Here is a 57099-nt window from a genome sequence, read left to right on the forward strand (position 1 = left end):
CAGTACCTCCAGGCCACCAAGTTCTTCGGCAAGCTGTTCCTCATCAACTTCGCCATGGGCGTGGTGACCGGGATCGTGCAGGAGTTCCAGTTCGGCATGAACTGGAGCGAGTACTCGCGGTTCGTCGGCGACGTGTTCGGCGCCCCGCTGGCCATGGAGGCGCTGCTCGCGTTCTTCCTGGAGTCGACCTTCATCGGGCTGTGGATCTTCGGCTGGGACAAGCTGCCCCGCAAGGTCCACCTGGCCTGCATCTGGGCGGCGGCCATCGGCACCAACCTCTCGGCCTACTTCATCCTGGCGGCCAACGCCTGGATGCGCCACCCGGTCGGCTACACCCGCGACCCCGAGACCGGGCGCGCCCAGCTCACCGACATCTGGGCGGTGCTGAGCAACAACCAGGCGTGGTCCACCTACCTGCACGTCGTCTCGGCCGCCTTCATCACCGCCGGCATGTTCGTCGCGGCGGTGAGCGCCTACAAGCTCTGGCGCAACCGCGCCGAGGCGGGCGAAGGCGCCGAGAGCCGCCGGGCCGGGCGCGAGCGGGAGCTGTTCCGCGCCACGCTGCGCGCCGGGATGGTCGTCACCCTGCTCGCCGGGGTGCTGGCCGTCTACTCCGGCGACCACCAGGCCAAGCTCGCCGCCGCCTACGAGCCGATGAAGCTGGCGGCGGCCGAGGCCCACTGGGAGACCGAGGAGGGCGCGCCGTTCTCCACGTTCGCCGTCGGCGACACCGAGGAGCGGCTCAACGTCATCGACGTCACCGTGCCCCACGTCCTCAGCTTCCTGGCCACCGGCGACATCGACGGCACCGTGCACGGCATGAACGACCTCCAGGCCGAGTACGAGCGCCTCTACGGCGAGGGCGACTACATCCCCAACGTCTTCGTCCTGTACTGGTCCTTCCGGCTCATGATCGGCCTGGGGCTGTTCAGCGTGGCGGTGGCGGCGCTGGGGCTGTGGCTCACCCGGCGCCGGGAGCTGCCCCGCACCCGCTGGTTCTACTACGCGGCGGTGCTGTCGCTGCCCACCGCCCTGGCCGCCAACATCCTGGGCTGGGTGCTCACCGAGATGGGCCGCCAGCCCTGGACCGTCCACGGCGAACTGCTCACCGCCGCCAGCGTCTCCCCCGGGGTCAGCCTGGGCACGGTGGCGTTCTCCCTGGCCACCTTCACCGCGATCTACGGCGTGCTGGCGATCGTGGAGGCCGGGCTGCTGTGGCGCTACATCAAGGCCGGCCCCTCCCACGTGGTCCCCGACCGGGACGACGACGAGGAGGGCACCGCCGCCGACGCCCCCGTTCCGGCCTTCGTCTACTAGGAGCCGACCGTGGAACTGCTTCCCCTCATCTGGTTCGTCGCCATCGCGGTGCTGTGGGTCGGCTACCTCGTCCTCGAAGGGTTCGACTTCGGCGTCGGGATGCTGCTGCCGGTCATCGGCCGCGACAACACCGACCGCCGGGTCATGATCAACGCCATCGGCCCGGTCTGGGACGGCAACGAGGTCTGGCTGATCACGGCGGTGGGCGCGATGTTCGCCGCGTTCCCCGCCTGGTACGCCTCGGTCTTCAGCGGGTTCTACCTGCCGGTGCTGGTCATCCTGGTCGCGCTGATCCTGCGCGGCGTCGCGTTCGAGTACCGGGGCAAGGGCGACACCGCGCGGTGGCGGGCGTGGTGGGACCGCGCCATCGTCTTCGGCAGCGCGGCCCCGGCCGTGCTGTGGGGGCTGATCCTCGCCAACATCGTGCGCGGCGTGCCGATGGACGCCGACGGGATCGTCTCGGCGGGCCCGGCCGACCTGCTCAGCCCTTACGCGCTGCTGGGCGGGCTGACGACCCTGGCGCTGTTCGCGCTGCACGGCGCGGTGTTCCTCACCCTCAAGACCGCCGGACCGGTGCGGGCGCGCGCCCGGGCCGCCGCGCTGCGCTGCGCCGTGGTGGCCGTGCCGGCGGCGGCGGGGTTCCTGGCCTGGACGCAACTGGCCTACGGCGCCGCCTGGACCTGGCCGGTGGCGGCGGTGGCCGCCGCCGCGCTGGTGGCGGCGGTGCCGCTGGTGGCGGGCGGGCGCGAGGGGTGGTCGTTCACCGCGACGGCGCTGGCGATCGGCGCGAGCACCGTGGTGCTCTTCGGCTCGCTGTTCCCCGACGTGCTGCCGTCCACGACCGACCCCGCCTACAGCCTCACGGTCGCCAACGCCTCCTCGGCCGACTACGCGCTGACGGTGATGACGTGGGTGGCGGTGGTGTTCCTGCCGCTGGTCATCGCCTACCAGGCGTGGAGCTACTGGGTGTTCCGCAAGCGGGTGAGCCGGGAGCACATCGAACCGGCGCCCGCCTATGGTGGCTCTCACACGGCGCCGGGAACGGCGGCCGACGCCGGCGCCGCCGGCTGAGGACGGCCCCGCGCCGCCGCGCGACGCTTCTCCCGCACCCACCAGAACGGACCCGCCATGAAGCCCCTCGACCCCCGGCTCGTACGGACGGCGCGCGCCGTCCGGGTGTACCTCGCCGTGACCGTGGTCAGCGGGGTGGCCGTCACCGGGTTCGTACTGGCGCAGGCGTGGCTGCTGTCGCACGTGATCTCGGGCGCGGCCGAGGGCGCGGGGGCCGCCGAGCTGTCGTGGGCGATCACGGCGGTGGCGGCGGTCGCCGTGGGGCGCGCGGCGGTGGCCTACGCGGCGGAGGCGGCGGCGCTGCGCTCGGCGGCCAAGGCGAAGTCGGAGCTGCGGCGGCGGCTTGTCGCCCACGTCACGGGAACGGATGCGGGCGGCGCGGACGTTACAGACCTTGACGGGGACGAACCGCAGGGTTCGATGGGTTCAACAGACGCCCGGAGGCCCAGGGGGTCCTCGGGGGCGGAAGCGGTCTGGTTGTCAGGGCAGGCCGGTTCCGAAGAGGGGACGAGCACCCCACGCGCCGGAGAACTGGTCACACTCGCCACTCGTGGCCTCGATGCGCTGGATGATTACTTCGCCCGGTATCTCCCGCAACTGGTGCTGGCGGTGCTCGTCCCCGTCGCCGTCCTGGTGGTCGTGGCGGGGGCGGACTGGATCTCGGCCGTGGTCATCGCGGTCACGCTGCCGCTGATCCCGATCTTCATGGCGCTGGTGGGCTGGCACACCCAGGCGCGCACGCAGCGGCAGTGGCAACTCCTCAACCGGCTCGGCGGCCACTTCCTGGACGTGGTGGAGGGGCTGCCCACGCTGGCGATCTTCCGGCGGGCCAAGGCGCAGGCGGCCATCATCCGGCGGATCACCGACGAGCACCGGCGCACGACGATGTCGACGCTGCGGGTGGCGTTCCTGTCGGCGTTCGTGCTGGAACTGCTGTCGACGCTGGCGGTGGCGCTGGTGGCGGTGGAGATCGGCATCCGGCTGATGTACGGGATGCTCGACTTCCAGACCGCGCTGCTCGTGCTCATCCTCGCCCCGGAGGCGTACCTGCCGCTGCGCGAGGTCGGCGCCCGCTTCCACGCGAGCATGGAGGGGGTGGCGGCTGCGGAGCAAGTGTTCACGGAGTTGGAGAGGCGACGAGCGAGCGGAGTGGGCGACGGCGACAGCGAAGCCCTTCACCCGGCGCCCGCGCAGCGCGCGAGGAGCCGATCGCTCCAGGAAAGCACTGAGTTGGAGAGGCGACGAGCGAGCGGAGCGGGCGCTGCCGAGAGCGAAGCCGACCCGCAGCACCCGCAAAGCGGAGCGAGGAGTCGATCACTCCAGGAAAGCACCGCGTTGGAGAGGCGACGAGCGAGCGGAGCGGGCGACGGCGACAGCGAAGCCCCCCACCCGGCGCCCGTGGAAAGCCTTTCGCTCCACCAAGACAGTGAGTCGGAGCGCCACAAGGCACTCGATGAACGTTCCACTGCTCCCTGGATCCGTCTCGACCAGGTGACACTTACCTATCCCGGACGTGACATCCCCGCCCTCGACCGCGCGTCCCTCGTGATCGAACCCGGCAAGTCCGTCCTGCTCATGGGACCCAGCGGCTCCGGCAAGAGCACGCTGCTGTCCCTCCTGCTGCGGTTCCTTGAGCCCACCTCCGGCCGGGTCCTGATCCGCGAACCCGGTGCCTCCGGCACTCCCGACACCCCTGACACCGAGGACGGCTGGATCCCCTTGGACGACGTGCCGCCGGACCGGTGGCGCCGACGCATCGCGTGGGTGCCGCAGTCGCCCTACCTCTTCGCCGACACCGTCGCCGACAACATCCGCCTCGGCGACCCCGACGCCGACATGGACGCCGTGCGCCGGGCCGCCGAACTGGCCGAGGCCGACACCTTCATCCGGGCTCTGCCCCAGGGCTACGAGACCCCCCTCGGCGAGCGCGGCGCCCGCCTCTCGGCCGGCCAGCGGCAGCGGATCGCCGTCGCCCGCGCGTTCCTGCGCGACGCCCCGATCGTGCTGCTGGACGAGCCCACCGCTCACCTGGACCCCGACAACGCCGCCGCCGTCCGCGTCGCCGTGCGCCGGCTGCTGGCCGAGCGCACCGGCGTGGTCGTCGCCCACGACGCCCACTGGGCCGACGCGGTGGACGAGGTCGTGGCCGTGCGCTCCGGCCGCGTCGAACCGGGGGTGCACTCGTGACCGACTCCACCGCCCGCACCTCCCCCGCCACCCCTGCTCCTCCCCCGCCCGCTCGGGGCCGCGACCCGCTGTGGCGGATGATCGCGCTCGCGCGCCCGCGCGGCACCCGCTTCGCGCTGGGCGTCCTGCTGGGCGCGCTGGCGGCCGGGTCCGGGGTCGCCCTGCTCAGCGTGGCGGCCTGGCTGATCGCCCGCGCGGCCGAGCACCCGCCCATCACCGCGCTCAGCGTCGCCGTGGTGGCCACCCGCGCCCTCGGCGTCTCGCGCGGCGTCACCCGCTACCTGGAACGCCTGGTCACCCACGACGCCGCGTTCCGCACCCTGGCCGACGTGCGGGTGCGGGTCTACGAGCGGCTGGCGCGCACCGAGCCGGTGCGCCGGTTCCGCTCCGGCGACCTGGTGTCACGGCTGGTCAGCGACACCGACGCTACCCAGGACCTGCTGGTGCGCGGGTTGACCCCGCCGCTGGTGGCCGTGGTCACCGGTGGGGCGACCGTGGTGTTCTGCACGGTGCTGCTGGTGCCCGGCGGGCTGCTGCTGGGCCTGGGCCTCGTACTGGCCGGGCTGGCGGTCCCGCTGGTCGCGGCGGCCCTGGGGCGCGGGCCCGGGCGGCGCCAGGCGGCGGCGCGCGGTGAGCTGTCCACGGCGCTGGTCGACACGCTGTACGGCGCGCCGGACCTGGTGGCCTACGGCGCGATGGACCGCGCGGTGCGCCGGGTCACCGACGCCGACGCCGAACTGACCCGGATCGCGCGGCGCGACGCGGCCCTGCTGGGGTTCGGCGCCGGCGCCACGGCGCTGATCACGGGATTGACGGTGTGGGGGACGCTCCTGCTGGGGGTGGCCGCCGTGGAGGGGGAGTCCCTCAGCGCGATCTCGCTGGCGGTGCTCGTGCTGACCGCGCTGGCGGCGTTCGAGGTCGTGGCGCCCCTCCCGGCGGTGGCGGCGCGGCTGGGCGCCATCCGGGCGGGCGGCGAGCGGCTGTTCGACGTCCTGGACACCCCGCCCTCGATCGCCCCGCCCAGGGGCGCCGCCGACTCGGACGGCCCGGACGGATCGGGCGGACCGGGCGGGGAGCCCGCCGAGGGCGAGGCAGGTGCCGGCGCCGACACCGACACGGCGCTGGCCTCCGGCGCCGACACCGGGCTGCGGGTGCGGTCGCTGCGGGTGCGCTACGCCCCCCACGAGCCGTGGGCGCTGGACGGGGTGGACATCGACGTCCCGGCCGGGCGCACGGTCGCGGTGGTGGGGCCCAGCGGCGCGGGCAAGAGCACGCTGGCCGCCGTCCTGCTGCGCTTCCGCGACCCCGACGCGGGCACGGTGGAACTGGGCGGGGCCGACATCACCGCGCACCCGGCCGACGCCGTGCGGGCGGTGGTCACCGGGGTGCCGCAGGACCCGCACATCTTCGCGAGCACCGTGCGGGAGAACCTGCGGCTGGCGGCGCCGGGCGCCGACGACGACCGGCTGTGGGCGGCGCTGGAGCGGGCGCGGCTGGCCGACGAGGTGCGGGCGATGCCCCAGGGGCTGTCCACCGAGGTGGGCTCCCACGGGCTGCGGCTCAGCGGCGGCATGCGGCAGCGGCTGGCGCTCGCGCGGGCGCTGCTGGCGGCCCCCCGGGTGCTGGTGCTGGACGAGCCGACCGCCCACCTGGACCCCGACACCCGCGACGCGGTCGTGGCCGACCTCCTGGCGGCGGCGGAGGGGTACTCCACGCTGCTCATCACCCACGACATGGCGGGCCTGGACCGGGTGGACGACATCTACGTGGTGTCCGAGGGGCGGGTCGTCCAGCACGGCACGCACGAGGAACTGGCCGCCCAGCAGGACGGGTGGTACGCGGCCGCGCTGAAGGTGTGAGTCCGGCTGTCCACAGGGAAGAGATCGGTGTGGCGCGGCGGGTGCGCCGCTTCCAGCATGGAAGCAGACCGGCCGCCCACCCGGGGCGGCCGGCACCCTTCGCCCCCGGAGGTGCGCCATGGGTGTGCCCGCCCTGGTCCTGACCGCCGCGCTGCTCACCGTCCTCGCCCCGCCGCCGTCCGCCCCACCCGCTCAGGAGGCCGCCATGCACGACCTGTCAGGCTTCGCCGTCGCCCATCTGCCCGAGGGCACCGGTGAACAGGTCACCGACTTCCACACCGAGTGGGAGGACGTCGCGTTCGCCTCGCGGGTGTGGGAGCGCCCGCTGCCCGAGGGCGGCTACAGCGTCGACCTCAAGGTCAACGTCATGCGGGGCGAGCGGCTGACCGACCTCGCGGCGGTGCGGGCGTTCCTGACCGACTACCACGAACGCGACCCCGCCGACTGGCCGCTCACCGCGTTCCAGCACGGCGGTGATCCGGGCCTGCACGGGGGCGGGCTGGCCTTCTGGTCCGACGAACCCGGTGTGGCGGTCGAGGTCCGGCTGGATCCGCACCGCTTCCCCGAATCCGAACTGATGGCCACGGCCTTGGGCATCCAGCGCACCGACTGATCCGGCGTGCGGGCCGCCGTTCCGGCGGCACCGCGCGCCGCCACGGTCACCCGGGGGCGCCCCCGTTGGCACCACCACGCCCATCGGCGCGGCCCGCCCATGAGCCGCACCCCGCGTTCGCCGCACACCGCACCGCCGCCTGCACACCCGGCGGACGCCGCACCCGGTGAAACGCCGGCGCACCGGTCGGAGGCGCATCGCCCGCTTCGGCGGGCCGGGTTCCCCGCGCCCCGCACCGGCCGCGCTGTGCGACCGCTCTGTGCCGCCGCGCTGTGCGGCCACACGCTGCGACCGCCTCCGCTACCCCCAGTCGGCCCACGCCGTCCAGTCGTCCACCCGCCGCCGGTACCTCACCTTGACGGAGCCGCCCTTGACGTTGCCGGAGATCCGGAAGTGCGGCGCGGGCGGGGCCGGCACCTGCGGCACCTCGCTGTCGAGGCTGCCCAGCCATGACGTGTCGATCTCCGTCTGGGCGGTGGCTTCCTCAGGGAGGATGATCTTGGCCTGGCCCCACGGCGCGTGCAGGTCGATCTCGATCACGTCGCCGAGCAGGGTGGCGTGGCGGAAGTCCAGGCGGATCTGGCCGTAGGGGTTGCTCACCTCCACCCTGCGCGGCACGTACCAGTTGCCCCGGCGGGCGATGGTGCCGGCCTTGGCGCGTATGACCAGCGGGGTGTCGGCCTGGGCCGCCTCGGCGCCGCGCCGTGGGGTGATCCCCGCCGAGGGCGGCGCCACGCGTCCGCCGGGGAGGTCGGCGGTGATGGGTTCGAGTTCGGCGTAGGTACGCGCGCTGTAGGTGCGGTCGAGCCGCTCCTCAAGCTCCTCCAGGGTGATCCGCCCTTCGCCGGCGGCCGCTTGGAGGATCCGGGCGACGGCGTCGCGATCGCGGTCGGACGCCCGCATGGCGCGGGCGGGGTGGTGGTGAGGGCTTGTGCTGTCTGCGTTGGCTTCCATACGACCTCCGCTCCGCTCTCATGGTAGGGCGGGCGCGGGACCGGTTCCGGTGCCCGTTTCGGTCGCCGCCGGGCCCGCGCGTCCGAGAACCACCCCTGGGCGCTCGCGTACCGGCGGGCGCCCCGGGCCGCCCGAGGACCCTCCTCGCTCCGCACACGGCCCCTCGGACCCGCCGGGAACGCCTGCGGCGGCGCCCATGCCGCCGATCCGGCACTCCGGGCCGGGCGCACATGCCACCATGCAAGGGGCTCGCCCGCATGTGCGTTCGCGCATGCGGCGCATCCTTGAGAAGCTACGGCCGACCGCCGTGCGCATCGGCACCGGCGAGGTTGAGGAGTGGGAGCAGACGGTGGGACACCTGACCCTGGCCGAGCACGCGGCCCGCGTGATGCAGCGCGAGGCCGACCGGCGCGGCGTCACCCTCGAAACCGACGCCGAGCCCCCTGCCGAACTCCCCGAGGAGTTGCGCCCGTGGTCCTGCCGGGTGGCCGGAAAGGGCTGGTGCGTGTTCGCCGCCCTCGACTGCCCCGCCGAGATCAGCACCCCCGCCCAACGCGAGTTCCTTCCGCTGTCCCAGGTGCTCGGCTCCACATGGTGCGTCATGGGCGGCACCGGCTCGGTGCGGGTCCACACCGGCGGCATGGCGCCCGAGTCGGCGTAGCCGCCGCCCCGGTCCCGTCGCGGCCGCACCTCACCCCCCGGTTCCGCCGGTGGCGCCCGCACCTCCGCGCGCGCCGTCATCGGATGACCCCACCACGCGGCCGCTCCGCCGAGCCGCTGCCCCACCGCACCGCCGCGCCGGGCGCCGTGTGCGGAGGGTGACCGCCGCCCGGTCCGGTGGCGGCCGATCGGCCGGGGCCGGTATAACACCCGGCCGATAACGGACACACCGTTTTCCCGAACCGGTCCCTGGCGTCCGCCACGGCCCTTCCGCTGACCAGAGACGAACACGCCCCACGCGTCCCGGTTTCGGTCGCTCCCTAACCGAACTTACGGCCACCGGACTCTCCCCGCTGGAAGGGCCGCGCGGCCCCGATATCGACCGCAGGCGCCGCGCCACTCGAAAACACCGTCGAAAAATCGCTCTGACCAGCGGTAACACACCGGGGAAAACGCCACCGCAACCCGACCGGAATCGGGTTGTGCGCGGCGTTTGCCCAAATTCCGCCGCGAGCATGACTAGGAGTGAACGCACCGGCTGACCAGCCGCCGCACCGCTCTCGACCCCCGGCCAGGAACGCGAATCGGAGGAACCCCGGACGTGCCCAAGCTCGCGATCTCCCCGACCTTCCTCACCGAGTTCTCCCGCCTCGACCACGGCATCCAGGCCGCCGCTCTCTCCGCCGTGCAGGCGTACACCGCCGGCGAACACGACCGGCTCGAACCCGTCGCCGACGCGTCCGACCCCCGTATCCGCCTGCTGCCCGTCGCGCCCGAGTGGGCGGGCGTCGTCGCGCCCGGCGACCAGGACTCCGACTGGCTCGTCGCCATCCGCCCGCACGACGAGGCGGTGGCCTTCGCCCACGAGATCCCGGCGCCCGCGCCCGTTCCGGCGGTGGAGCTGGTCGAGCCCGACCCGCTGCCCCGGATGCCCCAGGTCACCGGCCCCGACGAACTCGCCGCCGACCTCGGCAAGTCCTTCGCCGACTGGCAGATCACCCTCCACCCCCGCCAGCACCGCATCGTCGACGCCCGCTTCGCCGGATCGGCCCAGATCACCGGCGGTCCCGGCACCGGCAAGACCGTGCTCGCGCTGCACCGCGCCGCCCACCTCGCCAACCGCGACGCCGCGCGCCACCCCGGCGACCACCGGCGCACCGTCCTGCTCACCACATTCAACCGGCTGCTGGCGCACACGCTCTCCCAGCAGCTCGACCGGCTGCTGCCCGACGAGGAGCCGCGCAGCCGGGTGGAGGTCGTCACCATCGACAGCCTGGCGCGCTCCATCGTGCACGAGCACACCGGGCGCAGCCCCGAGACCCTGAGCACCGATACCATCGCCGAGCGCTGGCGCGAGACCGCCCGCGCCGACGGCCTGCCCTACTCCGGGCGCTTCCTCGCCGACGAGTGGGAGCAGGTCATCCTCGCCCAGAACATCACCCGGCTGCCCGACTACATCCGCTGCGAGCGCAGCGGCCGGGTGCTGCACCTGGCGCCCGAGCACCGGGCGCACGTGTGGGAGGCGATCCAGCGCTACACCGGCGCCATGGAGGTCGCCGGCGAGTGGTCCTACCCGCAGGTGGCGCTGGAGGCCGCGCGGATCCTCGCGCGCACCGGCACCCGCTACCGCCACGTCGTCGTGGACGAGGCCCAGGACCTCCACCCGGCGCACTGGCGGATGCTGCGGGCCGCTGTTCCGCACGGCCCCGACGACCTGTTCATCGTGGGCGACCCCCACCAGCGCATCTACGAGAACCGGGTGTCGCTGGCGTCCCTGGGCGTCAACGTCCGGGGCCGCAGCCACCGGCTGCGCGTCAGCTACCGCGTCACCCAGGAGATCCTGAGCTGGGCCATGCCGGTGCTGGGGCGCCACTCCGCGATCGGCATGGACGACAACGCCGACACCCTCGCCGGCTACCGCTCGCTGCTGCACGGCCCCGAGCCGGTGGTGCGCGGCTGCTCCTCGCGGCTGGAGGAGCGCACCGCGCTGGGCGACTGGGTGCGGGTGTGGCTGGAGGCGGGCGCCGCGCCCTCCTCGATCGCGGTGGCCGGGCGCAACCAGTGGATCGTCCGCCACATCACCAAGGAACTCCAGGCGCGCGGGATCCCCACCGCCCCGCTGGACTCCACCGACGACGTCCAGGCGGTGCGGGTGGGCACCATGCACAAGCTCAAGGGCCAGGAGTTCCGCTGCGTGGGCATCGTGGGCATGAGCGAGCCCCTGCTGCCGCCCAAGGCCGCGATCGACTCCGCCGAGGGCGACCCGGTGGCCCTGGAGCAGATCTACCAGCAGGAGCGCAACCTCCTCTTCGTGGCCTGCACCCGCGCCCGCGACGCCCTGTACATCTCCTACGTCGGCACCCCCAGCCGCCTCCTCCCCCACATCGCCGACCCCGAGCACTCGGCCGCCCCCGAGCCCGCCGCACTCCCCGAACCGGCCCACTCCGCCTGACCGAAAGCCATAAAGCCCATAAACCCCATCAGGGCGGGAGCGGCCCCCCGGGCCGCTCCCGCCCCCGGTCATGACATCGGCGGCCGAAGGTCCACACAGGCCCCGTCGCCGCCGACCCGCTCGACATTGTCGGCGAACCACCCCGCGCTCAGCAGCGACGCCCGGCCAGGCCGACACGCCCGCGCGGGCGGCTCCTCCAGTTCGCGCACGAAGGTCTCCACGTCGGGCTGCACCAGCGTCGGAGCGTGGTCGCAGTCGGGATCCAGGGCTGTGGCGATCCACAGGTGCGCCGTCCGCCGGATCGACCAGGTCTGCCCGTAGCGCCGCCGCAGGAGGGCCAGCAGCGGGTCTTCACCTGCACCACGGCCCGGGCGGTCGCCGGGGTCGTGCGCGGCGGTCATCGCCCGATCACCGCCGCCATCCGGAGGACCATCCGCACCAGATGCACCAACCGGTCGACGTCCGTTACGGCCATACGCGGCGCGATCGGAGAAATGTAACCTCGCACCCGATTCGCCCGCCGACGCGGCGGGCGGATAATGTCGTTCACGTCATCAGCTCCTGTTTAGCTGGTGGCCACGCCCCGGGGGTGTTCGCGCACTCGCCGGGGTCTTCGACGTCCACTGTCCTTTTCCCCGCGTATTTATGGAGCTGCCTTCCTGTAGGCCGCTCTGTAGGCCACCATTGGTTTATGGCGGAGACGTTGCCCGCGCTGCTGAAGCGCCAGAGGGCCGAGTTCGGGTGGACGCAGGCACGTTTGGCGGAGGAACTGTGTGCCGCGTCCGGACGACCGACGGTCACGCGCCAGGAGGTGTACCGGTGGGAGTCTGGACGCCGGATCCCCAAGTTCTGGCTGCCGCACCTGGCCACCGTGTTGCAGCTCCCCCGGACCGAACTCGAACGGTCCATCGCCTCTGCCAAGGAGAAGTCGGCCGCACTCGACGACTTCTTTCCCCGTGACAAGGCGCGGCAACGGCAACTGTGCCCTCCGCGCGGTCGCCTTGGCGGCGGTGACGCCGATGACCTCAGCAGCAGGGTGCACGCGCTGCGGTTGGCCGATGACGTGCTTCCTGGAAAGGACCTGATACGGCCCGCGCTGCGGGAGTTGAAAACCGCGGTGCGACGCGCCGAGAACGGCTTTTCGAGCGAAACGGCCGAAAGGTCTTTTCTCGTTCCGTTGGGCGAACTCGCACAGATTGCCGGGTGGATCGCCTCGGACGCCGGGCGGCAGGGGGTAGCCGAACGCGTCTACCGGCTGGGGATCGCGGCCGCGCGTCAGGCCGGTGACGCGACTCTGGCCGCGCAGATCGCCGGGTGCCTCGCCTACCAGTGGAGCAACAACGGACGCGAGTCCGAGGGAGTGGCGCTCGCCGAAGCCGCACTCGCCGAGGCCGGACCGGCGGCGCCGCCCCGGGCGCGGGCGCTCTTCTGGGACCGCGTCGCCTGGGCGCGGACCATGACCGGCGACGCCCAGGGCGCCATGCGCGCGCTCGGCGAGGCCGAGTCAGCCCTGGCCCGGCACCGCGACGAGGACGAACCCGCCTGGCTGTACTGGGTGGACGAGGGCGAACTCCAGATCATGGCGGCCCGCGTCCACACCGAACTCCGCCGCCCCCTGCGGGCGGTGCCGCTGCTCACCGAGGTGCTGGCCCGCTATGACACCACCCACACCCGCGAGCACGCCCTGTACCTGTCCTGGCTGGCCGTGGCCTACGCCGACGCCAACGAACCCGAGCAGGCCGCCGCCGTGGCCCGCCGGATGCTCTCGATGTCGGCGAACCTCGGCAGCCACCGCACGTCCCGACGCGGCCGCGCCGTCCTCGCCGCCCTCCACCCCTTCCGCGACGTCCCCGAGGTCGCCGACGTCTTGGAGGCGGCCCGCACGTAGATAACCGCTCCGGTCTACGCCTCGATGGTTTCCGACAGGTCGCCGATCGAGATTTCCTGGGCCTGGGCCAGGGGCTGGTCGACCTCCAGGTCGGTGACGGTCATGGTGGGCAGGAGCAGGGGCGGGGGGAAGTCGGGGGTGAAGGTCAGGGGGATGCCGAGGATGCTGGCCTTCATGCGGGTGACGTGCATGACGACCTCGCCTGACATCGTCATCTCGGGGATCTCCAGCGACCCGTCGCCGCCGTCGAACGCGAACCACTGGCGGGCGCCGGTGAACTCCGCGACGTCCATCGACAGCTTGAGGTAGCGCACGGTCCCGTTGCGGGAGGGGTACTCCACGACCCCGTCGAAGGACGCGCCCTCCATGTGGAGGCGGTCGGCGCTCAGCCCCGACTCGGCGGTGTGCGCCGGCCACGGCGCCTCATCACCCCTGCTGACCTGGACCTCCGGCGGCTCGTCGGACTCCTGGGCCCGGCGGCACGCCTCCAGCAGCGCGCGGTACTCCTCCTCGGGCATCGCCGCCGCGCCCTCCTGGACGGTGCACTCGGCGGCGGGCTCGGGCCGGTCGCGGTCCTCCTCCCGCTGCGCGTCCTCGTCGGCATCCTCGTCGGTGTCGGCGCCGTCCGCACCGTCCTCGGCCGTGCCGCCGTCGCCGGAGCCCTCCTCGGCTCCGCCGCCCGCGCCGCCGCCGTCCGCGCCGCCTTCATCGCCGCCGCCGGGCGGGTCCGACGGGGTGGCGCCGGACTCGCTGGGCGAGGGCGAGGGGGACGGGTCGGAGGTCTCGCCGCCGCCTCCGCCGAACCAGTCGTCCCAGGGCCAGGTGATCGCGGCCGGTCCCGGCACGGCCAGGGCGAGGGCCAGGACGGCCGCCGACAGCGCGTGCAGACTGCCGGGCGGTTCGGCAGCACGGGGCTCGACGGGCGCCGCCCCCCGAGTGTCGATGCGCGTGGTGGGCGACTCCCCACGAGGCTCGAAGCGCGTGGGGGGCGGCTCCTCCCCGCGTGCGTCGGCTTCCGCTTTCCTCGGCGCCTCCGGCGCCGCTCCCGGGGCCTCCTCGTCGGCCGGCCCCGGCGCCTCGCCGGTCGCCCGCTCGGTCCCTACCTCCGGCTCCTCCCGCGCGGCCGCCCGCCGGGCGGCCTTCCGGCGCGCGGGGCGGTCGGGCACCCAGGCGATGGTCAGCGCGCCGCCGACCAGGCCGAACAGCATCCCGAACACGAAACCGCCGAAGTTGGAGGTCACGAACGACACCAGCGCGAGCAGGATCGCCACGATGCCGTAGAAGAACCGCTGCGGCGGCTGGAGCCACACCAGGACCCCGATGGCCATCAGCAGCACCCCGGCGAAGTACCCCGACACCCCGGCGATGCCCTGCTGGATGATCAGCTCCAGCGGGTTGAGGACGGGGGCGGCGATGATGACCACCCCGGAGAGCACGGTGAGCAGCCCGCCCCAGAAGGGCCGGCTCCCGCGCCAGCGGCCAAACGCCGCCCGCGTGCCGCCCCGAGGGCGGGGTGCGCCGCGCGTGCCCCGCGCCCGCCGGGCGCCGAAGGGGCGGTCCACTCCGTGCGAACCGTTGGCTGCCATGGGATCAGTAGCACTCGTGGTCGCCGGGCTCCACGCTCAGGCGCAGCCCGGTGAGACTGAACGTTCCGGCGTTGACCGACCACGCCGTCTGCCGCAGCCCGTCGATGGTGATGGTGTCGGCCTGCTGGCCGAACCCGCCGACCTCGCCGGTCTGGCCGCTGGCGTTCTCCAGGGTGGAGGCGTCGCGCCCGATCTCGAAGTTGGTGAAGTGGGCGTCGCCGGAGAGCTGCTCGACGTCGATCACCATGTTCTCGGCGCTGGCGGGTTCGTCGCCCTGCCCCGCCTTGACCAGCAGGGTGACCTTGCCGACCGGGGTGTCCATCAGCACCGACTGGCACAGGTTCTCCAGCTCGACCTCGTCGATCACCGACACCCCGACCGGGTGCTCGGAGCCGTCGCCCGAGGTGGCGATGTCGCCGTACTGGGTGAATCCCGTGCCGCGCAACTGGTCGGCCGAAACCTTGAAGCTCTGCCCCGACACCGCGAACGACGCGGCGATCGACCCCTGCGCCGTCATGGCGACGAGGATCCCCGCCGCGCCGAGGGCCGGGATGAGGGCCAGCCCGAACCGCTTCCAGCGGGTGCCGCCCGACGCGGGGGCGGCCTCGGCCGGCGTCTCCTCTTCCTCTGCCATGGATTCCTCCTCATACCGGGCATCCGCCGGACGCCGCGATGGGGGTGTGGGAGTGTGGGGAGTGTGAGATCGGCACTGCTCGGTGTTAAGCGGGTCACCTTACCCGCTGGTAGGTGAGGAACATTACAATAGCCGATGTCACATTTCCAAGTGCTTGACCGAACCCCCGTCGAGTGCTGGGAGTGCTGACTTCAGGCGCGAGTCCCCAGCCGAAGCAGCACAGGAAGGCGAGGCCGTGGCAACGGAGAACGCATCAGCGCAGTCCCGACCGGCTCAGCACCGCTCCGCGGACCAGGCGGACCACAACTACCACGACCAGGAGCGCCCCGCCCGGGATTCGGCCGGATCCCCGCCCGGCGCGCCCGACTACGACGTGGTCGTCATCGGCTCGGGCTTCGGCGGCGCCGTGAGCGCGCTGCGCCTGACGGAGAAGGGCTACCGGGTCGGCGTGCTGGAGGCCGGCCGCCGCTTCACCCCCGAGACCCTGCCCGAGACCTCCTGGGACCTGCGCAACTTCCTGTGGGCGCCCGCGCTGGGCATGTTCGGCCTCCAGCGCATCCACCTGCTGCGCGACGTGATGATCCTGGCGGGCGCGGGCGTGGGCGGCGGCTCGCTCAACTACGCCAACACGCTCTACACCCCGCTGGACGACTTCTACACCGACCCCCAGTGGCGCGACATCACCGACTGGCGCAGCGAACTCGCCCCCTACTACGACCAGGCCCAGCGCATGCTCGGCGCCCGCACCAACCCCACCATGACCCCCGCCGACGTGCACCTGAAGAAGGTCGCCGAGGACATGGGCGTGGGCGACACCTTCCGGCTGGCCCCCGTGGGCGTGTACTTCGGCGACGGCGAGGACGCCGACGGCTCCTGCCGCGCCGAGCCCGGGGAGTCGGCCGGCGATCCCTACTTCGGCGGCGCCGGCCCCGCGCGCCGCGCCTGCGTGCAGTGCGGCAACTGCATGACGGGCTGCCGCCACGGCGCCAAGAACGCGCTGACCGAGAACTACCTGTACTTCGCCGAGCGCGGCGGCGCGGTCATCCACCCCATGACCACCGCCGAGCGCCTGCGCGAACTCCCCGGCGGGCGCGGCTACGCGGTCGACACCCTGGCCACCGGGGCCCGGCGCACCCGCGCCAACGCCCGCACCTTCACCGCCCGCCAGGTGGTGGTGGCCGCCGGCACCTACGGCACCCAGACCCTGCTGCACCGCATGCGCGACTCCGGCCTGCTGCCGCGCATCTCCGCGCGGCTGGGGTCGCTGACCCGCACCAACTCCGAATCGCTGGCCGGCGCCATGACCCGGCACATCGACCCGCCCGAGGACTTCTCGCGGGGCGTGGCGATCACCTCGTCCATGCACCCCGACCCCCACACCCACGTCGAGCCGGTCCGCTACGGCAAGGGCTCCAACGCCATGGGCCTGCTGGCCACCATCCAGGTGCCCGGCGGCGGCCGGATCCCGCGCTGGCTGCGCTTCCTCCTGCTGGCCGCGCGCCACCCCTACGTCTTCACCCGCAGCATGTCGGTGCGCCGGTTCTCCGAGCGCACCATCATCGGCCTGGTCATGCAGTCGCTGGACAACTCCCTGACCACCTACACCCGGCGCGGCCTGCTGGGGCGGCGCGTGCTGACCTCCCGGCAGGGCCACGGCCAGCCCAACCCGAGCTGGATCCCGCAGGGCCAGGAGGTCATGACCCGCCTGGCCGCCGAGATCGACGGCTTCCCCGGGGGCACGGTCGGCGACATCTTCAACGTCCCGCTGACCGCGCACTTCCTGGGCGGCTGCCCCATCGGCGACTCCCCCGAGACCGGCGTGATCGACCCCTACCACCGGCTCTACGGCCACCCCGGCGTGCACGTGGTCGACGGCTCGGCCGTCAGCGCCAACCTCGGCGTCAACCCGTCGCTGACCATCACCGCCCAGGCCGAGCGGGCGATGTCGTTCTGGCCCAACAAGGGCGAGCCCGACCCGCGCCCCGCGCCGGGGGCGGCCTATGAGCGCGTGCGGCCGGTGCACCCCCGCTCCCCCGCCGTGCCGGCCGGCGCGCCCGCCGAACTGCGCTTCACCCGGCCGCTGCCGGTGACGGTGGTGCGCGGCGGGTCCGACCCCTCCGACACCGCCGACGCGGCGGGCGCGGCGGGCGCCCCCGCCTGATCCCGGCCGCCCGCGCGCGGGCGGCACCGCGGCGAGGCGGGCGCGGCCGGGGCGACTGGCCGCGCCCGTAGCGGGCACACACAGGAAGACCCCCGGCCCCCGACCCGCCAGGAGCCGCCCCGTGATCCCCCTGCGGCAGGCCGCCGACCACACCCGCACCGTGCGCACCCCCGACGGCGCCGAACTCCGCGTCCACCTGCGCGGCCCCGCCGACGCCCCGGTCACCGTGGCGCTGGCCCACGACTGGGCCCTGACCTCCGACATCTGGCGCCCGATCCTGGCCCCTCTGGTCGCCGACCCCGACCGCCCGGTGCGGGTGGTCCGGTTCGACCAGCGCGGCCACGGCGGCTCCACCCTGGGCACCCGCCCCTTCAGCGCGGCGGTGCTGGGCGACGACCTGCTGCGCGTGCTGGCGGACTGCGCACCGCACGGCCCGGTCGTGCTGGGCGGGCACTCCATGGGCGGCCGGGCGGTGATGGCGCTGGCCGCGGCCCGCCCGGCGTTCGTGGGGGCGCGCGTGGCCGGGGTGCTGCTGGCGGCCACCGCCGCCGGGCGGCTCGATCCCGCCGACCCCGGCCTGCCGCCGCTGCGCCGCGCGGCCGGCGCCCTGCGGCGGGCGGCGGCGCGCGGGCTGGCGCGCGCCCCGGGCGCGGTGGACCGGCTGCGGGCGCTGCTGCCGCCGCACTCGGGCGCCTACCGCGCGGCGGTGCGGCGGGCCGCCTTCGGCTCCCGCGCCGACCCGGTGCTGGTGCGCGAGTGCGCCGAACTCCTGCACAGCACGCCCACGCGCGTGGCGGTGGGGTTCTACGAGCCGCTGGTGCGCCACGACCTGTCGGGCCGGCTCGGCGCGCTGCGCGCGGTGCCGGTGCGGATCCTGGCGGGCGGGCGCGACCGCCTGGTGCCGCTGCGCCACACCCGCGCGCTGGCGCGGGCGCTGCCGCAGGCGGCGGTGGCGGTGCTGCCCGACTGCGGGCACATGCTGCCGCTGGAGGCGCCTGAGGCGGTGGGCGCCCACCTGGCGGCGCTGGTGGAGGAGGCCGCGACGGCGGCCTGACCGGGGGCCGGGCCGGGAGCCGACCCGGCGCGGCCGGCGGACGCGCGTCCGGGCACGCGGGCCGACCGCATGCCGCCGGCGGGCGTCAGCCGGTGGAGGGCGCGCCCTGCCCGGCCGGCTGGTCCACGGCGTGCCGGTGCTCGTTGATGTGCTCCAGCACCTCGGCGAAGTGCTCGGCCAGGACCTCGTGCAGGTGGCGCGACATGGAGTTGGCGAGCATGGCGTCCACGGCGGTCTGGGCCAGCGGCCGCAGCCGCCGCACCAGCGAGGCGGTCTCGGCGATCTCCTCGCCCTTGAGCATGCCCTCGGGGGCGTGCTGGGCGAGGATGTGGTCGGCGACGGTGCGCACCAGCTCCTCGGCCAGGGTGTCGACACGCTCCTTGAGCCGCTCGGAGATGTCGAGCACGGTGCTCAGCCGCATGCCGGCGGCCACGAGCTCGGCCCCGGCGTTGAGCAGCCGGGGGCTGGGCACCCGGAAGCGCAGCCCTTCGCGTTCGAGCAGGCCCAGGCGCAGCGTGCGGGTGAGGTTGGGCGCGGTGACCTGCCCGGGGAACATCCGGCGCAGCTCGGCCATGGTGACGTAGCCGGGGATCTCGTCGGTCCAGGGGTCGCCGATGGCGGACTCGAAGCCGAGGATGTCGTTGAGGTCGCCGCCGCGCTCCCACACGCTGACCAGCTCGCCGATGTTGGCGAAGGTGTAGCCGCGCTTGAGCAGTTGGCCGATGAGCCGCAGGCGCGCCAGGTGCGCCTCGGTGTAGATACCGACGCGGCCCTCGCGGCGCGGCGGGGACAGCAGCCCCCGGTCCTGGTAGACGCGGACGTTGCGGACGGTGGTCTCCGCCAGCCGCGCCAACTCGTCAATGCGGTATTCGGCCATGGTTCCAGCCTAGGGAGTCCCGCGCGCCGCGCGCCTCCGGTCCGCCGCCCCAACCATCCCCTCTTGCATCGTGACAATGGTCATTGTAATGTTTCGCCACACACGGTGTGGAGGAGATCACACTCGCCCCCCGAGCGGGCCGCGGCCCACCCCCTCCGGGCCGCGGCCCGCCGCCGGCGGACAAGGAGGACCGGCGTGACCCCCAAAACGCAGACCCGCACCACCGACCGCGAGGACATCGCCAAACGCCTGCTGCGCTCCTCGGCCAAGGCGTCCTACGACCCCCTGGTCGAGATCGACTGGGACGCCCCGGTCGACCGCGACCGCTACGCCATCCGCCCCGAGCGGATCAGCCTCTACGGCACCGAGCTGTGGGACCGGCTCACCGAGGACCAGCGCCGGGAGCTGAGCCGCCAGGAGATCGCCAGCGTCGCCAGCATCGGGATCTGGTTCGAGACGATCCTGATGCAGATGCTCGTGCGCCACGCCTACGACCGCGACCCCACCACCAACCACGTCCAGTACGCCTACACCGAGATCGCCGACGAGTGCCGCCACTCCGTCATGTTCGCCAGGATGCTCGGCAAGCTGGACGCCCCCTTCTACCGCCTCGACCCCGTGGCGCAGTTCCTCGGCCGGGTCTTCAAGACCCTGTCCAACGGCCCGCTCACCTTCAGCGGCGCGCTCTTCGTGGAGGAGATCCTCGACCAGCTCCAGCGCGAGATCATGGTGGACGAGGAACTGGAGCCGCTGACCAGGGCGGTCTCGCGCATCCACGTCGTGGAGGAGGCCCGCCACATGCGCTACGCCCGCGAGGAGTTCGCCCGCGACTGGCACCGGCGCCACCCCCTCATCCAGCACTACAGCCGGTTCGTGCTGGGGCTGGTCGTCTACTACGCCACCACCCGGCTGATCAACCCCAAGGTCTACGCCCGCGTCGGCCTGGACCCGCGCGAGGCGCGCAGGGCCGCCCGGCGCAACCCGCACTGGATCGACACCAAGACCTGGGCCGCCCGCAAGGTCGTGGCGACCCTCAGCGCGGCCGGCGCGATCTCGGGACCGGGCCGCCACCTGTGGCGCAAGGCGGGGCTGCTGGGCCGACCCGGCGCGCCCGCCGAAACCGCCGCCCCCAACGCCGGCCCGGGGACTCAACGCGCCTGATCCCCGGGCCGGCCCCGCACCCGGCCCACCGCGCCCACCGCTGGAAAGGACGCCTCGCGTGCGCGACGACCAGGAGACCCCGACCACCCCCGTCCACCACCGGGTGGCCATCATCGGCACCGGGTTCGCCGGAATCGGGATGGCGGTCCGCCTCAAGCGGGCCGGACTGCACGACCTCGTGCTGCTGGAGCGCGCCCACGAGGTCGGCGGCACCTGGCGCGACAACACCTACCCCGGCGCCGCCTGCGACGTGCCCTCCCACCTGTACTCCTTCTCCTTCGCGCCCAACCCCGACTGGTCGCGCAGCTTCTCGCCGCAGCCCGAGATCTGGGACTACCTGCGCCGGGTCGCCAAGGACCACGACGTGGTGCGGCACGTGCGCTTCGGCCACGACGTCACCGACGCCCAGTGGGAGCCCGCCGCCAACCGGTGGCGCATCACCACCACCGGCGGCGTGTTCACGGCGCAGTTCCTCATCAGCGGGTGCGGGCCGCTGGCCGACCCCGCGATCCCCGACATCCCCGGTCTGGAGTCCTTCCAGGGCACGGTGTTCCACTCGGCCGCCTGGAGGCACGACCACGACCTCACCGGCCGCCGGGTGGCCGTGGTGGGCACGGGCGCCTCGGCCGTGCAGTTCGTGCCCGAGATCCAGCCGGTGGTGGGCGAACTGAAGCTGTTCCAGCGCACCCCGCCCTGGGTGCTGCCCCGCCACGACCGCGACATCACCCGGCCCGAGACCTGGGTCTACCGCAACGTCCCTCTGGCCCAGCGCGCCGCGCGGACGGCGATCTACTGGGGGCGGGAGAGCTACGTCCTGGGGTTCGTGCACAACCCCCGGCTGATGAAGGCGGTGGAGGGGCTCGCGCGGTTCAACCTGCGGCGCGGGGTGCGCGACCCCGGACTGCGCGCCAAGCTGCTGCCCGACTACACCATCGGCTGCAAGCGGATGCTGCTGTCCAACGACTACTATCCGGCGCTGGACCGGCCCAACGTCGACGTGGTCACCGAGGGCATCGCCGAGTTCCAGCCCGACGCGGTCGTCACCCGCGACGGCGTCCGCCACGAGGTCGACACCGTCATCTTCGGCACCGGGTTCCACGTGACCGACAGCCCCATCGCCCAGCGGCTGCGCGACGCCGAGGGCGTGGCGCTGGCCGACCGGTGGGGCGACAACATGACGGCGCTGCGCGGCACCACCGTGGCGGGCTACCCCAACCTGTTCATGCTGGCCGGACCCAACACCGGGCTGGGCCACACCTCGCAGGTGTTCATGATCGAGGCGCAGATCGCCTACACCATGGCCGCGCTGCGCCACGCCGCCCGCAACCGGATCGACCGCGTCGAGCCGCGCGCCGACGCCCAGGCCGACTACACCGCCTGGGTGCATCGCAAGATGCGCGGCACGGTGTGGGTGTCGGGCGGCTGCGACAGTTGGTACCTCAACGACAAGGGCCGCAACACCACCCTGTGGCCCGGGTTCACCTGGGAGTACGCCCTGCGCACCCGGCGGTTCGACCCGCAGCGCTACCACCTGCGGCCCGAGGTCCCGCCGGCCGGCCTGCCCCCCGCGGCCCAGAGCGGCACGGGCGGGCGGTGGGCCGGCGGTGCGGGCGCGCCGCCGGGCGAGGGGCGGACAGGCGAAGGGCACACGCGGCAGAAGGAGGCGGTGCGATGAGCGGCATGGGCGACGACGAGGAGGAGTACCACGGCCCCGCCGAACTCGACTTTGGCGACTCGGCCGCGACCGTCGAGGCGCACGTGGCCGGGCACTTCGACCCGCTGGTGGGCGCCTACCGCTGGGTGGGCCGGGTGTCGGCCTCGCCCCGCGTGGCCGAGGCGGTCGCGGCCGGCGCCACGGCGGTGCTGGTGCGCACGCCCGAGGGCCACGAGGGGCGCGGCACGCTGTCGGGCCCCGACGTGTGGGGCGGCTACCGGGTGGAGGGCACCGGCGCCCCGCCCTTCGCCGTGCCGGAGGTCGACCCCGCGCGGGACTGACCCGGCGGCGGGCACCGAAGGCGCGCACTCGCCGGCCGCCGGGGGCCGGCCGGGTACACCGGGCATCCCGGGCGGCTCAGGCCGCCCCGACCAGGCGTTCCGGGGGAGGTCGCACAAGCGAAGGGGACCGGCCACTCCCCCGGTGCGGACCGCGTGCCCCGCTCTCAGCCGGAGGGCGGGGCACCGCGGCGTTCCCGGTGTCGGTGCGCCGCCCGCTTGCCCTCCCCTGCGCGCTTGCCCGTCCGGTCAGGCCGGGCGCGCCCCGCCCCACGCCGCGCCCTGGGGCGCGCGGTGGGCCGGGGGCAGCACGTGCTCGGAGACCTCGGAGTGCACCTGCTGGAGCCGGGCGCGGGCCGCGCGGCGCAGCCGGGCCAGGCACTCGACGGCGGCCGCGGAGTCCCCGACCAGGCCGCCCTTGACCACGGCGGGCACACCGTCCAGCGGCCCGCCGCTGAGGGCGCCGTGCACCGCCAGCGGCAGCACCTCGCCGGCGACCTCGAAGGCGTGCACGTCCAGGGCCTCCAGCACGCTGGCCGCGACGTCGCCGCCGGTGAGGTAGACCCCGCTGGGCAGGGCGTGGCTGCCGGCCTCGTCGCCCACGGCCGCCACCACCTCGGCCACCAGGTCGGCCAGCCGGCCGGGCAGCGCGCGGGCCGCCACCGGGGAGTCGCCGGCGGGCGCCAGCGCCCGCAGCACCACGACCTCGGGGAACACCGCCGAGGTGAGCTGGTCGGCGAGGCGGCGGCAGACCTCGTCGGCGTGGTCGCCGGCGCCGCCCAGCCGCTCGGGGTCGACGTCCACGAACCGGGCCGGGCCGGTGCGCGCCAGCGCCGCGAACTGCTCGCGGGTGAGGTCGGTGGTGCTGCCGGCCACCGCCAGCAGCGGGCCGGGCGCCCGCGCCTGGCCGCGCAGCCGCAGCGCGTAGGCCAGCAGCGCGCCGCCGGGGCCGGGGTCGGCGGCCACCCACACGGTGCCGTCGGTGCGGTGCACCTCGGCGGCCGCGCCCGCCAGGTCCTCGATCCGGCGCTCGTCGGCGGCGTCGCACAGCAGCACCGGTTCGTCGCCGGCCCGCAGGTCGGCGGCGAGCATGTCCTGGGTGACCTGCCGGTCGGGCACCCGGCGCACCGCCAGGTCGGTCTGGCGGGCCAGGATCGCGGCGACGTCGCCGGTGTCCATGGGCCAGAACGGGTCGCGGGCGAGTTCGGTGGCCTCCAGCGGGCGGCCGTCGAGCAGTTGCACGCCCTCGACCGTGGTCCGGCCCGAGGCGGGGAAGGCCGGCACCAGCAGCGCGCGCACGGGCACCTGGGCGGGCACGCGCTCGCGCACCGCGTGCCAGGCGGCCTCCAGTTCGGCGCCGACGTTGCCGCGCAGGGTGCTGTCGGTCCGCTTGACGACCAGGCCCACCGGCCAGAGGGCCTCCACGACGTCGGTGACCAGGTCGGCCGCCTGCTCGGCCGAGGCGTGCCGGGTGTCGAGGTTGGCCACGACCACGTCGTACTCCTCGGCCACCGCCGCGACGTGCTCGGGGGTCACGGTGGCCACGCGCATGCCCGAGCGCGCGAACCGCGCGCCGGTGGCGTTGGCGCCGGTGAGGTCGTCGGCGACGACGAGAACCTGGGCCACTGCTTCCTCCCTGTCGTGCGGCGGCGCCGGCGGCGGCGCGGGCCGCGCCGAGCGGCCTGACCCCTATGACTCTCTCATCCCCGCCGGGTGCGCAGCGCCGTCCCGGCCAGGGCCGCCGCAGCGCACAGCGCCCCGACGTAGCCGACCACCCCGCCCCAGCCGAGGTGGTCGTAGGCCACGCCGCCGAGCCAGCCGAAGGCGCTGGAGCCGAGGTAGTAGGCGAGGGTGTAGAGGGCGGCGGCCTGGGCGCGGGCGGTGGTGGCGCGCTGGCCCACCCAGGCCGAGGCGGTGGCGTGGGCCGAGAAGAACGCGAAGGTGAACAGCAGCAGCGCGGCGATCACGGCGGCCAGCGCGGGCAGCAGCAGGGCGGCGGCGGCCAGGGCCATGGCACCGACCCCGGCCAGCAGCACGGCGTGCCGGCCGGCGCGCTCCACCACCCGGCCGACGAACGCGGAGCTGGCGGTGCCGGCGAGGTAGGCGGTGAACAGCAGCGCGACGGGCGCCGGCGGGAGGTCGAAGGGCGGGCCGGTCATGCGGAAGCCCAGGTAGTTGTAGACGCTGACGAACGCGCCCATGAGGAACAGGCCCTGGGCGTAGAGGGCGAGCAGCCCGGGGTCGGCGACCGCCGAGCGGACCCGCGCCACCAGGCCGGGGCCGCTCCCGCTGCGCCGCTTGGGGGTGAACCCCCGGCTGCGGGGCACGGTGACCGCGAAGACGGCGAGCGCGGCCAGGGTGAGCAGCGATCCGGCGCCCACGCCCCAGCGCCACCCGCCGAGCCCGGCGGCGGCGCCGGCCACCAGCCGCCCGCTCATGCCGCCCACGGTGGTGCCGGCGATGTAGATCCCGGCGGCGCGCGAGACGTGGGCGCGGTGCACCTCCTCGGCGAGGTAGGCCATGGCCACGGCGGGCACCCCGCCCAGGGCGGCGCCCTGGAGGCCGCGCAGGAGCAGCAGCGAGGCCATGCCGGGGGCGAACGGCGCGGCCAGGCCCAGGGCGGTGGACAGGGTGAGGGACACCGCCATCACGCGGACGCGCCCGAACCGGTCGGCGATCCCGCTCCAGACCAGGACGAACGCGGCCAGGCCGCCGGTGGCGAAGGACACCGTGAGCGCCACCTGGGAGGCGGAGGCGGAGAAGTCGCCGGCCAGGCCCGGCAGGACCGCCTGCACGGCGTAGAGCTGGGCGAAGGTGGCGATGCCGGCGGCTGTCATGGCGGCGGTGATCCGCCGGTAGGCGGGGGTGCCCGCCCGGTGGCCCTCGAATCCGCCGCTCCCGGCCGTCCTGTCGTCCACCCCTCCGACGGTAGACAGGTGATCCGCCGCACAGGGCACCCGGGGGTGGCTCCGGCGTGGCGCCGGGGGGATCGGGGCGCTGGTGGCGGGGGTGCCGGGGGTTGGGGCGAGGGCGGAGGCGCGTCGCGGCGCCGGCCGCCGGGGGCGACGAGGCGTCCGCCCCGGCGCCCCGGCGGGTCGCGGCGCCCGGTCCCGGCTACCGGGCGGCGCGCCGCCCCAGGAACACCGCCCCCAGGGCGGCGGCCGATCCGGCGAGCAGCACGGCGGCGAACATCGCGCCCAGGCCGGTGAACCCCAGCCCCACGGTGCCGGCGACCACCGGCGCCGCCGCGCTGGAGCCGATGTAGAGCCAGAAGCCGTACATCGCGCTGGCCCCGGCCAGGTGGTCGCCGGCGGCGGCGGTGGTGGCCTGCATCGCCGCCGGCAGTGCGACGGCGGTGGCGAACACGAACCCGCCCAGGAGCAGGGTGAACAGCGCGACCGAGCCGGCCAGCGGCACCGATGCGGCCGCCGCCCCGATCAGCAGCGCCGCCGCGGCGGCGCTCGCGGCCAGCCGGTGCGGCGGCGCCAGGCGCGCCAGCAGCGGCATGGCCAGGGGCGCGAGCAGGATGGCGGGCAGCCCGGTGGCGCGCAGGGTGAGCAGGGCCGCCGCGTCGCCGGCCACGCCCAGCGGGTCGGTGGGCCGCACGGCGGCGTAGACGCCGACGAACCCGAACAGCAGGGTCAGCGCCACCAGGTAGAAGGGCAGCAGCCGGGGCAGCAGCGCCGCCGTGAGCAGGCCCCGGTAGGCGGCGGCGAGCGGTGTGGCGCGGTCGCGCCCGTCGGGCACCAGCACCAGGCGCGCCAGCACGGCGACCCCGGCGGTGACCGCTCCCGAGGCGAGGAACGCGGCCGGCCATCCCCAGCGGTCGGCGATGACCTGCGCGGCCACCTGCGCCACCACCGCCGAGGCAAGGAACGCGCTGGTCAGCGCGGTGAACGCGTGCGCCCGGCGGGACGCGGGGATGGTGCGGGTGAGGTAGCCGATGGCGGTCGGCGCGAACGTGGCCGCCGCGCAGCCCTGGAGCGCGCGGGCGGCGATGACGGTCTCGGCGGTGGGCATGAGCGCGGTGACCACGGCGAACAGCGCCGTGGCGGCCAGGCCGGCGGCGATCAGCCGGCGGTGGCCGATGCGCGGGACCAGCGGCCCGAAGACGAGGAAGCCCAGGGCGTAGGCGGCGCCGAAGGCGGTGACGGTCCAACTGACGGTGGCGGTGCTCGCGCCGGTGTCGGCGGCGATGGGCGCCAGGAGGGGCAGGGCCAGGTAGAGCTGGCCGGTGATGACCAGGGCGGCCGCCGCGATCACCAGGATCTGCGGCAGCGGGCGCACGGCGGCCGGCGCGGCGGCCGGGGTCGCCTGCGTGCCGCCGGCGGGAGGGGCCGGCGGGCGTGTCTGGTTGAGCATGGCTCACATCTAAACCAACCAAACAGTTGGATGTCAATTGGCGGCGCGGGGCCTATGATGGGCGCCATGATGGCACCACGGGACAGCGCGGCCACCCGCCGCAAGCTGCTGGAGGCGGGGCGCGCGGAGTTCGCCGAGCACGGGATCGCCGGCGGGCGCATCGACCGCATCGCCGAGAGCGCGGGCGTGAACAAGGAGCGCGTCTACGGCCACTTCGGCAGCAAGGAGAAGCTGTTCCAGGCGGTGCTGGAGGCGGTCAAGGCCGAGCACGCCGCCACCCTGCCCGCGCCCGACGAGGACATCGGCGAGTGGGTGGGCCGGCTGTTCGACTCCCACGCGGCCAACCGCACGATGGTGCGGCTGATGATGTGGGAGGCGCTGTACTTCGAGGACCGCCCGCTGCCCGACGACACCGCGCGGGCCGACGTCTACGCCACCAAGGTCCTGGCGCTGGCGCGCAGCGCGGGCGTTGAGCCCGACAGCACGGCGGCCATGATGCTGCTGTGCCTGCTGGGCCTGGGCACCTGGCCGTTCGCGATGCCGCAGATGGCGCGGCTGATCATCGGCCCCCGCGCGCTCACCCCGGCCGGCCGGGCGGAGCTGCGCGCCCACGTGGTGGCCATGGCGAGTGCGGCGGTGGCGGGCACGGTGGGCGGCGCCGCGGGCGCCGGCGCCGCCCCGGCCGCCGCCGAGGAGGCCGAGGGGGTCGGGACGGCACCCGCGAGCGCGCCTGGTTCCAACGAATCAGTTGGCGGGTGAGGCGGGGGCCGACCCCACCCGCGCCACCCGGCCGGTGCGGGCGCTGTCCCGCGCCGCCTCGATGACCTCCAGGCCGTGCACCACCTCGTGCGGTTCCACCGGCACCGGCTCGCCCTCGCCCACCGCGTCGCGCACGGCGGCGTAGAAGGCGGGGTAGGCCCCGCGCTCGCTGGGCACGGCGCGCAGGTCGCCGTCAGTGCCCAGGCGGCCCCACGCCGTCTCTGGCTCCACGCCCCAGTCGGGGGCGTCGGGCCGCTCGCCGCGCCCCAGGCGGTCCTCCTGCCCGTCGAGCCCGTGGACGGTGAACGCCGCCCGGTCGCCCAGCACCCGGAAGCGCGGGCCCAACTGGGCGGCGACCGCGCTCATCCACAGGTGGGAGCGCACACCCCCGGCGTGGGTGAGGGCCAGGAAGGAGTCGTCGTCGGCGGGCGCGCCCCGGCGGGCGTCCAGTTCGGCGTAGACGGCCTCGACCGGCCCGAACAGGTTGACGGCCTGGTCGATGAGGTGGGGGCCGAGGTCGTAGAGGATCCCGGCGCCGGTGTCGGGGTCGCCGCTGTCGCGCCAGGTGCCCTTGGCGGCGGGCCGCCACCGCTCGAACCGCGACTCGAACCGGTGCACCCGGCCCAGCGCGCCCTCGTCGATGAGCTTCCACAGGGTCAGGAAGTCGGAGTCCCAGCGCCGGTTCTGGTAGACGGTCAGCACCTGCCCCAGCCCCTCGGCCAGGGCCACCAGCTCGCGCGCCTCGGCGGCCCGCAGCGCGAACGGCTTGTCCACGACCACCGCGAACCCGGCCTCCAGCGCGGCCCGCGCCAGCGGCGCGTGCGTCTCGTTGGGCGTGGTGACCACCGCGATGTCGATGTCGCCGCCGCGCTTCCACAGCTCCTCGGCCGACCCGACCACCTCGGTGTGCGGGTAGCGCGACCGCACCGCCGCCGCCCGCTCGGGGTTGCGGGTGACCACGGCCGACAGCCGCAGCCCGGGGGTGGTGTCGATCAGCGGGGCGTGGAACACCTCGCCGCCCTTGCCGTAGCCGATGACGGCGACGTGCAGTTCTCGTTCAGCGTCGTGCGCAGAGGTCATGCCTCCACCGTAGCCAGCGGCCGGGGTGCCCCCCGCGCCGCGGCACGCGGCGAGGGCGGCGCCGGGCTAGTTCGGGTTCACCCCGGTGGCGTCCACGGTCCACATCTGGAACACGCCGTCGCCGCCGGCGGCCAGGGCGGTGCCGTCGGGGTGGAACGCCACCGACCGCATGGAGTAGGAGTGGTAGGGCAGCAGCTCCTCGATCCGCTCCTGGCTCCCGGTGTCCCACACCGCGACACCGGGTCCGGCCGTGGCCAGCATCTCGCCGTTGGGGCTGTAGGCGACCGACCGGACCCCGCCGTCGTGGTGGAGTTCGGCGGTCTCCTCACCGGCCTCGACGTCCCACAGGCGCACCGCGCCGGCGTGCTCGGTCTCGGTTCCCACGGCGAGCGTGGCGCCGTCAGGGCTGAACGCCAGCGACATGACCTGGTCCTCGTGCTCGAAGGCGGCGGTCTCCTCGCCGCTTTCGACGTCCCACAGGCGGACGACGTCGTCGTTTCCTGCGGTGGCGATGAGGCCCCCGGCCGGGCTGAACGCCAGTGTGGTCACGTCGACGCCGTTGCCGCGCTCCTCCAGGGTGGCGGTCTCCTCACCGGTCTCGGCGTCCCACAGCTTCGAGGCGCCGTTGGCGGTGGCCACCAGGGCGCCGTCCGGGCTGTAGGCGATGGCCGTCGCCGAGGTGTCCAGCGTCGCGGCGTCCTCCTCGGATCCGGTGTCCCACAGCGCGACGTCCTCGAAGGAGTCGGCCAGGGCGAGCAGGCCGCCGTCCGGGCTGAACGCCACCCCGTTCACCATGCCTTCGCGCTCGACGGTGGTGACGAGTTCCCCGCTCCGGGCGTCCATCACGTGGAAGCCGGAGTCGCCGTTGACGACCGCCACCGTGCTCCCGTCGGGGTTGTAGGCCACCGAGAGCACTTCGACCGAGGGGTCGGGGAGCACGGCCTCGGGCCCCGGCGGGAACGGGACCGGCGTGCCGGCCGCGCCCTCGTCGGGCTCCTCGGTGCCGGACTCGCCGGTGGCGCCGGGGCCGTCCCCGGTGACCCCTGTTTCACCGAGCAGCAGGGTGGTGCCCCACACCACCGCTGTCGCGACGACGAGCAGCACCGCCATGGCGGCGCCGCCCAGGATCAGCCACAGCGGCGGGCGCCGGGAGGGTTTGGCGGCCGGGCGCGGCGGCGGGGCGCCGCCGAAGCCCGGGGGCGGGGGCACGGGGTGGTGCGGCCCCGCCGGGGGCGGGTCGCCGCCTTCGGGCGGACGCGCGGCGGGCGCGCCCTCGGCCGGACCGGCGCCGGAGTCCCGGAGGGCGCCGGGCTCGCCGCCGGCGGGAGCACGCGCCGCCGCGGCGGCGGCACCGGCGGCAGCGGCGGCCGCGCCGGCCTTCGGCACTTCGCCGGGGGCGTGCAGGACGCCCTCGGCGAACCGGGCGAGGATCGCGTCGGGGGTGGGCCGCGCGCCGGAGTCGCGGTTCCAGCAGTCGGCGATCAGCCCGCGCGTGAGCGGGTCGACGTCGCCGGGGTCGGGCGGCGGACCGGAGAGGCGCTGGACGGTCTCGGCCATGGTCTCGGCCTTGAAGGGGTTGGCCCCGGTGGCGGCGAAGGCGAGCACGGTCCCCAGCGAGAACACGTCGGAGGCCGGACCCACGCCGGAGCCGTCGACCTGCTCGGGCGACATGTAGGTCAGGGTGCCCACCACGGCGTCGTGGCCGGTCAGGGTCTCGGCGCCCAGCGACCGGGCGATGCCGAAGTCGATGATGCGCGGCCCGTCGTGGGTCATGATGACGTTGCCCGGCTTGAGGTCGCGGTGCACCAGCCCGCAGGCGTGGATCGCCTTGAGCCCTTCGGCCAGCCCGACCGCCAGGACGTGCAGCGCGGGCGCGGTGAGGGGGCCGTCGTCGCGGACGGCCTGGAACAGGCTGGGGCCGGGGATGTAGGCGGTGGCGACCCAGGGCGGGTCGGCCTCGACGTCGGCGTCCACGACCGGCGCGGTGTGGAACCCGCCCACCCGGCGGGCGGCGTCGACCTCGCGGGCGAACCGGGCGCGTGCCTGGCCCTGCTGGAGAAGGTCGGGCCGGATCACCTTGACGGCGAGGTGGCGCCCGGACAGGGTGGCGGCGAGGTAGACCTGGCCCATGCCGCCCGCGCCCAGGCGGCCCTGTAGCCGGTAGCCGCCGATGCTCGCGGGGTCGGTGGGCTCCAGGGGGAGCACGCGTCAGGCTCCTTCCGAGACGCTCGGGGACGGCCCGCGCCCGGCACTTGGAAACAAGGAACCTCAGCGCGGCCGGTCTCAGCCGCCCCTCACCCTAGCCACCCCCCGCCCACCCCGCACCGCATGTCACCGAACCGCAACAAACCGCGCCGAACCACCCACAGGGCCGGGGCAGCCGACGGCCCGGGTTGGCTTTGGGGGGCGCTGGTACCTCCGCCGGGGAGGGGCTACTGTCGGTCCGTTGGCGACAATGGCGACGCTGAGGAGTACCCCATGACCGAAGAACGCAGGCGCGACCCGAAGGCATCGACCAGGCCCGGCGAGGTGGGCTCCCCCACGGAGTTCGACGGCGCGCGCATCAGCCCCGAGAAGATGAGCGCCGCCCGCGACGCCATCGCGCTGGCCAAGAGCGCCGACCCGGCGGGGCGCGCTGCGGGCGAGGCGGCGGTGGCCCACCTCAACGACCGGCACCGCCAAGAGCAGGGCGTCGACCGGCAGAACCGGCGGCGCGGTACGACCGCCTGACCGCCTCCGGGTGGGGCGTCGCGGCGCGGTGGGGCGCGGCGCTCAGCCGATCTCCCACAGGCGGGCGGTGCCGTCCGCGTGGCCGGTGGCCAGGAGGGTGCCGTCCGGGCTGAAGGCCACCTGGTCGATCCGGCCCTCGGCCGGGAACGCGGCGGTCTCCTCCCAGGTCTGGGTGTCCCACAGGCGCGTGGTGCCGTCGTCGTCGCCGGTGGCCAGGAGGGTGCCGTCGGGGCTGAAGGCCGCCGCCGCCACCGATTGCCCCTCCGGGAGCGAGGCGGTCTCCGCGCCGGTGTCGGTGTCCCACAGTTGCAAGCCCCCGGTGACCGCGCCGGACCACCCACAGCGCCGGGGCGGTCGGCCCCAAGCCACTCGCCCCGAAGACGCTCCCGAGCTGTGTCACAGGGCACCTCCGCCCAGGATCACCGAAAGCCCGGACACCCTGGGCAATGCATCGCTACTTTCAGTGGGGATGCATCCCTCGATCAGTTAAGGAGCGGAATGTCTCTCCTTCAAGCGGCCGACCCGTGCGGCTACCGTGGACACATGGACAAGCACCTGGGCTACGGCAGCCTGTCTTCGCCCGAAGGACAGTTGACGGTACCTGACGCGGTGCGCCGGAAGCTTCGCCTGGACGATCCGCAGACCGTGGTGGAGTTCGTCGAGCGCGACGGTGAGATCGTCGCGCTTCCCCGGGTCGCCGTCCATCCCAATGACGTGTGGTTCTGGACCCCTGAGAGCCAGGCCGCCGAGAGGGAGGCGGACGAGGACATCGCCGCCGGGCGCACCACGTCCTTCGACAGCGAGGACGCTTTTCTGCACCACCTCGACAAGCTCGCGGGCCGCAAGCTGGGCGAGGATCGGTGAAGTTCGAGACCACCAGCACGTTCGACCGCCAGTTCTCCCGCTTGCCGGAACACCATCAGGATCAGTTCCACCACGCTCTCCGCGACTTCTTCCTGCCCGCGCTGAAAGCGGGCGCCCTGTCGGGCGAGGCACCATGGCCGACCCGGCTCCGCATCCATCGCCTCCAGGGCCGTGAGGTCTACTCCCTGACGTGGAGTTTCAAGCGTCCGGACGGCCGGGCCACGTTCCACTTCCGCAAGAACGAGGCAGGCGAACTAATACTCGTCTGGCGGCGAATCGGCGATCACACGATCTACAACGACCCGTGGCCCGCTTCTAGGCCGCCGTGGTTCATCTCAACGACTCCTGGTTTTGGGAGGAGGACCAGCAGGAGGCGGAGCGGGCAACGGATGCGGAGATCGCGGCCAGAGAGGCGGAGCCGGTGTCGCCGGTGGCGATCAGGCCGCTGTCGGGGCTGAACGCGATCGAGTTCACCGTGTCGTCGTGGCCGGTGAGGGTGGCGACGGGTTGGGGCGGAGTGGGGGATGGCGGCGGGCGCGGGACGCCGGCTCGGGTCGTGGTTCCAGCAGTCGGTGATCAGCGCGCGCGTGAGCGGGTCGGCGTCGCCGGGGTCGGGCGGCGGGCCGACGAGGCGGTGCACGGTCTCGGCCATGGTTGCGCCGTTGAACGGGTTGGCGCCGGTGGCGGCGAAGGCGAGCACGGTCCCCAGCGAGAACACGTCCGAGGCCGGCCCCACCCGCGAACCGTCGGTCTGCTCGGGCGACATGTAGGGCAGGGTGCCGAACACCGCCTCGCGGGTGGTCAGGCTCTCGGCGTCCAGCGGCCGGGCGATGCCGAAGTCGATGATGCGCGGGCCGTCGTCGCTGAGGATCACGTTGCCCGGCTTGAGGTCGCGGTGCACCAGCCCGCTGGCGTGCACCGCCTGGAGCCCTTCGGCCAGACCGACGACCAGGGTGTGCAGGTCGGGCGGGGTGATGGGGCCGTGGGCGCGGACCCGCTGGTGGAGCGTCGGGCCGGGGATGTAGGCGGTGGCGATCCAGGGCGGCGCGGACTCCAGGTCGGCGTCCACGACCGAGGCCGTGTGGAACCCGCCCACCAGGCGCGCGGCATCGACCTCGCGGGCGAAGCGGGCGCGGAAGCCCCGGTCCTGGACCAGGCCGGAGCGGATGACCTTGACGGCGACCTGGCGCCCGGAGGCGGTGCGGCCGAGGTAGACCCGGCCCATCCCGCCCTCGCCCAGGCGGTGGGTACAGGCGGAAGGGGCCGATGCGCGCGGGGTCGGACGGCTCCAGCGGCTCCACGCCGGCACCCTCCCTTCCAGGGCGCCCGCGGCGGCCCGGAGCCCAGCCCGTCCCGCCGCGGCGCGGCGGAGCGCCCTCATCGTAGCCGCGCCGGGTCCGGGCGCCCACCCCGCGTCACCGGATCGCAACCACCCGCGCGGGCGCCGGAAGCCCCGGCCCCGCAGGGATCCCCCGGCCTCCGGCGCCCCCTGGCGGCTCCCGGACGCACGCGCGGGGCCGCCGGCCCCCCGGACCGGCGGCCCCGCGCTTGTTATGCGGGCTGCGGCGCCGCTCAGGCGGCCAGCCGCTCGCGCGCCTCGGCCGGGCTCAGCGCCAGGTCCAGCACCTCGCGGACGTCGCTCACCGCGTGCACGGTCAGTTGGTCCAGGACGTCCTGGGGGACGTCGTCGAGGTCGGGCTCGTTGCGCGAGGGGATCAGCACCGTGGTGATCCCCGCCCGGTGGGCGGCGAGCAGCTTCTGCTTGACCCCGCCGATGGGCAGGACGCGGCCGGTGAGCGAGACCTCGCCGGTCATGGCGACGTCGGCGCGCGCCGGGCGGCCCGACAGCAGCGACGCCAGGGCGGTGGTCATGGTGACACCGGCGCTGGGGCCGTCCTTGGGGATCGCGCCCGCCGGGACGTGCAGGTGCACGCCGCGCTCCTTGAGGTCGCCCACCGGCAGTTCCAGTTCGGCGCCGCGCGACCGCAGGTAGGACAGCGCGATCTGCGCGGACTCCTTCATGACGTCGCCGAGCTGGCCGGTGAGGGTGAGCCCGCCGGCGCCCGACTCGGGGTCGGCCAGGGACGCCTCCACGAACAGCACGTCGCCGCCGGTGCCGGTGACCGCCAGCCCCGTGGCCACGCCCGGCACCGAGGTGCGCTCGGCGGTCTCGGGGGTGTGCTTGGGCCGGCCGATGAAGTCCCGCAGGCCCTCGGCGCCCACGCGCAGCGGCAGCTCCCGCTCGCCCAGGGCCACGCCCGCCGCGACCTTGCGCAGCACGCGCGCCACGGTGCGCTCCAGACCGCGCACGCCGGCCTCGCGGGTGTACTCGGCCGCGATGGAGCGCAGCGCGTCCTCGCCGAACTCCACCTCGCCGGGCTCCAGGCCCGCCCGCTCAAGCTGCCGGGGCAGCAGGTGGTCGCGGGCGATCACGACCTTCTCGTCCTCGGTGTAGCCGTCGAGCTGCACCAGCTCCATGCGGTCCAGCAGCGGCCCGGGGATGGTCTCCAGCGCGTTGGCGGTGGCCAGGAAGACGACGTCGGAGAGGTCGAGGTCGACCTCCAGGTAGTGGTCGCGGAACGTGTGGTTCTGCGCGGGGTCCAGCACCTCCAGCAGCGCGGCCGTGGGGTCGCCCCGGAAGTCGGTGCCGACCTTGTCGATCTCGTCCAGGAGCACGACCGGGTTCATGGAGCCGGACTCCTTGATCGCCCGCACGATGCGGCCCGGCAGCGCGCCGACGTAGGTGCGCCGGTGGCCGCGGATCTCGGCCTCGTCGCGCACGCCGCCCAGCGCCACGCGGGTGAAGTTGCGGCCCATGGCGCGGGCCACGGACTCCCCCAGCGAGGTCTTGCCCACGCCGGGCGGGCCGACCAGGGCGAGCACGGCGCCGCTGCGCCGCCCTCCGACCACGCCCAGGCCCCGCTCCTCGCGGCGCTTGCGCACGGCCAGGTACTCAACGATGCGCTCCTTGACGTCATCGAGGCCGGCGTGGTCGGCGTCGAGGACCTCCCGCGCGCCCACGATGTCGTAGGAGTCGTCGGTGCGGGTGTTCCACGGCATGTCCAGGACGGTGTCGAGCCAGGTGCGGATCCAGCCGGACTCCGGCGAGGAGTCGCCGGCCCGCTCCAGCTTGTCGACCTCGGCCAGCGCCGCCTTGCGGACGTGGTCGGGCAGGTCGGCGGCCTCGACGCGCTCGCGGTAGTCGTCCTCCTCGCTGTCGGGCTTGCCGTCGAGCTGGTTCAGCTCCTTGCGGATGGCCTCCATCTGGCGGCGCAGCAGGAACTCGCGCTGCTGCTTCTCGACGCCCTCCTGGACGTCCTGGTCGATGGTCTCGGCGACGTCCAGCTCGGCCAGGTACTCGCGGGTCCACTCGCTCAGCAGCCGCAGCCGCTCGGCGACGTCGTAGGTCTCCAGCAACTGGAGCTTCTGCGCGGTCTTGAGGAACGGGGAGTAGCCGCCGCGGTCGGCGAGGCGGCCCGGGTCGTCGAGCTGCTGGATGCCGTCGAGGATCTGCCACGCTCCGCGCTTTTGCAGGTAGGTGGTGAGCAGGGTCTTGTACTCGCGGGCCTGCTCCAGGACCTTGCCGGGGTAGCCGCCCTCGGGGGCGACGTCGGTGTGGACCTCGGCGGAGACCCACAGGGCCGCGCCGGGGCCGGTGGTGCCGCTGCCGACCCGCGCGCGGGCGGTGCCGCGCAGCACGGCGGCCGGTTCGCCCTCGGGGGTGCGGCCGACCTGCTCCACGACGGCGACGGTGCCGATGGCGGCGTAGTTGCCGTCGACGCGGGGCACGATGAGCACGCGCGGCTTGCCCGTGGACCGGATCCCGGGAACCCGCGCGGCGCCTTCGCCTCCGGCCCGGGCGGCGTCGATGGCGGCGCGCACCTCGGAGTCGGAGATGTCCACCGGCACGACCATGCCGGGGAGGACGACGTCCTCGTCGAGGGGAAGCACCGGGAACGTCGCACTGGACTGCGCTTCAGTCATCAGACCCTCCTTGTTGAGTCACTAACACTCAATAAACGAGAGTCCGGGTTTGTTCCCCGCATCGTGTTCGCCGTGAGCGATGCGGGCGTCGGCCCCGGTCGGCGGCCCCCGTGGTCGGCCCCGCGCGGCCCGCGCGGCTCAGCGCACAAGGCCGGCCCGGTAGGCGATCACCACCAACTGGGCGCGGTCGCGGGCGTGCAGCTTGACCATGGCGCGGCTGACGTGGGTGCGGGCGGTGGCCGGGCTGACCACCAGCCGCTCGGCGATCTCGGCGTTGGAGAGCCCCTCGCCGACCAGCGCCAGCACCTCCCGCTCCCGCTCGGTCAGCTCGCGCAGCTCCGGGCGCGGGGTGTCGCGGGGCACGCGCGAGACGAACGTGGAGATCACGCTGCGGGTCACCGAGGGCGACAGCAGCGACTCCCCGGCGGCGGCCAGCCGGATGGCGCGCAGCAGCTCGGTGGGCTCGCTGTCCTTGATGAGGAACCCGGCGGCGCCGGCGCGCAGCGCGTCGAAGACGTACTCGTCCAGCTCGAAGGTCGTCAGCACCACCACGCGCGTGGCGGCCAGCCGGTCGTCGGCGGCGATCTCGCGCAGCGCGGCGATGCCGTCCATCACCGGCATGCGCACGTCCATCAGCAGCACGTCGGGGTGCTCGCGGCGCACCAGCTCGACCGCCTCGCGGCCGTCGGCGGCCTCGCCGACCGCCTCCAGGTCGTCCTCGGCCTCGATCAGCACGCGCAGGCCCATGCGCACGAGCGCCTGGTCGTCCACGATCCCCACCCGCACGGCCGTCACCTCTCACCTCGCGGCAGCTCGGCGCGTACGGCGAACCCGCCCTCGGGGCGCGGCCCCGCCGCCAGCCGCCCGCCGACGGCGCGGGCGCGTTCGCGCATCCCGGCGATCCCGCCGCCCTCGGCGGGCGGCGACCCCGGGCGGGCCGGGCCGGTGTCGGTGATCTCCACGGTGACCTCCTTGGGCCGGTAGGCGACGGCGACGGTGGCGCCGGCGCCGCCGGCGTGGCGCACCACGTTGGTCAGCGCCTCCTGGACGATGCGGTAGGCGGCGTGGTCGACCGCCGCCGGGAGGGCGGCGCGCTCGCCCTCGACGCGGACCTCGACGGTCCGACCGGCCGAGGCGATGCCCGCGACCAGGTCGTCCAGCCGGTCCAGGCCGGGCGGCGGCTCGCGGGTGTCGGCGGGCGCGCCGCCCTCGGGGGTGCGGAACACCGCGAGCGTGCCGCGCAGCTCCTCCAGGGCGTCCTTGCTGGTCTGGCGGATGGCCTCCAGCGCCGGCTGGGCGCGCTCGGGCCGCTTGTCCAGCACGTGCAGGGCCACCCCGGCCTGCATGTTGATGACCGACAGGCTGTGCCCGACGACGTCGTGCACCTCGCGGGCGATGCGCAGCCGCTCCTCGTAGACAGAGCGGCTCAGCTCCTGGGCGCGCTCGCGGCGCAGGTTCTCGCGGCGGGACCGCACGATGACGCCCAGCGCCGCCGGCCCCAGCAGCAGCGCCAGCGAGACGACCAGGTCGGCCACCGCCTGGACGGTCGCCAGCCCGAGGTAGGGCTGGTCCAGGCGCAGGGCGAGGAAGACGGGGACGCCCAGGACCGTCAGCGGCAGCCACCGCCGGGGCGGCAGGCGCACCGCGAGGGTGTAGGCGCACAGCATGGGCGCCAGCACGATCGGGCCGCCCGAACCCAGGACGCCGAAGGCCACCGCCACGGCCGCCATCGCGGCGGTGAAGGCGGAGCGGGGGTACAGGCGGCGCACGGCAAGCGCGGCGACGACCACCGCGACGCAGACGTAGACGACGGCGGGCGCAGGCTCCAGGTCGGGCGGCGGCCCGGTCCAGGGCGGCCCGGCGGGGTCGGGCCCGCGCCCGCCGCGCTCGGCCCAGGCGCCCTGGGCGTGCACGCCAGCCAAAGACACTGCGCCGACGGCCAGCGCCACGGGGACGTCGAGCAGCAGCGGCCGCGCGGCGCGCCGCCGCCGGGGCGCGGGGTGCCCGCTGTCTCCGTGGCCGTTCACACGCCCGACACTAGCCCGCGCCGGGGCGCGTGGGCGTCCCCCGCGCTGCGTATCCGCCGTGGTGCGCGGGGCGTAGCAGGGGTGCGCGCGAAGGCGCGCGGACACGCGCGGTCCCCGGCGCGGCGCGGGGCCGCGCCGGGGGCCGGCGGGGACGGGGGTCGGAAGGGCTCGGGAAGGAGCGGGAGAGGGCGGCGGCAGGGGCCGGTCAGCGGACCCCGGCCTCGGGCGCCACCGCGTCGTCCAGGTCGCGGCCCCGGGTCTCGCGGGAGGCCAGCACCGCCACCAGGGTGAGGACGCAGGCCCCGGCCACGTACACCGACACCGGGAAGCCCGAGCCGAACCGCGCCAGCAGCCAGGTCGCGATCAGCGGCGCCAGGCCGCCGGCGGCGATGGAGGCCAACTGGTAGCCGATGGAGGCACCGGAGTAGCGCGTGCGGGTGCCGAACAGCTCGGAGAAGAACGCCGCCTGCGGTCCGTACATCGCGGCGTGCAGGACCAGGCCGACGCCGGCGGCGGCCAGCACCATGCCGAAGCTCCCGCCGTCGATGATCGGGAAGAACGCGAACGCCCACAGCCCGGTGCTGACGGCGCCGAACGCGATGACGGGTCGGCGCCCGAACCTGTCGGACAGGGCACCCCAGACGGGCACCACCACGAGCTGCACCGCCGAGGCCACCAGCAGCGCGTTGAGCACGGTGCCGCGCTCCACCCCGGCCTCCTCCACGGCGTAGACCAGGATGAACGCGGTGATGACGTAGTAGGAGATGTTCTCCGCCAGGCGCACGCCCATGGCCACCAGCACCTCGCGCCAGTGGCGGCGCAGCACGTCCACGATGGGCGCGCGCTCGGTGACGCCGGCGCGCGACCGCGCCTCCTCGGCGCGGCGGGCCGCCGCCTGGAAGACCGGGGACTCCTCGACCGCCAGGCGCACATAAAGACCGATGAGCACCAGCACGCCCGAGAGCAGGAACGGGATGCGCCAGCCCCACGACTCGAACGTCGAGTCGGCCATGGTGGCGGCCAGCACGGCGAGGACGGCGGTGGCCAGCAGGTTGCCGCAGGGCACCCCGGCCTGCGGCCAGGAGGCCCAGAACCCGCGCCGCCGGGGGTCGCCGTGTTCGGAGACCAGCAGCACCGCGCCACCCCACTCGCCGCCCAGCGCGAAGCCCTGGACCAGCCGCAGTGCGATCAGCAGCAGGGGCGCGGCCACGCCGAGGGTGGCGTAGCCGGGCAGCAGGCCGATGGCGAAGGTGGAGGCGCCCATCAGCAGCAGGCTGATGACCAGCAGCCGCTTGCGGCCGACGCGGTCGCCGTAGTGGCCGAAGACCAGGCCGCCGAGCGGGCGCGCCACGAAACCGATGGCGTAGGTGCCGAAGGCGAGCAGGATGCCGGTCAGCGGATCGGACTCCGGGAAGAACACGGCCCCGAAGACGAGCGCCGCCGCCGATCCGTAGAGGAAGAAGTCGTACCACTCGACGGTGGTGCCGATGAGGCTGGAGACGACGACCTTCGCGAACGACCCGCGAGGCGGCGCCGGAGGTTCGGTGGGCGGTGGAACGGGGGAACCGGGTACAGACATGGGCTCGACTTCCGTGCGACGGGGAACTGCGGAAGCAGCAGGGGCAAGCATCGTAAAAGCCCCAATGTGAGCCAGACCATGGCGAGAGGACACCCATGGCGGTACCGGTTCATGTGCCCCCGCCACACCCGACGGCGGCCGCTGAGGGCCGGGGACCGGCCCGCGCGCGAGGAGCACGGCGTGCCCCGGCCCCCGTACGGTCAGGCAGGTGTGGAAGCCTCTGCCTCGCAGTGGAAGCACATCACCGAGTGCTCCACCACCTCGCCGTTCTCGAACCGCTGACCCACCCTGACGGCGTACTCGTCGCACTCAGGGCACGAAAAAGGACCGGACTCGTCGTCCTCCTTCACGCGGCGGAGGATGTCATTCCACTCATCGTCATTCATGCCGGGACCCTACCGCTCGCCGGGGACATCGACTGAGGCTGCGATTCCAAGGATCCTCCCCGCATGCGCGGGGAGCACGGGTTCGAGGCGGAGGCGTCGTCAATCTCGACGGGACCATCCCCGCGTGCGCGGGGAGCACCGCCGGTCGGCCCTTCCGCGTCAGCGGAAGTAGGGACCATCCCCGCGTGCGCGGGGAGCACCCGGATCCGCGCCAGCTCCGTCTGGTGCTCGGCGGACCATCCCCGCGTGGGAGGGGACCGGGTTTGGGGCGGCATCCGGTCGGGGTGCCGCCCCTTCGCACGTCGGGAGTGGTGCCGCTGACCTGGGCCGATGTCTGCGCGATGAACGCGCGGCGGCGGGCGTGTCGCATCGGTGAGCGTCGATACGCACCGGTGCTCGTCCTTCCCGGGCCATACACGGGCCACCAAGGCGACGCGCCACGGCGGGTCCGCCCTGGTGAGACGAGGGGGATGGGCCGGTGGCGACCCAGAGCGGGGCAAGGCCCATCGCTCTGGGGAGTAGCCGGCGCATCCCCCGGCGCCACCGTCCGGCGGCGCGGCGTGGCTCGATGCCGCGCCGTGCCGCGTCCCGCCGGGTGTGAGGGCGTACGGATGTGGTCACGGCGCGGCTCGGGGTGGGAGGCGCGGGGGCCGCACGCTGGCCCGGCGGGGCGGGCTGGCGTGCCTGCCCCCGTGGTGCCCGCCTGGCCCCCGCGCCGTCGGGTCCCGCCGCGAGCTGTGCGCCGTGGCGACATCCGGCCGCCCGACCCTTGCGGCGCACGCCGCGCCCCCGCGTACTCCTATTACCTGAGCACACGAGAACGGGGGACCGACCCTTGCGGGCCGGTCCCCCGTGGGGCCGTGTTAGGCGTCGGTGTCCTCCTGGTCCTCGGGCATGAACTCGGCGACGGCCTCCAGGATCAGGGGGCGGGCCTCGGGGGGGCACGCCCATGCCAGCCGCAGCCCGGCTTGTACGTCCTCGGGCTCGGGGCTGGCCAGGAGCCAGGCCGTACGATCGGCGATGCGGTGAAGAGCGGTTGTGGTCGTGGCGGTCGTGGTGTCGGCGGCCATGGTGCCTCCCGGGGGGTCGGTGGTGGGTGACGGGGGCCGTCTCCGATCGGCCCGGGGGCCGGGGGGCCAACAGTGGAGCACCCTACTGTCTGACCGACTGTTGGCCCCCCGGTGTCCGGGCTGATAGGCCCGGTGAGTCAGCCGCCTCCGGCCCCCGAGAGCGCCGCCGCCACCACGGTCGGGACGGCTGCGCGCCGGTCACTGTGGCGCCGGGCGGTCTCCATACGCGTGCCGACCGCGGCGTGCGGCAAAGGGCGGATGGGTGCGGCCCCGGTCTGGGTGACCGGGGCCGTCTGGTGGTGTGCCCCTGCGGGGCGGGCGTCCGCTGCGGTGAGCGGCGCTGTGACCAGGGTGGCGCGTCCGGCGGGTGTGCGTCGATCGGTGCTGCGCGCCTGTGGATAACCCCGCGCGGGCTGGTCGGCGGCGGCTCTGCCGGCCGAAGCGGAGCGCAGGCCGGAGCCGCTGACCTGCGGGATGGTCCGGGCTGGTGGTGTGGGGCTTCGCGCGGGCGGGCCGTCGTCTTGATCGTGTAGGGAAAGTTCTCACACAAACGCCCGCCCGAGCGTGTCCCTGTCGGGGTGGCTCGGGCGGGCGCTTAGCGGTCGGGGTCGGGCGCTAGGCGGCTACCGGCATGGGTCGCCTAGCGGTGACCTCGGCTCGCTGGGGTCCGGGGCGGACCGGGCTGGTCCATGTGGCGCCGCCGCCGGTGCTGGAAGCGGTGACCCGGCGCGGGCCGGAGCGGGGGTGCTGGCGCCTGGTGGGCGCGGGGGTAGGGCTGTACGGTGCTGTCAACGCAACTCTCCTTTGGGTTGTACGGCGGCCCGGTGTGTCCTGGCAGGGAGTCCGGGCCGTGGGACGGGCCGCCTCGCCGTGTGACGGGGCGGCCCTGTTTGTGTGCGCGGCGGCTGTCGCCCCCTCCGACGTCAGCCGCCGCGCTGGGATGCCTCGCCGCGAAGCAAGGCGGTGATCTGGTCGGCGTCATAGCGCCGGTGTCCGCCGACTGTGAAGACCACGCGTAGGTGGCCGCGCTTCGCCCATCGCGTGACGGTCTTGGGGTCCACGCGGAGAATCTCGGCGACCTCGTTGCGGGTGTACAGGCGGCGCTGCTGGCGGTCCGCTTGATCCCAGGCGTCAACGTCCTCAGCGACGAATAGCAGCCGCCCCCCGGGGGTCTTGACCGTGCGAAACTGGCCGTTGTGTGCCCAGTCCCGGACGGTTCTTGGGGTGACCCCAAAGCGGCTCTGAATTTCGGCGGAGGTGTAGAAGCGGGTAGAGGGGGTGTCCATGGTCTCCGTGGGGGTGTGTGACACCCCCGCCCGCTGGGGGTCTTGCCGTGGTCACGGGCGGGGGTGGTCTGTGTGCGGTCGGGTGTCATTGGCCGTGCGGCTGCGCTTCCCGGCCGCGTCGGAACGGTTAGCTTTCGGGGTCGCAGTCGGCTAGTTCCATCTGGTCCGCGAGGTAACCCCAATTGCCCGCCGTGACTTTGACGTCGGGGTTGTCCCTGCGTGCGGCCACGCACTGGAACTCCTCGAAGGAGATGCGCCAACGCTGGCCGAACTCCGCGAGCATCCATTGCGGTGGGCGTGGGGCGTTCACTGGTCTGCCTCCTCGGTCTGCTCTGCGGCGACGATGACTCGGCGCAGCGTGGCGAGATCGGCCACGGCGAAGTATCCGAAGTCGGTGCAATGGGCGTGGAAAAGCACTTCGCCGCGCTCGTCGGCGTCGTAGGTGATAGCCCATCGCGGGTGCCTGACGGTGAGGTCGGCAAGGACCGCGTAGGTGTCTGGGTCGATGGGCGGCGGCGTATAGCGGCGCGTGGCTTCCATGGCGATCACCGGGCCGTGGCCGTGTTGCGCTCCATCCAAGCGCGCACGAGAGGGCCGAGGTCGGCCCTCAGATCGTCAAGGCCATCTCCGCGAACAATGGTCTGGCGCTTTTCGTGGGCGACTAGCCACGGACCGATGCGGGGTTCGACCACTCGGGCGCTCAGCGACCACAGCGTTTCCAACGCCCTTGCGGTGTCGGCGGGGCGCTTGGAGCGGCGTGGACGCCGATGCCGTCCGGCGCGCGTAGGCGAAGCGGGCGTCTCCGGCGTAAGGGGTCGTATAGGGTGCGGCATGGGTTTCCACCTGGCTTCTCAGGTTGGGGCTCACGGCCCTGTCGGCGGCTGCACGCTGACAGGGCTTCTCTATGTCCGCCTGCCGCCTCCCCCGCAGGTCGGCGGCAGACTAGGATGCTATATATACCGTATATATACATGAGCCGAAAGGGGCTCCCCCAAACTCAGGAGAGAATGTGACGATGGACAGACCCGACCCGCCATACCGCGTCATCGCCGACTCGCTGCGTGATCAAATCTCCTCCGGGGAACTCGCCCCCGGTGCGCGTCTGCCGTCGATGGCTGCACTCGCTGAGCACCATGGGGTCAGCCCTCGGACAGCACAGAAGGCGCTTCAGCAACTGCGTGGGGAAGGGCTGGTACACATCACGCAGAAGGGCGCGACAGTCCGTACCGCACCCCGCGCTCTCCCGCTCGCCCCGGAACGCACAGGCACACTTGACGTGCCTGACCGCGACCACATCGCGGTGACGGGTGCCGGGGTGGTACCGATGCTGCCGTCTGTGGGCGCCGCGCTCGGCGTCAATGCGGATGGATTGAACCGCACCGTGGTGCGCAGAGAGAGCATTACGCGTCGTGAGGGTGTGCCGTACAGGTTGGCGGTGAGTTGGACTCACCCGTCCTTCACAGCGGCAGCGCCCGAATTGCTTCAAGGGACGCCGATACCGAATCTCTTGGCAGTGATCGCGACCCGGTGCGGCCGTAGGGCAGACCACGGACGCGACTACTGGGAGTCTCGGACGTGCGATCGCCGCGAAGCTGGCGCGTTGGAAGTGCCTGTGGGATCAGCCGTCCTGGCTGGAGCGTCGGTCTACAGCGACAGCACCGGACCGATCCTCTACTACGAGTGGGTAGCTCCACCGCATCGCGCAGTAACGATGGACTACTCCTTGAGCGTGCCCTAGCAACACTCCCTCTTCTCCCCCCTTCGGCTTGCGGGCTGGAGGGGGCTTCTTATGCCTTCAGCCCTAGGGCCTGGTGCCGGTCGCTGTGGGAGGGGGCCGCTGCGCCGCGCCTTGGCCGTGGTGGGCCTGGGGGCGGTGCTGCGGCGCCCGGTGCGTGCGGAGTCCTCGCGTGAGCCCCCAAGGACGTATCGGGAAGCCGTGGGCCGGCGGCCCCCCGGCCCCTGAACTGGCCGTTTGGCTCGGCCGCCGGCGCATGGCGACCGGGCAGGCGGCGTGCACCACGGGGTCAGGCGTCGGTGCGGTAGAAGTCGGCAAGGCGGACTCGGTCGCCTCGCCACACGGTGCGCACGGCGCGGGTCGGCGCTGCGGCGGTGTGGGTCTCGTCGTGGCACAACACCACGGCTCCGGGGCCGAGGTGGCGGGCTTCCCCGGGGGTGGCGGTGCGGGCGGTGGTGTGGGTCAGCACACTGTCGGCCTCGTCTGGGCGGCCGGTGTCGTAGACGGTGCGCAAGCCGATCACGGCGTCGGCGTCTCCCTCGCACAAGAGATAACGGGTCACGGCGGCGGCCTCGGCGTCGATGCGGAGGGCGATGTCGGCGGGGGGCTCCTCGGTGCTGGGGCCGCTGAGGTGGCGCATGGTGAGGTCGGCGTCTCCGGGGCCGGGTGCTTCGGCGGGGGCCAGGCGCCGCGCCGAATGGGTCCGCCGCCGCGCCCGCGCGGCCTCGGGCGGGACCTGTGTGACGTAGGTGCCGTGGCCTTGGCGAGCTTCAGCGATCCCCTCGTGTACGAGCTGGCGCAGCACTGCGCGTCCGGTCCGGTCCCCGACGCGGTAGCGCCGCGCGATGTCTAGGGAGCTGGGGAGCTGCGCGCCGGGAGGGTAGGTGCCCGCGCGGATGGCCTGGCGCAGCTCGTCGGCGATGGGGACATGGCGATAGGGGCGCTTGGGCGGGGTCTCTTCCACGGCGGGTTCCTCCCGGGGCGAAAAATTCGCGTTGACGATCAGAGGTCCGTCCATCCAGCATCTCAAGGGACGGACAGACATCCGTCGATCTCCTGAGAGTAAGGACCTGGCCATGCGTTTTCCAGTGGATTCCGCCCGCCTGCGCTTCCGCATCGCTGTCCCGGCACGGCCGGATGTGGATTTCACCTCCGGTGAGGTCAAGCGCCGCGACAACCGCTCGGTCTGGGTGCTGAGCCTGACCGTGATGGATGGCTCGGACGTGGAAGTGATTCGCGTTCGCACCACTGACGCGGGGGTGGAAGCTCTTCAGCAGGACGATGCGGTGGCGGTGGCTGGGCTGTCGGTCCTGCACTGGGCGATGGGCGACAGGTCGGGCATGTCGTTCCAGGCGGAGTCCGTCACGCCCACCGCCGCTACCGTGGGCAAGGGCGCGGCCACGGGTGGTGCCGCTTCGTCGGCGGGTGCGAAGTGAGTACGGCAACGGTGACGGTGAGTCTGGCGGGTCCGGTGGCGGCGGTGGCGCACGTGGCCGATGGGGCGCGGGTGCTGGTGGTCGATGACGGCGCGGTGTCGCTGCGCCTGGACCTGTCGCAGGTGGCCGAGGGCGACGCGGCGACGCTGGTCCACGGGCTGATGCGGGCCGCTGGCGAGATCGGCGACGCGGTCGGGGCGCTGGTGCACCCCACGCTTCCCCCGCCGCCCTACGCGGTGGACACCGACTGGGAGTCGCGATGACCCGCGATGCCGAACGCCGTCCGGTGGGGCTGGGGCCTCTGGTGGACACCCCCGAACCCGTCACCCGCACGCGTGAGACCGCCGCGTCGTGGCTGGGTGCGCACGTGGTGCGGAGGGCCTGGCTGTGGCGCCGGGAACTGCTGCTGCTGGGGGCTGTGGCCGCCGCCGCGCTGGGGCCGGTGGCCATCGCAGGCCACAGCGGTGCGTGGGTGCGCGGCGCGGTGGCGGGCGCGGCTGCGGTCGTGGTGGCGGCGGCGGTGGCCGTGGGGGTCCCGGTGCTGCGGCGCGGCCTTCGCGCCTGGCTGTGGGCGGGGCGTATCCGCCGCCGGTGGGATGCCGCGTGCCGGTGGGCGGGCCTGGCCACAGCCTCGGCCCGCATCCCGCGCGTGCGGTCGGCGCGGGCCTGCCCGGCGGGTGAGCGCCTGATGGTGCGCCTGCCCGCCGGGTCCTCCACGGCGGATCTGGAGAAGGCGGCCGATCGGGTGGCGGTGGCGCTGGATGTAAGGGAGGTGAAGGTACGCCGTAACCCGTCTTCGGCACGCTTCCCCGAAGTGGACGTAGTCCGCTCCGACCCCTACCGCGACTCCCAGGGAAATCCGGTGAGCATCGTCTCTCCCCTGGCGGATGCGGCGCGGTGGGATCTGTGGTCGGGTGTCCCGGTGGGTCGTGATGACCTGGGGCAGATGGTGACGGTGCGGCTCATGGGGAGAAACGCCATTGTCGGCGGTGAACCTGAAGCCGGAAAATCAGTGGCCATGTCCAGCTTCCTTGCCGCCGCGTGCCTTGACCCCGCCGCCGACATTTTCGCGATCGACGCCAAACGCGTGGAGCTTTCGCTGTGGCGGCACCGCCTGAGCGCATTCGTGACCACGTCGATTGATGACGCTATCGCGCTCGTGGAAACACTCATATCCGACATGGATGACCGGTACGAGAAACTGGAGTCGGACGGCCTGCGCAATGTGACCCCGGACATGGGGTGGCGCACAAAAATCCTCGCTATTGACGAACTCAGGTTTTTCACCGCCTATCCCGAGAAGCGGTCGAGGGACAAATTCAACCTGCTGCTGATCGATCTGGTCGCGCGGTGCCGCGCGGTGGGCATGGCGGTCCTGGCGGGAACCCAGCGACCCAGTTCAGACGTGGTGCCCACGTCGCTGCGCGACATCATGGGCCTGCGGTGGGCGATGCGGTGCGCCACGCGCGATGCCTCCGACACCATTCTCGGAGCGGGCTGGGCGACGGAAGGATACTCGGCGGCGAACATCGACGCCGCCGACCGGGGAATAGGACTGCTGCTAGCGGAAGGCGGAGTACCGATGCGGCTGAAAAGCGCATGGCTATCGGATCAGGAAATCGCGCGCATTGTGGCGCGGGGGATCGAGTGCAAGGGAGGCGCGATGACGTAGGGAACCAACTTTAGGGCCGCCCCTCGGCCCGGACACCGGGAATGGAAAAAAACAATGAACCCCCCAGATATCATCCGCGCGTACAGCGTAGCCGACGATTTCGCTTCCTTTGACATCCCTACCGACCGCATGGCGTCCGCCGTTCTCCACGCGCTGTTCCGGGAGGATTCGCCGCTGGCGGCTGGCGTGGTGGCGGCCTACCTGCGGCTGCCGCGCGACCGGGGCGGGTACGGGGCGATCGCGCTGAGCGAAGGTGACGTTGAGGCGCTACGAGCCGAGGTGGTGCGGCAGGGGCGCGTGATCCTGGCGGCAGAACAGTAGATGACCCTGCGGGCCGGATGGCTTGGCGGTCCCCGGCCCGCAGGTCCCTATCCCTGAGCAAGGAAGGTGCATCCAGCATGCCCGAAAACACGGCGTATCACATGGGCGGGTGGTCGTGATGCCGACCCCCATCGGACGGCGCATCGATGACGCGGAGCGGGTGCGGCGCGAACTGGGCGAGACGCCGCCCGGCGCGGCCTACCCCGTGCGGGGAGACCTGCCGCCGCTGGCACGGGAGACCGTCGCGGAGATCGCACGCATCCTGGAGCGGGCGGGCTGGCCACCGATCCGCCACCAGGACGACTATGTGCGCCTCATCCTGGCGCTGCGGTGGGTCGCCTCCGATGTGGCGCCGCGCGTGCGGAGTTCCCGGTGAGCGGGGGGTTCCCGCCGCCGGAGAGCGGGCGCTACCGCCAGGAGCGGCGGCCGGTGGTGCCGGGCCGGCTGCCCGAGGTGCCGCGCCCGGCCGGGGCCTCCTACCCCATCCCCATGCCGGATCTCAGGGAGCGCGACCTTGAGTTCGAGCGGCTTCTCGAAGACATCATGCGGGCGGTAGGGCGGCGGCGGTTCCCGCCGATCGTGTCGGACCGCGACAGGGTCAGGCTGTCGGTGTTCCTGTGGCGCTTCCTCTACCACCCGGGCTGGCCTGATCTGCGCTCCACACGTGAGCGCGAGGCACAGGAAGGGCGGCGCCGTGGGTGATGCTCCGGGGCTGGCCGCGCTGCTGGCGCGGGTGAGCGCCGCCGACTACGACGCCTGGCGCCGCCAGGTGGTGCGCGCCGGACACTGCGTGGCGCCGGTGCGGGTACGTGGCCACGCCTCGGCGGTGGACACGGCCACGGGAGAGGTGCAGGCGTCCTTCGCCACGGCGGATCAGCCGGACGGGCTGCTGCTGCTGGCCTGCGGGGACCGGCGGGCAGCCGTCTGCCCGCCGTGCGCGGCCGTCTACCGCCGCGACATGGTCCACCTGGTCGGGTCTGGTCTGGTGGGGCGGGGCGGTGAGGCGGCGGTCCCCGCTGAAGTGGCAGACCACCCGCGTGTGTTCATGACCCTAACCGCGCCGTCGTTTGGTCCTGTTCACCGGGCGTCGGCCGGTCCCTGTCGGCTGCCGCCCGGCCCACGGCGACGGTGCCGCCATGGGGTGCCAGCAGATTGCGGGCTGGTCCACGAAGCGGACCATCCGGTGGTCGGGACGCCGCTTTGCGCTGCCTGCTACGACTACACCACTAATGTGCTGTGGCACCTGATGGCGCCGGAGCTGTGGCGGCGGACGACGATCGCTGTGGGCCGGGAGCTGGCGCGCGCGGCCTCGACGCGGCTGGGGCGGCGGGTGAGCGTGACCGCCCTGCGCGACGTGCTCCGCGTCAGTTACGTCAAGATCGCGGAGTTCCAGAAGCGGGGCGCGGTGCACTTCCACGCGATCCTTCGCCTTGACGGCGTGGATCCGGCTGACCGCTCCCGGATCGTGGCGCCCCCGGCCTGGGCCACGTCCGGGCTGCTGCGCGAAGCGGTGGCGGGGGCGGTCGGCCGTGCCTCGGTGGCGATGCCGTCACCGGATGGGCGGATGCGGGTGGCCGCTTGGGGCCGCCAGGTCGATATCCGCGACATCACCGGCGGCGACGCTAAGCGCCTGGCGGGCTACCTGGCGAAGTACACCACCAAGACCGCCTCGGACGCGGTGGGCGCGGATGCGGCGCTGGCGCGGCGGCTCCACGTGCTGCATCCGACAGCGCTTCGCCGCCAGGTCGGCCCGCACCTGGCGCAAATGGTGGCCACGGCGTGGAAGCTGGGTGGGCAACCGGGGCTGGAAGCCCTGCGCCGGTGGGCGCACCAGTTGGGATATCGCGGTCACTTCGCCACGAAAAGCCGGGTGTACGCCATGACTCTAGGCGCGCTGCGGGAGGCGCGGCGGGCCTGGCGGCGCCGGGAGCGCGCCCGGTCGGGAACGTCCGACGTGTGGGGCTCGGCCGGGGCGGTGGTGGTGGGCGACTGGGCCTATGCGGGGCGGGGCTATGTCGGCATAGCCGACGCCGCGAAGGTCGCGCTGATGGCCGAGGAAGCTGATATCGCACGGGCGGACATCCGCCATCTGAAACGCGTAGAAAAGGAGATGCGTTTCTGGGGTGCGTCCCCTGTCTTAGCCGCCGCCTGACCATTCCTCCCGCACACAGAAAAGGTGCCTCACCCATGCCGAAAATCAGGAGAATAGTCGGCTTTCTACTGCTCATCGCGGCGGTTTTCGCGGTGCCGTCCTCGGCTTCTGCCATGTCGCGCATTCCGGGGTGCGAGGGGGAGCCGACCCCCGTCGTGGAGTCCACGGCCGATGGAATGCAGGGCTATTTCGACGCGCCCCTGGGGTGGACTCCCCAGCCGGTGTCGGTTGGCCGTGGCGGTAATTCCGACACCACGCGCTACGAACTGGTTACCGCGTCCTACTGGCAAGAAATCGGAATCGCTGGCATGGGGTGGCACACCATCCGCGATTCGTGCATCGACCACATGGCGGACGCACCCATTTCGGGGATCGCTAACCTGATGTGGCTGTGCGCTCGGGGAATATCGCTGGTGTCGATCACCCTTTATGAATGGGCAGCCAGCGGGGACGCTCTATCGGGTCTGGAAACGCTGGTGGTCGCTGGTGTGGAAGGGCTCCGCCGCGCGGTGTGGGGGCCTTTCCTGGCGGTGGTCGTGGTGCTGGGTGCGGTGTGGATGGGGTGGTGGGGGCTGGTCCGCCAGCGGCCTTCGGTGACCGTGGAAGGGGCGGCGTGGATGGTGGCCGCGACGGTGCTGGGGGTGTGGGTGGTCTCCTCACCTGGCACGATCGTGGATACAGCAGGGCGGGCAACCCTGCTCGGCGCCGACATCGCACACATCGCGCTGGGGCCGGTGCGGGCGGCGGCCACGGGCGCGCCGGAGTGTCCTGCTGACCGTGGCGGGGTCCTGGCACAGGGCGCGGACTCCGGGTGGTCGGGGCGCGAGATCACCGTTCAGACCCACGCGGAGAATCTGTGGTCGGGGCTGGTGTGCCGACCGTGGATCGCTGGCCAATTCGGTAATTCCGAGGCGGGCCGCGTGGTTGAGGTCGAATTTGCGAGCGACCTGATTGCCGCGCAATCGGTGGGGCGTTCAACGACGCACCACATAGCCGATGGTCGCCTTAACGCGACGGCGGTATATGAGTCCAAGGCGGCCGGTTTCGAGGACCTTTCAGAACGCCTTGAAGAGGACCACCCGCAGGTTTATCCGCTTTATGCGGGGGATCGTCCGTGGGACCGTGTCGGTGTCGCGGGAATGGCGCTGGTCGCCTCTATATGCGCGGGCGGGCTGCTGTTCATAGTGGCTCTGAGTTCGCTGGTGGCGCAGATGGCGTTCTTTCTCCTGCTGCTCCTGGCCCCGGTGTTCTGCGTGCTTGGCGTTCACCCCGGGCGGGGCCGGACGCTCCTGATCCGGTGGGTCGAAACAACACTGGGGATTCTGCTTCGACAAATAGTGCTCCACCTGCTGCTGATGCTGCTGGTTGAGGTCTACATCACCATTCTCGGATGGGAAATGTCGTGGGGTGGTCAAATGGTGGTGCTCACGCTGGCGACGCTCGCCCTGCTGCTGTACCGGCGACGGCTGACCGACATCGTGTCCTCGGTGACGGCGCAGACCGCACCGCACCGTGCGGGGGCTCAGGTGGTCCGGGCGGGGGTGGCGGGTGCGGTCGGGGGTGCGGGCGCGGCCGGGCTCATGGGGGCGCGCGGCGCACGGGGCGCGCCAGGGCGTGAGGGCGCCTCGGGAAGTGTGCGCCGTGGTCGGGTGTCGTGGCGGAAGTCCGGTGGACAGGGGCAGCGGCGGCCTGGGCGCGGTGCCGGGGCGGGGCAGCCTCAGCAGCGCGCGGATCGGCCTACCGGTTCGGCTGGCCAGCAGCGCCCGGCGGACCCGCCGCCGGACCGGGCGTCCGGCCCGGGGCGCGGGCACACCGGCCGTGGCGACTCAGCGGATCCGGGTGGGTCGGGGCGGCGGCGCTCGACGTGGGCGGCGCCGCGCCTGCCGGGGCGCGATCCCTCTCCCCCGGCGCACCGTGACCCTTCGCCCCGGCCTCGGGATGGCGGGGAGGGGCGGTGAGGGGCCGCTGCGCCGCCGCCCCTGGTCCTGTGGGCCTGGGGTGGTGGTGCCGCGGCGCCCGCCGGGGTGGTGTGCTCGCGGTAAGCCGGGGGGTGTGTGGTGGTGACGGCCTGGGCCGGCTGCCCCCCGCCCCTGGGTGCTTCGCCCGGCGCGGCGGCCGGCGCGGGCCGGACCGCGCCCGCCCCCTCAGCCACAGCGGCGCACCGCCGGAAATGGGCGCGCGAAGCGCGGCGATAAAGCCGTAACCGCACTTTTCCCACCCTCATTCGGCAGTGGAACAGAAAATGCTGCGCGCGAAGCGCGTCGATTGCACCTCGGCTTCGCCGGGTGAAGGGGTGGGTGGTCGGGGGACGGACGGTGGCACGCCCCCCGCGTTTCCTGTCAAGCGTTACAAAGAAATTTCCTGAGAAAGTCGTTGGCCAGCATCGGACAAAAATTCATGTGCGTTTTCCCGTGCGCGCTCTTTGGCCCGTGACTGGCCCGTGGAAAGGCAGTCGATGTGAGACAAGAAAAGGCACTGACCGTAGCTGAGATGGCGTCTGAGCTGGGGTTTCATCGCTCTACCCTTTATCGCTGGATCTACCTAGGGTGCGGTCCTAAATGCTTTCAGTCGCCTGGTGGACACCTCCGCGTGTGGAGATCGGATTTCCTAGAATGGTGTGAGCATCACAACCTATCCCCCGAGGGGTGATTCTGTGAAGACCGACATCGGCCAGGACTTCGAGCTTTGGAAGATGCGCGAGAGACACGACCGGCCTAAGCCCTACGAAGTGCGGTGGCGCGTGGGCACTATGGAAAAGAGCAAATCTTATAAAACGAAAGCGCTGGCTCAGCAGCGCGAGAGAGCTTTGATGGCGGCAGCCCGCGCGGGGGAGCATTTCAGTGAGGAGACCGGGGAGCCGGTGTCCTGGGCGCGGTCGTCGGAGACGGTGTACGCGGCGGCGGTGGCCTACGCCCGGCACGCGTGGGGGTCCACCGACTCGGGCAACACCCGCAGGACGGTGCGCGACAACGCGGTGAGGCTCATCCTGGCCAGCATCGATGACAAGGCGGCGCGCAAGCACCCGGCGCCCGCCGACATGGCCCGGGTGCGCTCCGCCGTGGGCGACTACGGGTGTGAGTTCACCATCGATTCTGACGCTTCCAGCCTCGCTGAGCGCGTGGTCCCCCGCCCGGCGCCTGCCGACGCGGCGGCGTGCCTGGCCTGGGTCGCTAAGGTGTCGCGCCCCCTGGCCGAGGTCGCCAAAAGCGCCGACGCCGCTCTGGAACTGCTGGAGCGCTCGTGCGTCCGGCTGCACCAGCGGCGCGGGGCCTCGGCCACGGTGGCGCCCGACACCAAGCGGCGGCGGCGCGGGGTGCTCTCCTCGATCCTGGGCCACGCGGTGCAGCGGGGCGTGCTGGCCAGCAACCCCCTGCATGGCCTGACGATGCGTCGGCCGCGATCCTCCGATGCGGTCTCCCCCCGCCACGTACCCGACTGGGATCAGGCACGGCGGCTGCTGGCCGCTGTGGAGACCAGCCGCAACAAGAACGACCGGTTCCTGTGGGCCTTCTTCGTGACCGCCTACATGGCGGGAACGCGCCCCGGTGAGACGCGCGCGATCCGAGCCCAGGACATCATCTGGCCCGAAGACGTGACCGACTCCGACGCGGCGCCGGGGTGGGGTGTGCTGGTGGCGTCGGGGTCGCGTACCGAGGTCGCCTCCCGCTACACCGACGGGGGAGAGCGGGGCGAGGTGCGGGGCCTCAAAGGCAGAAGCTCCAAGGATCTGCGCATGGTCCCGCTGGCGCCCGAAGCGGTGGCGGCCCTGCGCTGGCACCTGGACGCCTATGGAACGGCGCCCGATGGAAGGCTGTTCTGGCACGCTACGGGCGGTGACCCGTGGGGCGTGGTGTCGGGCAAGGTCTACCGCCGCACCTGGGCGCGGGCGCGCAAAACCGCGCTGACCCCCGCAGAGCGGGAGCTAGGCGTTGCTCAGCGGCCGTACGACCTGCGGCACGGCTGCGCAAGCTACCTGATCGCCGATGGCGTGCCGACCCCCGAGATCGCGCGGCGCCTCGGCCACTCGGTGGAAGTCCTCCTCACGGTGTACGTCCACTGGTTCCGCCAGCAGGAGCACGACGCGAACAAGCTCCTGAGCAGGGCGTTTGCCGAACGCGGGCCTCTCACGGGCCAAGGCGCCCAAGCGCCCGCGTCGGTGACGCGTATTCCCAGGTCAGCGGCATAGATGGGACGAATGGTCCCCTCCCCGCGTGCGCGGGGAGCACCCTTCTTGAACTGCGAGGCTGCGGTCCGGGTAGGGCGTTTTTCATTACTTCTACTCTTCTCGGAGCCTCGGCGGTAGGGGCTCGGGCGCGGCATGGGGTGATACGGCGCTTATGGATCCTCTCAACACATACGCGACCACTCGTATGGGTTGGGGAGCTATGCGCCCCTTCGTTCCGGGAACCTACATTGGCACCATGACGACCCGTGAACCCGCCGGGGCCTCCTCCTTCGCGCCTTCGGCGATCGACTCCCCCACCGACCCCGCCGCCGTCGTCTCCGCCTCCCCCGGGCCTGACCTGCGCGGGCGGGTGGCCGTCGTCACCGGGGCCGCCGGCGGCATCGGGCGGGCCTGTGCCGAGCGGTTCCACGCCGCCGGAGCCGAGGTGCGGCTGGTGGACCGCGACGCCGACGGCGTGGCGGCGCTGGCCGCCGCCGGTGTGGGCACGGCCTTCCCCGTCGACCTCACCGACCTCGACGCCGCCGCCGAGGTCGCGCGCGGGGCCGACATCGTCGTCAACAACGCGGGCGTGCAGACGGTCGCGCCCATCGAGGAGTTCCCGCCCGACCGGTTCTCCCTCATCCTGCGCCTCATGGTCGAAGCCCCCTTCCGCCTCGTCCAGGCCGCCCTCCCGCATATGTACGCGCGCGGCTGGGGCCGGATCGTCAACATCTCCTCCGTCCACGGCCTGCGCGCCTCCGCCTACAAGTCCGCCTACGTCACCGCCAAGCACGGGCTTGAGGGCTTCTCCAAGGTCGCGGCCGTCGAGGGCGCCCCCCACGGCGTCACCTCCAACTGCATCAACCCCGGTTACGTCCGCACGCCCCTGGTCGAGCACCAGATCGCCGAGCAGGCGCGCGCCCACGGCATCGGCGAGGACGAGGTGGTGGAGTCCGTGCTGCTGGCCCGCACCCCGCTCAAGCGGCTGATCGAGCCCGCCGAGGTCGCCGCCATGGCCCTCTACCTGTGCGGACCCGACGCGTCCTTCGTCAACGGGGCCTCCCTGACCATCGACGGAGCCTGGAGCGCGAACTGAACGGACCCACCGGCCGCGGCCCCGACGGCGGCGGCCCCGCCGCCGACGCCGCCAACGCCGCCGACGCGTCCGGCGGCGCCGAGGCGCAGTTCCTACGGCTGCTGCTGCGCGACGCCCCGGCCGTGGAGTACGAGCGCCCCCTGCTCCAGGCGCGCGCCCGGGGCGCCTCCCCCGCCGAACTCGCCGACCTGGAGGACGCCAAGGTCCTGGCCCTGCGCGTGCGCACCGTGCTCTCCGACCGGCGCCGCCGCGAGTCCGAGCTGACCGCCCTGTTCGAGACCGCCAACGACCTCGCCGGCATGCGCGACCTGGACCGGGTGCTGCGCGCCATCGTCGACCGCGCCCGCAACCTGCTGGGCACCGACACCGCCTACCTCACCCTGCGCGACACCGTCCTGGAGAACGGCGACACCGTCATGCGCGTGACCTCGGGCTCGGTCTCGGCCCGGTTCCAGCAGCTCCGCCTCGGCCCCGGCGAGGGCCTGGGCGGGCTCGTCGCCCAGACCGCGCTGCCCTACGTCACCGCCAACTACTTCACCGACACCCGCTTCCAGCACACCGCGACCATCGACGCCGGCGTCCTGGACGAGGGCCTGGTCGCCATCCTCGGCGTCCCCCTCCAGCTCAACGGCCGCGTCATCGGCGTGCTCTTCGCCGCCAACCGCCGCGAGCGGCCCTTCTCCCACGCCGAGGTCGCGCTGCTCGGCTCCCTGGCCACCCACGCCTCCATCGCCATCGACAGCGCCAACCTCATCGAGGGCACCCGCGCGGCCCTGGAGGAGCTGAACGCCGTCAACCAGCGCCTCACCGACCACAGCGGCGCCGTCGAGCGGGCCGCCGAGGCGCACGACCGCCTCACCGACCTGGTCCTGCGCGGCGGCGGCGTGGAGGAGGTCGAGGCGGCGGTCAGCGCCGTCCTCGGCGGCGCGGCCACCGTCCACGACGCCTCCGTCCACGGCGCGCTGCCCGCCGACCCGGCCGTGGCCGAGGCCGTGCGCGCCTCCCAGGCCAGCGGCCGCGCCGCGCCCACCGGCACCGGCTGGGCGGCGGCGGTCATGGCCGGCGGGGAGCCGCTGGGCGCGGTCGTCCTGGAGGGCGTGGACCTCGACCCCGCCGACCAGCGCATCCTGGAGCGCGCGGCCATGGTGATCGCGCTGCTGCTGGTGATGCGGCGCTCGGCCAGCGAGGCGGAGAACCGGGTGCGCGGCGACCTGCTCGACGCGGTCCTGGACACCCCCGCCCGCGACCCCGACGGCCTGCGCCGGCGCGCCGAGCGCCTGGGCGCCGACCTCGACGCCGAGCACGTGGTCGTCGTGGCCGAGGCCCCCGGCGCCCGCCCGGGGCGGCTGCGCGCGGCCGCGATGCACCTGGCAGAGACCTCCGGCGGCCTGGCCGGGACCCGCGCCGGCGCGACCGTGCTGGTGCTGCCCGGCCCTGAGCCCGCCGCGACCGCGCGCCGGGCGGTGGCCGCGCTCGCGGCGGCGGTCAACACGGAGGTCACGGCAGGTGCGGGCGGCCCCACCGCCGGCCTGGCGACGTTCGCGGCGCGCTTCGCCGAGGCGCGGCGCTGCCTGCGCGCCCTGGTGGCGCTGGGCCGCATCGGCGAGGTGGCCACCTCCGCCGACCTCGGCTTCCTCGGCCTGCTGCTGGGCGGCGACCGCGACGTCGCCGGGTTCGTGGACGCCGCCCTCGGCCCGCTCATCGACTACGACGCCCGCCGCGACACCGCCCTGGTCGAGACGCTGCGCGCCTACTTCGACAGCGGCGGCAGCCTGGCCAAGGCCAAGGACGTCCTGCACGTCCACGTCAACACCGTGGCCCAGCGCCTGGAGCGCGTCGGCCGCCTCATCGGCCCCGACTGGCAGGAGCCCGCCCGCGCCCTGGAACTCCAGCTCGCGCTGCGCCTGCACACCCTGCTGGCCGGCGGCG

At 73.6% G+C, this 57099-nt stretch carries 51 protein-coding genes and 2 pseudogenes (2 of these 53 only partly in view); 30 read left to right on the top strand and 23 right to left on the bottom strand.

From position 1 onward, the window contains the following. The 5 genes from LG943_RS00495 to LG943_RS00515 form a co-directional block, all read left to right on the top strand. On the top strand, positions 1 to 1317 hold the 3' portion of the coding sequence (locus LG943_RS00495) for a cytochrome ubiquinol oxidase subunit I (protein WP_270070112.1). It extends 135 nt beyond the left edge of the window; 1317 of the gene's 1452 nt are visible here — the last part of the coding sequence; the start codon falls outside the window, past its left edge; the stop codon is at positions 1315 to 1317. Between the two features lie 9 nt (positions 1318 to 1326). Further along, positions 1327 to 2388, top strand: a complete 1062-nt coding sequence (cydB, locus tag LG943_RS00500) for a cytochrome d ubiquinol oxidase subunit II (protein WP_270070113.1) — start codon at positions 1327 to 1329, stop codon at positions 2386 to 2388. Positions 2389 to 2445: 57 nt separating this feature from the next. Next, complete coding sequence (locus LG943_RS00505) at positions 2446 to 4575, top strand: ABC transporter ATP-binding protein/permease (protein ID WP_270070114.1); 2130 nt, start codon at positions 2446 to 2448, stop codon at positions 4573 to 4575. Between the two features lie 77 nt (positions 4576 to 4652). After that, positions 4653 to 6434, top strand: coding sequence for a thiol reductant ABC exporter subunit CydC (gene cydC, locus LG943_RS00510; RefSeq protein WP_270070185.1), 1782 nt, complete (start codon positions 4653 to 4655; stop codon positions 6432 to 6434). Positions 6435 to 6552: 118 nt separating this feature from the next. Further along, positions 6553 to 7047: a hypothetical protein gene (locus LG943_RS00515; RefSeq protein WP_270070115.1), complete on the top strand. Its 495-nt coding sequence runs from the start codon at positions 6553 to 6555 to the stop codon at positions 7045 to 7047. Positions 7048 to 7347: 300 nt separating this feature from the next. Here LG943_RS00515 and LG943_RS00520 read toward each other — a convergent pair whose 3' ends face one another. Then, the gene (locus LG943_RS00520; protein WP_270070116.1) at positions 7348 to 8001 is read right to left on the bottom strand and encodes a DUF1707 SHOCT-like domain-containing protein; all 654 of its coding nucleotides are present in this window, start codon (positions 7999 to 8001) and stop codon (positions 7348 to 7350) included. A 271-nt stretch (positions 8002 to 8272) separates the two neighbouring features. Here LG943_RS00520 and LG943_RS00525 point away from each other — a divergent pair, with 271 nt between their 5' ends. Together LG943_RS00525 and LG943_RS00530 are read left to right on the top strand one after the other, a co-directional pair. Then, positions 8273 to 8662 carry a hypothetical protein gene (locus LG943_RS00525; protein ID WP_270070117.1) on the top strand — a complete coding sequence of 130 codons (390 nt, stop codon included), beginning with the start codon at positions 8273 to 8275 and terminating at the stop codon, positions 8660 to 8662. 600 nt (positions 8663 to 9262) lie between these two features. Further along, entirely contained in the window at positions 9263 to 11113 is a 1851-nt protein-coding gene (locus LG943_RS00530) for a UvrD-helicase domain-containing protein (protein WP_270070118.1), read from the top strand. A 68-nt stretch (positions 11114 to 11181) separates the two neighbouring features. On the opposite strand, the gene LG943_RS00535 is transcribed toward LG943_RS00530, so the two are convergent. Together LG943_RS00535 and LG943_RS00540 are read right to left on the bottom strand one after the other, a co-directional pair. After that, positions 11182 to 11514: a hypothetical protein gene (locus LG943_RS00535; protein WP_270070119.1), complete on the bottom strand. Its 333-nt coding sequence runs from the start codon at positions 11512 to 11514 to the stop codon at positions 11182 to 11184. After that, the gene (locus LG943_RS00540; protein WP_270070120.1) at positions 11511 to 11663 is read right to left on the bottom strand and encodes a hypothetical protein; all 153 of its coding nucleotides are present in this window, start codon (positions 11661 to 11663) and stop codon (positions 11511 to 11513) included. The genes LG943_RS00535 and LG943_RS00540 overlap by 4 nt, the downstream gene beginning before the upstream one ends. Before the next feature lie 141 nt (positions 11664 to 11804). On the opposite strand from LG943_RS00540, the pseudogene LG943_RS00545 reads away from it, so the two are divergent. After that, positions 11805 to 12002: pseudogene (locus LG943_RS00545) on the top strand (helix-turn-helix transcriptional regulator); the annotation flags it as partial. Between the two features lie 288 nt (positions 12003 to 12290). Then, the gene (locus LG943_RS00550) at positions 12291 to 13001 is read left to right on the top strand and encodes a hypothetical protein (RefSeq protein ID WP_270070186.1); all 711 of its coding nucleotides are present in this window, start codon (positions 12291 to 12293) and stop codon (positions 12999 to 13001) included. Positions 13002 to 13015: 14 nt separating this feature from the next. Here the strand turns inward: LG943_RS00550 and LG943_RS00555 are convergent, their stop codons facing one another. Beyond that, on the bottom strand, positions 13016 to 14587 hold the full coding sequence (locus LG943_RS00555; RefSeq protein ID WP_270070121.1) for a DUF6114 domain-containing protein: 1572 nt from the start codon (positions 14585 to 14587) through the stop codon (positions 13016 to 13018). A 4-nt stretch (positions 14588 to 14591) separates the two neighbouring features. Further along, positions 14592 to 15221, bottom strand: a complete 630-nt coding sequence (locus LG943_RS00560; protein WP_270070122.1) for a DUF6230 family protein — start codon at positions 15219 to 15221, stop codon at positions 14592 to 14594. 373 nt (positions 15222 to 15594) lie between these two features. Here LG943_RS00560 and LG943_RS00565 point away from each other — a divergent pair, with 373 nt between their 5' ends. Then, a complete protein-coding gene (locus LG943_RS00565; RefSeq protein WP_270070187.1) occupies positions 15595 to 17382 on the top strand; it encodes a GMC oxidoreductase in 1788 nt (595 codons plus the stop codon). A gap of 121 nt (positions 17383 to 17503) precedes the next feature. After that, positions 17504 to 18436 carry an alpha/beta fold hydrolase gene (locus tag LG943_RS00570; RefSeq protein WP_270070123.1) on the top strand — a complete coding sequence of 311 codons (933 nt, stop codon included), beginning with the start codon at positions 17504 to 17506 and terminating at the stop codon, positions 18434 to 18436. An 85-nt stretch (positions 18437 to 18521) separates the two neighbouring features. On the opposite strand, the gene LG943_RS00575 is transcribed toward LG943_RS00570, so the two are convergent. Then, on the bottom strand, positions 18522 to 19313 hold the full coding sequence (locus LG943_RS00575) for a MerR family transcriptional regulator (RefSeq protein ID WP_270070124.1): 792 nt from the start codon (positions 19311 to 19313) through the stop codon (positions 18522 to 18524). A gap of 195 nt (positions 19314 to 19508) precedes the next feature. Between LG943_RS00575 and LG943_RS00580 the strand changes: the two genes are divergently transcribed. From LG943_RS00580 to LG943_RS00590, 3 genes are all read left to right on the top strand, one after another. Continuing rightward, positions 19509 to 20474: an AurF N-oxygenase family protein gene (locus LG943_RS00580; protein WP_270070125.1), complete on the top strand. Its 966-nt coding sequence runs from the start codon at positions 19509 to 19511 to the stop codon at positions 20472 to 20474. Positions 20475 to 20613: 139 nt separating this feature from the next. Then, complete coding sequence (locus LG943_RS00585) at positions 20614 to 22149, top strand: flavin-containing monooxygenase (protein WP_270070188.1); 1536 nt, start codon at positions 20614 to 20616, stop codon at positions 22147 to 22149. Next, positions 22146 to 22469 carry a DUF4873 domain-containing protein gene (locus LG943_RS00590; RefSeq protein WP_270070126.1) on the top strand — a complete coding sequence of 108 codons (324 nt, stop codon included), beginning with the start codon at positions 22146 to 22148 and terminating at the stop codon, positions 22467 to 22469. Before LG943_RS00585 ends, LG943_RS00590 begins: the two co-directional genes overlap by 4 nt. Positions 22470 to 22715: 246 nt before the next feature. On the opposite strand, the gene LG943_RS00595 is transcribed toward LG943_RS00590, so the two are convergent. The 3 genes from LG943_RS00595 to LG943_RS00605 form a co-directional block, all read right to left on the bottom strand. Beyond that, positions 22716 to 24092 (bottom strand): four-carbon acid sugar kinase family protein, encoded by a 1377-nt coding sequence (locus LG943_RS00595; RefSeq protein ID WP_270070127.1) that lies wholly within the window; start codon positions 24090 to 24092, stop codon positions 22716 to 22718. 74 nt (positions 24093 to 24166) lie between these two features. After that, positions 24167 to 25384: an MFS transporter gene (locus LG943_RS00600; protein ID WP_270070128.1), complete on the bottom strand. Its 1218-nt coding sequence runs from the start codon at positions 25382 to 25384 to the stop codon at positions 24167 to 24169. A 196-nt stretch (positions 25385 to 25580) separates the two neighbouring features. Next, the gene (locus LG943_RS00605) at positions 25581 to 26828 is read right to left on the bottom strand and encodes an MFS transporter (protein ID WP_270070129.1); all 1248 of its coding nucleotides are present in this window, start codon (positions 26826 to 26828) and stop codon (positions 25581 to 25583) included. A 66-nt stretch (positions 26829 to 26894) separates the two neighbouring features. On the opposite strand from LG943_RS00605, the gene LG943_RS00610 reads away from it, so the two are divergent. Next, positions 26895 to 27587, top strand: a complete 693-nt coding sequence (locus LG943_RS00610; protein WP_270070130.1) for a TetR family transcriptional regulator — start codon at positions 26895 to 26897, stop codon at positions 27585 to 27587. Here LG943_RS00610 and LG943_RS00615 read toward each other — a convergent pair. Continuing rightward, on the bottom strand, positions 27573 to 28667 hold the full coding sequence (locus LG943_RS00615; protein WP_270070131.1) for a Gfo/Idh/MocA family oxidoreductase: 1095 nt from the start codon (positions 28665 to 28667) through the stop codon (positions 27573 to 27575). The genes LG943_RS00610 and LG943_RS00615 overlap by 15 nt on opposite strands. A gap of 66 nt (positions 28668 to 28733) precedes the next feature. Continuing rightward, on the bottom strand, positions 28734 to 30872 hold the full coding sequence (locus LG943_RS00620; protein WP_270070132.1) for a serine/threonine-protein kinase: 2139 nt from the start codon (positions 30870 to 30872) through the stop codon (positions 28734 to 28736). Between the two features lie 273 nt (positions 30873 to 31145). Here LG943_RS00620 and LG943_RS00625 point away from each other — a divergent pair, with 273 nt between their 5' ends. Continuing rightward, positions 31146 to 31397: a hypothetical protein gene (locus LG943_RS00625; RefSeq protein WP_270070133.1), complete on the top strand. Its 252-nt coding sequence runs from the start codon at positions 31146 to 31148 to the stop codon at positions 31395 to 31397. Between the two features lie 42 nt (positions 31398 to 31439). On the opposite strand, the gene LG943_RS00630 is transcribed toward LG943_RS00625, so the two are convergent. Beyond that, positions 31440 to 31709, bottom strand: coding sequence for a WD40 repeat domain-containing protein (locus tag LG943_RS00630; protein ID WP_270070134.1), 270 nt, complete (start codon positions 31707 to 31709; stop codon positions 31440 to 31442). 231 nt (positions 31710 to 31940) lie between these two features. Between LG943_RS00630 and LG943_RS00635 the strand changes: the two genes are divergently transcribed. Next, on the top strand, positions 31941 to 32261 hold the full coding sequence (locus tag LG943_RS00635; RefSeq protein WP_270070135.1) for an AbrB/MazE/SpoVT family DNA-binding domain-containing protein: 321 nt from the start codon (positions 31941 to 31943) through the stop codon (positions 32259 to 32261). 292 nt (positions 32262 to 32553) lie between these two features. Here LG943_RS00635 and LG943_RS00640 read toward each other — a convergent pair whose 3' ends face one another. The 10 genes and pseudogenes from LG943_RS00640 to LG943_RS00685 all read right to left on the bottom strand — a co-directional run bounded on the left by LG943_RS00640 (position 32554) and on the right by LG943_RS00685 (position 43142). Continuing rightward, the gene (locus LG943_RS00640; protein WP_270070136.1) at positions 32554 to 33486 is read right to left on the bottom strand and encodes a serine/threonine-protein kinase; all 933 of its coding nucleotides are present in this window, start codon (positions 33484 to 33486) and stop codon (positions 32554 to 32556) included. Between the two features lie 347 nt (positions 33487 to 33833). After that, a complete protein-coding gene (gene lon / locus LG943_RS00645; RefSeq protein ID WP_270070137.1) occupies positions 33834 to 36245 on the bottom strand; it encodes an endopeptidase La in 2412 nt (803 codons plus the stop codon). Between the two features lie 138 nt (positions 36246 to 36383). After that, the gene (locus LG943_RS00650; RefSeq protein ID WP_270070138.1) at positions 36384 to 37040 is read right to left on the bottom strand and encodes a response regulator; all 657 of its coding nucleotides are present in this window, start codon (positions 37038 to 37040) and stop codon (positions 36384 to 36386) included. Continuing rightward, entirely contained in the window at positions 37037 to 38272 is a 1236-nt protein-coding gene (locus LG943_RS00655; protein WP_270070139.1) for a sensor histidine kinase, read from the bottom strand. Before LG943_RS00655 ends, LG943_RS00650 begins: the two co-directional genes overlap by 4 nt. Before the next feature lie 205 nt (positions 38273 to 38477). Beyond that, positions 38478 to 39851 carry an MFS transporter gene (locus LG943_RS00660; protein ID WP_270070140.1) on the bottom strand — a complete coding sequence of 458 codons (1374 nt, stop codon included), beginning with the start codon at positions 39849 to 39851 and terminating at the stop codon, positions 38478 to 38480. 200 nt (positions 39852 to 40051) lie between these two features. Further along, positions 40052 to 40237 carry a hypothetical protein gene (locus LG943_RS00665; protein ID WP_270070141.1) on the bottom strand — a complete coding sequence of 62 codons (186 nt, stop codon included), beginning with the start codon at positions 40235 to 40237 and terminating at the stop codon, positions 40052 to 40054. Positions 40238 to 41100: 863 nt separating this feature from the next. Further along, the gene (locus tag LG943_RS00670; RefSeq protein WP_270070142.1) at positions 41101 to 41307 is read right to left on the bottom strand and encodes a hypothetical protein; all 207 of its coding nucleotides are present in this window, start codon (positions 41305 to 41307) and stop codon (positions 41101 to 41103) included. Positions 41308 to 42230: 923 nt separating this feature from the next. Continuing rightward, on the bottom strand, positions 42231 to 42404 hold the full coding sequence (locus tag LG943_RS00675) for a helix-turn-helix domain-containing protein (protein ID WP_270070189.1): 174 nt from the start codon (positions 42402 to 42404) through the stop codon (positions 42231 to 42233). A 39-nt stretch (positions 42405 to 42443) separates the two neighbouring features. Further along, positions 42444 to 42593: pseudogene (locus LG943_RS00680) on the bottom strand (helix-turn-helix domain-containing protein); the annotation flags it as partial. A 306-nt stretch (positions 42594 to 42899) separates the two neighbouring features. Then, entirely contained in the window at positions 42900 to 43142 is a 243-nt protein-coding gene (locus LG943_RS00685; protein WP_270070143.1) for a hypothetical protein, read from the bottom strand. Between the two features lie 466 nt (positions 43143 to 43608). Between LG943_RS00685 and LG943_RS27725 the strand changes: the two genes are divergently transcribed. Further along, positions 43609 to 44331, top strand: a complete 723-nt coding sequence (locus LG943_RS27725; RefSeq protein WP_408648515.1) for a GntR family transcriptional regulator — start codon at positions 43609 to 43611, stop codon at positions 44329 to 44331. 286 nt (positions 44332 to 44617) lie between these two features. On the opposite strand, the gene LG943_RS00690 is transcribed toward LG943_RS27725, so the two are convergent. After that, positions 44618 to 45292 (bottom strand): GntR family transcriptional regulator, encoded by a 675-nt coding sequence (locus LG943_RS00690; protein WP_270070144.1) that lies wholly within the window; start codon positions 45290 to 45292, stop codon positions 44618 to 44620. 112 nt (positions 45293 to 45404) lie between these two features. Between LG943_RS00690 and LG943_RS00695 the strand changes: the two genes are divergently transcribed. The 12 genes from LG943_RS00695 to LG943_RS00750 form a co-directional block, all read left to right on the top strand. Continuing rightward, a complete protein-coding gene (locus tag LG943_RS00695) occupies positions 45405 to 45764 on the top strand; it encodes an SCO3933 family regulatory protein (protein ID WP_270070145.1) in 360 nt (119 codons plus the stop codon). After that, complete coding sequence (locus LG943_RS00700) at positions 45761 to 46027, top strand: hypothetical protein (RefSeq protein WP_270070146.1); 267 nt, start codon at positions 45761 to 45763, stop codon at positions 46025 to 46027. Before LG943_RS00695 ends, LG943_RS00700 begins: the two co-directional genes overlap by 4 nt. Continuing rightward, positions 46024 to 47436 carry an FtsK/SpoIIIE domain-containing protein gene (locus LG943_RS00705; protein WP_270070147.1) on the top strand — a complete coding sequence of 471 codons (1413 nt, stop codon included), beginning with the start codon at positions 46024 to 46026 and terminating at the stop codon, positions 47434 to 47436. The genes LG943_RS00700 and LG943_RS00705 overlap by 4 nt, the downstream gene beginning before the upstream one ends. A 54-nt stretch (positions 47437 to 47490) precedes the next feature. Further along, positions 47491 to 47757, top strand: coding sequence for a hypothetical protein (locus tag LG943_RS00710; RefSeq protein WP_270070148.1), 267 nt, complete (start codon positions 47491 to 47493; stop codon positions 47755 to 47757). Positions 47758 to 47875: 118 nt separating this feature from the next. After that, entirely contained in the window at positions 47876 to 48133 is a 258-nt protein-coding gene (locus LG943_RS00715) for a hypothetical protein (protein ID WP_270070149.1), read from the top strand. Continuing rightward, entirely contained in the window at positions 48130 to 48459 is a 330-nt protein-coding gene (locus LG943_RS00720; RefSeq protein ID WP_270070150.1) for a hypothetical protein, read from the top strand. The genes LG943_RS00715 and LG943_RS00720 overlap by 4 nt, the downstream gene beginning before the upstream one ends. Beyond that, on the top strand, positions 48452 to 49909 hold the full coding sequence (locus tag LG943_RS00725; protein ID WP_270070151.1) for a replication initiator: 1458 nt from the start codon (positions 48452 to 48454) through the stop codon (positions 49907 to 49909). The genes LG943_RS00720 and LG943_RS00725 overlap by 8 nt, the downstream gene beginning before the upstream one ends. A 35-nt stretch (positions 49910 to 49944) precedes the next feature. Next, a complete protein-coding gene (locus LG943_RS00730; RefSeq protein ID WP_270070152.1) occupies positions 49945 to 51867 on the top strand; it encodes a hypothetical protein in 1923 nt (640 codons plus the stop codon). A gap of 499 nt (positions 51868 to 52366) precedes the next feature. Beyond that, positions 52367 to 52558 (top strand): helix-turn-helix transcriptional regulator, encoded by a 192-nt coding sequence (locus tag LG943_RS00735; protein ID WP_270070153.1) that lies wholly within the window; start codon positions 52367 to 52369, stop codon positions 52556 to 52558. A 4-nt stretch (positions 52559 to 52562) separates the two neighbouring features. After that, positions 52563 to 54095 (top strand): tyrosine-type recombinase/integrase, encoded by a 1533-nt coding sequence (locus LG943_RS00740; RefSeq protein ID WP_270070154.1) that lies wholly within the window; start codon positions 52563 to 52565, stop codon positions 54093 to 54095. 235 nt (positions 54096 to 54330) lie between these two features. Further along, complete coding sequence (locus LG943_RS00745) at positions 54331 to 55170, top strand: 3-hydroxybutyrate dehydrogenase (RefSeq protein ID WP_270070155.1); 840 nt, start codon at positions 54331 to 54333, stop codon at positions 55168 to 55170. Then, positions 55155 to 57099 carry the 5' portion of a helix-turn-helix domain-containing protein gene (locus LG943_RS00750; RefSeq protein ID WP_408648519.1) on the top strand. It continues 38 nt past the right edge of the window, so 1945 of the gene's 1983 nt are visible here — the first part of the coding sequence; the start codon lies at positions 55155 to 55157; its stop codon lies off the right edge, out of view. Before LG943_RS00745 ends, LG943_RS00750 begins: the two co-directional genes overlap by 16 nt.

Origin of the sequence: Streptomonospora mangrovi, assembly GCF_027604915.1 — a bacterium.
Taxonomy (GTDB): Bacteria; Actinomycetota; Actinomycetes; order Streptosporangiales; family Streptosporangiaceae; genus Streptomonospora; species Streptomonospora mangrovi.

Bases quoted from the DNA above. Each gene is read 5' to 3' on its own strand.
- LG943_RS00505 (WP_270070114.1), top strand. From the start codon at position 2,446: ATGAAGCCCCTCGACCCCCGGCTCGTACGGACGGCGCGCGCCGTCCGG.
- cydC (WP_270070185.1), top strand. From the start codon at position 4,653: ATGATCGCGCTCGCGCGCCCGCGCGGCACCCGCTTCGCGCTGGGCGTC.
- LG943_RS00515 (WP_270070115.1), top strand. From the start codon at position 6,553: ATGGGTGTGCCCGCCCTGGTCCTGACCGCCGCGCTGCTCACCGTCCTC.
- LG943_RS00520 (WP_270070116.1), bottom strand. From the start codon at position 8,001: ATGGAAGCCAACGCAGACAGCACAAGCCCTCACCACCACCCCGCCCGC.
- LG943_RS00525 (WP_270070117.1), top strand. From the start codon at position 8,273: ATGCGGCGCATCCTTGAGAAGCTACGGCCGACCGCCGTGCGCATCGGC.
- LG943_RS00535 (WP_270070119.1), bottom strand. From the start codon at position 11,514: ATGACCGCCGCGCACGACCCCGGCGACCGCCCGGGCCGTGGTGCAGGT.
- LG943_RS00555 (WP_270070121.1), bottom strand. From the start codon at position 14,587: ATGGCAGCCAACGGTTCGCACGGAGTGGACCGCCCCTTCGGCGCCCGG.
- LG943_RS00560 (WP_270070122.1), bottom strand. From the start codon at position 15,221: ATGGCAGAGGAAGAGGAGACGCCGGCCGAGGCCGCCCCCGCGTCGGGC.
- LG943_RS00575 (WP_270070124.1), bottom strand. From the start codon at position 19,313: ATGGCCGAATACCGCATTGACGAGTTGGCGCGGCTGGCGGAGACCACC.
- LG943_RS00585 (WP_270070188.1), top strand. From the start codon at position 20,614: ATGGCGGTCCGCCTCAAGCGGGCCGGACTGCACGACCTCGTGCTGCTG.
- LG943_RS00590 (WP_270070126.1), top strand. From the start codon at position 22,146: ATGAGCGGCATGGGCGACGACGAGGAGGAGTACCACGGCCCCGCCGAA.
- LG943_RS00605 (WP_270070129.1), bottom strand. From the start codon at position 26,828: ATGCTCAACCAGACACGCCCGCCGGCCCCTCCCGCCGGCGGCACGCAG.
- LG943_RS00610 (WP_270070130.1), top strand. From the start codon at position 26,895: ATGATGGCACCACGGGACAGCGCGGCCACCCGCCGCAAGCTGCTGGAG.
- LG943_RS00615 (WP_270070131.1), bottom strand. From the start codon at position 28,667: ATGACCTCTGCGCACGACGCTGAACGAGAACTGCACGTCGCCGTCATC.
- LG943_RS00625 (WP_270070133.1), top strand. From the start codon at position 31,146: ATGACCGAAGAACGCAGGCGCGACCCGAAGGCATCGACCAGGCCCGGC.
- LG943_RS00635 (WP_270070135.1), top strand. From the start codon at position 31,941: ATGGACAAGCACCTGGGCTACGGCAGCCTGTCTTCGCCCGAAGGACAG.
- LG943_RS00640 (WP_270070136.1), bottom strand. From the start codon at position 33,486: ATGGGCCGGGTCTACCTCGGCCGCACCGCCTCCGGGCGCCAGGTCGCC.
- lon (WP_270070137.1), bottom strand. From the start codon at position 36,245: ATGACTGAAGCGCAGTCCAGTGCGACGTTCCCGGTGCTTCCCCTCGAC.
- LG943_RS00660 (WP_270070140.1), bottom strand. From the start codon at position 39,851: ATGTCTGTACCCGGTTCCCCCGTTCCACCGCCCACCGAACCTCCGGCG.
- LG943_RS00665 (WP_270070141.1), bottom strand. From the start codon at position 40,237: ATGAATGACGATGAGTGGAATGACATCCTCCGCCGCGTGAAGGAGGAC.
- LG943_RS00670 (WP_270070142.1), bottom strand. From the start codon at position 41,307: ATGGCCGCCGACACCACGACCGCCACGACCACAACCGCTCTTCACCGC.
- LG943_RS27725 (WP_408648515.1), top strand. From the start codon at position 43,609: ATGGACAGACCCGACCCGCCATACCGCGTCATCGCCGACTCGCTGCGT.
- LG943_RS00695 (WP_270070145.1), top strand. From the start codon at position 45,405: ATGCGTTTTCCAGTGGATTCCGCCCGCCTGCGCTTCCGCATCGCTGTC.
- LG943_RS00705 (WP_270070147.1), top strand. From the start codon at position 46,024: ATGACCCGCGATGCCGAACGCCGTCCGGTGGGGCTGGGGCCTCTGGTG.
- LG943_RS00710 (WP_270070148.1), top strand. From the start codon at position 47,491: ATGAACCCCCCAGATATCATCCGCGCGTACAGCGTAGCCGACGATTTC.
- LG943_RS00715 (WP_270070149.1), top strand. From the start codon at position 47,876: ATGCCGACCCCCATCGGACGGCGCATCGATGACGCGGAGCGGGTGCGG.
- LG943_RS00730 (WP_270070152.1), top strand. From the start codon at position 49,945: ATGCCGAAAATCAGGAGAATAGTCGGCTTTCTACTGCTCATCGCGGCG.
- LG943_RS00745 (WP_270070155.1), top strand. From the start codon at position 54,331: ATGACGACCCGTGAACCCGCCGGGGCCTCCTCCTTCGCGCCTTCGGCG.